We start from the raw sequence: 54912 nt of genomic DNA, 5'->3' as shown, positions 1-54912 counted from the left end.
AGCTCGCTCCCACATGGGTTCAATGTCATGCCTTGGGTTTGGCGTGCGCCGCCAACCGCTCCAGAGCCGCCCGCAGATTCGGATCGCTGATCCCGTCGGCTGTGGCCTGAATGGTCGCGCCTGCATCGGTCGACAAGCTGATGGTATGGCCAGCCGCCCCTTGCTGAACCGTGGGCGGCTGGACCTTGAACAGAATCCGCGTCAGGCTGGCGAATTCGTCGAACATCTGTAGTTGCCGTTGCAGACGCTTTTGCTGATAACGCAGGCGGGTTGCCCAATGACCGTCGGTCACTATCAGCAACAAACTGCCTTCGCGCCACGACGCCACATGGCAATGCTCGCGGGCGGCGGGCTGCAATTGGCTTTCCAGCAGGCGTTGTAAATGACCCAGGCGTTGAGCGTGGCCGAAGATGGCTTTCAGCGGTTTGGCTTCGCGAAGCAGGACGGCGGGTGCTCTGGCCGTAAGAGGGCGAAATGCCATGATCAGACACCTGAAGTAACAGAGCCGCCATGGTAGCAGAAAGCACCGGATGCACCCGAGCCATTGCTTTGCGAGCGCTTTACCCATTAAATCAACAAGTAACTTGTGCCGTGAATGGCTTGAAGTTCAGCAAAAAGCCCTTATTTTAAGTGAGCCCCGTCACAGCGCTGTGCCAGCATCGTGGAATAACGCCACTTTCCTCACCATCGTTTCCGGGTAGAATGCTCGTTCGCATGCGGCCATGAGGGCTGCTCGGGCGACTCATGGGGCCGCCCTCCATCCCTTTAGTGTGGAAGATCCTGCCGATATGTTTGCGCCTTTGTTAAAGAAACTTTTTGGAAGCAAGAACGAGCGTGAAGTCAAACGCATGCTCAAGACGGTGCAACTCGTCAATGCCTTCGAAGAGCAAATGGTGGCCCTTTCGGACGATCAATTGCGTGCCAAGACAGATGAGTTCAAGGCCCGCATCGCCAAAGGGGAAACCCTCGACAAGCTGCTGCCAGAAGCCTTTGCGGTCGCCCGCGAAGCCGGTAAGCGCGTCATGGGTATGCGCCACTTCGATGTCCAGCTGATCGGCGGCATGACCTTGCATGAAGGCCAGATCGCGGAAATGCGTACCGGTGAAGGCAAGACCCTGGTGGCAACACTGGGCGTTTACCTCAACGCGCTGTCCGGCAAGGGCGTGCACGTTGTGACGGTGAACGACTACCTGGCCCGTCGTGACGCCAACTGGATGCGTCCGCTCTACGAATTCCTCGGAATGTCGGTCGGTGTTGTCACGCCGTTCCAGCCGCCGGAAGAGAAACGTCTGGCATACGCTGCCGACATTACCTACGGCACCAACAACGAATTCGGTTTCGACTACCTGCGCGACAACATGGCGTTCAGCATGGAAGAAAAATTCCAGCGCGAACTCAATTTTGCCGTGATCGACGAAGTCGACTCCATCCTCATCGACGAAGCCCGTACCCCGCTGATCATTTCCGGTCAGGCCGAGGACAGCTCCAAGCTGTACATCGAGATCAACAAACTGATCCCGCAGCTTGAGTTGCACATCGAAGAAGTTGAAGGCGAAGTCACCAAGGCCGGCCACTACACCGTCGACGAGAAGACCCGTCAGGTCGAGCTCAACGAAGCCGGTCACCAGTTCATCGAAGACATGCTGACCCGCGTTGGCCTGCTGGCTGAAGGCGAGAGCCTGTACTCGGCGCACAACCTTGGCCTGCTGACCCACGTTTATGCCGGTCTGCGTGCGCACAAGCTGTTCAATCGCAACGTCGAATACATCGTGCAGGATGGCCAGGTTGTCCTGGTCGACGAACACACCGGTCGCACCATGCCGGGTCGCCGTCTGTCCGAAGGCCTGCACCAGGCCATCGAAGCCAAGGAAAACCTGAACATTCAGGCCGAAAGCCAGACCCTGGCCTCGACCACGTTCCAGAACTACTTCCGTCTGTACAACAAGCTGTCCGGCATGACCGGTACCGCCGACACCGAAGCGTTCGAATTCCACCAGATCTACGGTCTGTCGGTGATGGTTATCCCGCCGAACAAACCGCTGGCGCGTAAAGACTACAACGACCTGGTGTTCCTGACCGCCGAAGAGAAGTACGCGGCGATCATCAATGACATCAAGGAATGCATGACCCAGGGCCGTCCGGTACTGGTGGGTACTGCAACCATCGAAACTTCCGAGCACATGTCTGCGCTGCTGCAGAAGGAAGGCATCGAACACAAGGTTCTGAACGCCAAGTTCCACGAAAAAGAAGCCGAGATCATTGCCCAGGCCGGTCGCCCAGGCGCACTGACCATCGCCACCAACATGGCCGGTCGTGGTACCGACATCCTGTTGGGCGGTAACTGGGAAGTGGAAGTGGCCACCCTGGAAGACCCGACCCCTGAGCAGATTGCCCAGATCAAGGCCGACTGGCAGAAACGTCACCAGCAAGTGCTCGAATCGGGCGGTTTGCAGGTGATTGCTTCCGAGCGTCACGAATCGCGTCGTATCGACAACCAGCTGCGTGGTCGTGCCGGTCGTCAGGGTGACGCCGGTTCCAGCCGTTTCTACCTGTCGCTGGAAGACAGCCTGATGCGCATCTTCGCCTCTGATCGGGTGAAGAACTTCATGAAGGCCCTGGGCATGCAGCCTGGCGAGGCGATCGAGCACCGCATGGTGACCAACGCCATCGAGAAGGCTCAGCGCAAGGTTGAAGGCCGCAACTTCGACATTCGTAAGCAACTGCTCGAGTTCGACGACGTCAACAACGAACAACGTAAAGTGATCTATCACATGCGTAACAGTTTGTTGGCCGCCGACAACATCGGTGAAACCATCGCCGACTTCCGTCAGGACGTGCTCAACGCAACGGTCAGCGCACACATTCCACCGCAATCGCTGCCTGAGCAGTGGGACGTGGCCGGTCTGGAAGCGGCGTTGCAGAGCGACTTCGGTGTGGCGCTGCCGATCCAGAAATGGCTCGACGAAGACGACCACCTGTACGAAGAAACCCTGCGCGAGAAGCTCATGACCGAGCTGCTGGCCGCGTATAACGAGAAAGAAGAGCAGGCGAGCGCCGAAGCGCTGCGCACCTTCGAGAAGCAAATCGTTCTGCGTGTGCTCGACGACCTGTGGAAAGATCACCTGTCGACCATGGATCACCTGCGTCACGGCATCCACTTGCGTGGTTATGCACAGAAGAACCCGAAGCAAGAGTACAAGCGCGAGTCCTTCACGCTGTTCTCCGAGCTGCTGGATTCGATCAAGCGCGACTCGATCCGTGTGCTGTCCCACGTTCAGGTTCGCCGCGAAGATCCGATCGAAGAAGAACAACGCCTGCGTCAGGAAGCCGAAGCGCTGGCTGCGCGCATGCAGTTCCAGCACGACGAAGCACCGGGGCTTGAGCAACCGGAACTGCTGGGTGAAGAGGTCGATGTCGCCCTTGCCACCGCTCCGGTACGCAACGAACAGAAGCTGGGCCGCAACGAACTTTGCTACTGCGGTTCGGGCAAGAAGTTCAAGCATTGCCACGGGCAGATCCAGTAAAGCCCGTTTCATACGCTGAAATACCCGCGCCGCGACCGGCTTATGCCGTCGCGGCGTTTTGCCATTTAAACCACCGTTCTTCCTGAAAGCGGTGCCGACATCATTTATTAAGGAGCGCATTCATGGCTGTTGGTCTTGGTCCTTTGCCAACGTTGCACCCGGTTGCCGGTTTTGAACTCGGTATCGCCTCGGCTGGCATCAAGCGCCCGGGGCGCAAGGATGTTGTGGTCATGCGCTGTGCCGAAGGTTCCACGGTCGCTGGCGTGTTCACCCTGAACGCCTTTTGCGCGGCTCCCGTGATCCTGGCCAAGCAGCGCGTGCAAGGTCCGGTGCGTTATCTGTTGACCAATACCGGCAATGCCAACGCCGGCACTGGCGAACCAGGCCTTGTCGCCGCCGAACGCACCTGCGCCAAACTGGCTGAGCTGACCGGCGTCGACGCCAGCTTGGTGCTGCCGTATTCCACCGGTGTCATCGGCGAGCCGCTGCCGGTCGAGAAAATCGAAGGGGCTCTGCAAGCCGCCCTCGACGACCTGTCGGTCAACAACTGGGAAGCTGCCGCCACCGGCATCATGACCACCGACACCCTGCCAAAAGGTGCCAGCCGCCAGTTCCAGCATGACGGCGTGACCATCACTGTCACCGGTATCAGCAAAGGCGCGGGCATGATCCGCCCGAACATGGCGACCATGCTCGGCTACATCGCCACCGACGCCAAAGTCTCCCGCGACGTGCTGCAAAACCTGCTGCTGGACGGTGCCAACAAGTCGTTCAACCGCATCACCATCGACGGCGACACCTCGACTAACGACTGCTGCATGCTGATCGCCACCGGTCAGGCTGCACTACCGGAAATCACCCGCGCCGAAGGCGAGTTGTTCGCCAAGCTGAAACAGGCCGTGTTCGAAGTGTGCATGGACGTGGCCCAGGCCATCGTTCGTGACGGCGAAGGCGCGACCAAGTTTGTGACCGTTGAAGTCAACGGCGGCGGCAATCACCAGGAATGCCTGGACGTCGGTTACACCGTGGCGCACTCGCCGCTGATCAAGACCGCACTGTTCGCCTCCGACCCGAACTGGGGCCGCATTCTGGCTGCCGTGGGCCGTGCCGGCGTACCGAACCTGGACGTGAGCAAAATCGACGTGTTCCTCGGTGATGTCTGTATCGCCAGCCGTGGCGCTCGTGCATCGACCTACACCGAAGCCCAGGGCGCGGCCGTGATGCAGCAGGAAGAAATCACGATCCGTATCGAACTGGGTCGCGGTGATTGCAGCGAAACCATCTGGACCACCGACCTGTCCCACGAATACGTGAAGATCAACGCCGAATACCGCACTTAAGACCGAGTTGGCCCCATCGCGAGCAAGCTCGCTCCCACAAGTTTTGTGAACGCCGCAAATCCAGTGTGGGAGCGAGCTTGCTCGCGATGACGGACTACCAGACGCTAGAGATTCTGGCCTGCATTCCTCATCAAAAGGTCCCGAACATGAGCCTCCACCTGATCATCGGCGACAAACTGATTTCCTCCTGGTCCCTGCGCGGCGCGTTGGCCCTCGACCTGGCCGGCGCCCCTTACACCGAAGAACTGATCAAGCTGAACCAGCCGGATACGCGTGAGCGTCTGCTCAAGCACTCGCCGACCGCGAAAGTCCCGCTGCTGAAAACCGAACACGGCACCATCGCCGATTCCCTGGCGATTGCCGAGTATCTGGCAGAGCAGTTTCCCGACGCCGGCCTCTGGCCCAAAGACACCGCCGCCCGCGCCCAGGCCCGTTCGGCTTGCGCGCAGATGCACAGCGGTTTCTTCGCCATGCGCGGCAACATGCCATTCGACTTGAGTCACGACGCTGCGCTGTCGCCGACACCGGCTGGCGTCCAGGCCGACATTGAGCGTATGTGGGCGTTGTGGGCCGAGTGCCGCGCCGCCGCCACCGAAACCGGTCCGTTCCTGTTTGGCGGCGCGACCCTGGCCGATGCCTTCTTCGCACCGATCGCCGTGCGCCTGCGCACCTATCAGGTGAGGCTGCCCGCAGCGGACGCGGCCTACGTCGAAACCATCTACCAATGGCCAGCCTTCAAGGCTTGGCAGAAGGCAGGTCTGGAGGAAGTAGAACGGTGAAACGAGTCCACGTAGCCGCTGCTGTTATCCGTGATAACAGTGGCAAGATCCTCATTGCCCGCCGTGCCGACACCCAGCATCAGGGTGGCCTGTGGGAATTTCCCGGTGGCAAGGTCGAGACCGACGAATCCGTCGAAACCGCCCTGGCTCGCGAGCTCCTTGAAGAGTTGGGCATCGTGGTCAACGCGGCTCGCCCGCTGATCAAGGTCCGGCACGATTACCCGGACAAGCAAGTGTTGCTGGACGTTTGGGAAGTGTCGGCCTTTACCGGCGAACCGCACGGCGCCGAAGGCCAGCCGCTGGAATGGGTCGCGCCCCGCGATCTGCTGAACTACGAGTTCCCGGCGGCCAACCAGCCGATCGTCGCGGCTGCGCGGTTACCCGCGCAGTATTTGATTACCCCGGAAGACCTGGAAACCCCGGCCTTGCTGCGCGGTATTCAAAAAGCCATCGCTGGCGGCATCAAGTTGATCCAGTTGCGGGCACCCAACGGCTACGATCCGAAGTACCGCGATCTGGCGGTGGACGCGGCGGGGCTGTGTGCGGGCAAGGCGCAGTTGATGATCAAGGGGCCGTTCGAGTGGCTGGGAGATTTCCCGTCCGCCGGTTGGCACATCACCTCCGCGCAACTGCGCAAATATGCAGCGGCTGGCCGCCCGTTACCGGCGTCGCGCTGGCTGGCGGCGTCCTGCCATAACGCTGAAGAGCTGGCGTTGGCCGAGCAGATGGGGGTGGATTTTGTGACCCTGTCACCGGTGCAACCGACCCTGACTCATCCGGGGGCTCAGCCGCTGGGTTGGGAACAGGCTGGCGCGTTGATCGAAGGTTTCAGCAAACCGGTGTTCTTGCTCGGTGGTGTTGGCCCGGCGGATCTTCAGAAAGCCTGGGAGGCGGGCGCGCAGGGTGCGGCGGGGATTCGGGCATTTTGGCCTGATTCTTTGGTTTAGCCACCGGCCCCTTCGCGGGCAAGCCCGCTCCCACAGTGGTTCGTGGCGGACACAGATCTGTGTACGACATTGATCCCTGTGGGAGCGAGCTTGCTCGCGATGAGGGCCTGGCAGACGATAATTTATTCGGGTTTTGCCGCCGGTTGCCACAATATTTCGGCAATCCCTTGTCGCTGGGCAATCAACCGCGCCACCACAAACAACAAGTCCGACAACCGATTGATATACGCCAACCCAACCCCGGCCAATGGTTCGACAGCATTCAAATGCTGACACCGCCGCTCGGCGCTGCGTGCCAGGCTTCTGCACACATGGGCCTGGGCAATCAATGCCGAACCACCCGGCAGAATGAAATTCTCCAGCGGCCCCAGCTCTTCATTCCACACATCGATCGCCGCTTCCAGCCGTTCGACTTCTGCCGTGTTCAGTGCCTGATACACCGGCATCGCCAGTTCACCACCCAAGTCGAACAACCGATGCTGGCAAGGCGCCAAAACCTCGATCACCTCGTTCAATCCTGGATAGGTGCCACTTTCCGCCGCCAACCCGGCCAATAGCACACCCACCTGACTGTTCAGCGTATCGACTTCGCCAATGGCTTCGATCCGCGGATGGTCCTTGGGCACGCGGCGGCCGTCGCCCAGCCCGGTTTCGCCTTTGTCGCCGGTGCGGGTGTAAATCTTCGACAAGCGAAAGCCCATGGTTACCTCGATAGCTGATTGAGTTCTTGAGAGACGAGCGGGGTGCCCGCCAAGGGCAGGCGCAAGGTGAAACACGTGCCTTGGCCCAGGGTCGATTGCACTTCCATCTGCCCCTTGTGGTTGTTGGTAATGATGAAATACGAGACCGACAGGCCAAGGCCGGTGCCCTGACCGATTTCCTTGGTGGTGAAGAACGGCTCGAAGGTGCGTTTGCGCACACTCTCGCTCATGCCGATGCCGTTGTCCTCCACCTGGATTTCCGCCCACGGCGGATTCAGCTTGGTGCGCAGAATGATCCGTCCCGGCTCGCGGTCGCCTTCGCGCTGGTGAATAGCCTGCGCGGCGTTTTTCAGCAAATTGAGCAGCACTTGCTCCAGTTCGTTCGCCGTGCCGGGCACCGGACCGAGTTGCGGATCGAACTGGCGAATGATCGCCTGGCCCTTGAAGTCGAAACCGATCGCCAGGTCGAAGTCGTTGCCGGCGATTTCCACCGCCTGATCGATCAGCGCCGGCAGGTCGCACGGGGCCATTTGCCGGGTACTGCGGCGGCTGAAGCTGAGCATGTGGGTGACGATTTTCGCTGCCCGGGCACCCGCCTGTTGAATGCCATCGAGCAACTGCGGCACTTCGCGCGCTTGCAGGTATTTGTTGACCGTTTCCAACGCGATCCCGGTTTGCTCGGCTTGTTCGAGATTCTTCGGCAGATCAGGCGAAAGGCGTCGGCGAATGTTCTGCACGTTGTGCAGGATCGCGCCTAACGGGTTGTTGATCTCGTGGGCCATACCCGCGGCAAGGCCACCGACCGAGAGCATTTTTTCCGACTGCACCATCATTTCTTCCAGCGACAGACGCTGAGTGATGTCGTCGATCCGGATCACCACACCACGCCCGGCACCGCCCATCAGCGGGTAGAACGTCAGCGCGTAGTGCTTGGGTTCTTCGTCCTTGAGCCACGTCACCCGTTCAATCTTGGCCACTGTGTGCTGCTCGACGGTTTGCTTGAGTTGCGGCAGAAACGGCTTGAGCGGTTCGAAAGCGAGAAAAATCGGCTGGTTCAGGGCTTCGTCGAGGCGCGTGCCAGACAGGGCGCTGGCCTCTTGATTCCACTGCGTCACGTAGAGTTGTTCATCAAGGGCGATCAGCGCCGAGGGCATGGAATCGATGATGCTGTTGAGGTAGTTCTGGAAACCGGTGAGCTTCTTCTCGATCTTGCTGCGCACCTGGACTTCGAGCTCCAGTTTGCGATTGGTATGGCGGGTTTCTTCGGCCAGGCCCTGAGCCTGATCATACGCAGCCTGGGAATCGTCCCGGGCCCGCTTGAGTTGCTGCTCCCGGGCTTCGATCCGCGAGAGCATGGTGTTGAATGCTTCGGCGAGGCTGCCGATTTCGTCATGGTTGCCGCGGGAGGCGCGCAGGGCGTAGTTCTCTTCCCGGGTCACTTGCCGGGACAACTCTTCGAGCTGATGAATTGGCCGGGTGATCAGGCGTTTGATTTGTCGGGCAATCACCAGCCACAACAGCACACTGAAGATCAGAATCCCGAGACTGGCGGTGAGCGTCCCGGTGTAGAACGCCATCGGCAGTTCGCTGCTGGCGACCAGTAACAGGTGGCCGGGCGCGGTGCCGGGGCGGGGCAGGGTGATGATTTGATTGCTGCGAAACTCCGTGGCTTGCCACGATTCAATGTGCCGGTAACGCGTTGGCAGGCTCAGATTGTCGCCATGCTGCAACTGCGCCAGACGCTCGCCCTTGCCGTCATAAAGGGCCGCCGCGCGCAGCGGTGAATAGCTGTTGAGTTCATTGAGCAGGCGTTCGGCGCTTTGCGGTGACTGCAAGGCTTCGGACACCAGGCTGGGGTTGGACACCAGGCGGCCGATGGTCTGCAAGGCCTGAGGTGCCATGCTTTCCTGGGAGATGTAGTACGCGGCGCTGATAAAGGTCAGGTTGGCGACCAGCAGGACGGTGGTCAACAGCACCAGCAGGGCGGCCAGTAATTTCTGGCCGACCGGAAGGTTTTCAAGGCGCTGGCGCAATGGCATCAGGTTCATCGCTGAAAAGGAACAAGTGGCCAGCGTAGCCGCTGCTCAGTCGCTGGGCAATCCAAGGCTGTGCAGATGGGTGATCAACCTTTGCTCAAGTTGATTGAGGTGCGGCAGGTTCAACTGATGCCTCGCGGCGACTTTGCAAGCATGACCCAATAGATAGCTGATCTCGGTGCGGCGCTGGCTCGCGACGTCCTGGTACATCGAAGAGTAGTTGGCGGCGGTCGCGTGAATCACCCGTTCGACTTCCTGTTGAAGGTCCTCGGCCGCTGCTGGTTGACCGCACCGCTCAAGCAACTCGGTCAATTCGACGCAAAGGGTGGCGACTTCACAGTGGTGTTCCTGTAAACCGCCATTACGGCAATCGTGCAGCACGGTCAGCGGATTGATCGCACAGTTGAGCGCCAGTTTTCGCCAAAGCCGGGTCAGAATATCGGTGCTCCACTCGTGGGGAATACCGGCGGCGCTCACGTCATCCAGCCAGATCGGCGCCACGGGATGCCCGGCATCCCCCAGCCAGGTGTAACCGTGGCCGGCGAATACCACGCGCCAGTCGCCATCGCGAAAGGCGCCTTCGGTGCTTGACGCGCAAATGCAGCGTGCCTGCGGCACCTGCGTGGCGACGGCGTCCTGGCTGCCAAGACCGTTCTGCAACAGGATCAGCTCGGCGTCGGGGGCCAGGCGCGGTGCCAGTTGGGCCACGGCTTTCTCGGCATCGTAGGCTTTACACGCCACCAGCAGACGGTTGATCGGTTCACTGTTGTCGGGTGTCTCGGCGGGCACCGGATAGCACTGCGCTTCACCGTGTTCGACCAGCGTCAGCCCGCCCGCCGCCTCATACGCCTGCAAGCGTGCAGCGTCCCGCACGATCAGCTTGACCGGCACGCCGGCCCGCGCCAGTCGAGTGGCCCATAAGGTGCCAAGGCTGCCGCCGCCCAGAACATGCCAGGTGGTGGACATCAGCTTTTTGCTCTGTTTATCGCGCGCATGGGAGGCTCGCAGTGAATGATGGGAAAGACCCGTTATAATCAGCGCGGATTTTAACCGCAAGCCAGGCGTGCTCTATCGTGATCGAGCATGCCCTTTTATTGGAGAGATTACATGCCGTCGTTCGACGTGGTATCCGAACTGGACAAACACGAAGTCACCAACGCGGTCGAGAACGCCGTCAAGGAACTCGATCGTCGTTATGACCTGAAAGGCAAAGGCACCTTCGAGTTCAAGGAAAAGGACCTGACCGTCAACCTGACCGCTGAAGCCGATTTCCAGCTCGAAGCGATGATTGAGATCCTCAAGCTGGCCCTGGTCAAGCGCAAAATCGACGTGCAGTGCCTTGAAGTCAAGGATGCCTATGCGTCGGGCAAACTGATGAAGCAGGAAGCGGTCCTCAAGGAAGGCATCGACAAAGAGCTGGCGAAGAAAATCGTCGCTCATGTCAAAGACGCCAAACTCAAGGTTCAGGCTGCCATTCAGGGTGAGCAGGTGCGCATTACCGGCAAGAAGCGTGATGACTTGCAGGAAGCCATCGCGGCCCTGCGCGCCAAGACGTTCGATATGCCGCTACAGTTCAACAACTTCCGCGACTGACCTTTCAGGCGGGACCCCTGTGGGAGCGAGCCTGCTCGCGAAAGCGGTGTGTCATTCAATAGTGAATTCGACTGATATGCCCTCTTCGCCGGCAAGCCGGTCTCGCTCCCACCCGGATTGTGCTTAACCCAGGAGAAAGAAGATGGATTTGAATACTGAAGTGGACAACCTGGTCAAGGCGTCTCAAGCCTGGCTTCCGATGATCATGGAATACGGCAGCCGCGTGCTGCTGGCGGTGATCACCCTGGCCATCGGCTGGTGGTTGATCAGCAAAGTAGCGCAAAAGCTTGGCGGGTTGCTGGCGCTGCGTAACGCCGACCTCGCGCTGCAAGGGTTCATCAGCAGTCTGGCGAACATTATTCTCAAGGTTTTGCTGGTAGTCAGCGTGGCATCGATGATCGGCGTGGAAACCACCTCGTTCGTCGCGGCCATCGGTGCGGCGGGTCTGGCCATCGGTCTGGCCTTGCAAGGTAGCCTGGCGAACTTCGCTGGCGGCGTGCTGATTCTGTTGTTCCGCCCGTTCCGCATTGGTGACTGGATCGAAGCCCAAGGTGTTGCCGGCACTGTCGACAGCATCCAGATCTTCCACACTGTGCTGCGTACCGGCGATAACAAAACGATCATAGTGCCTAACGGTAACCTGTCGAACGGCATCATCACCAACACTAACCGTCAGCCGACGCGCAAAGTTGTGTTTGATGTGGGGGTTGATTACGAAGCGGACCTGCAGAAGGCCCGTCATGTTTTGCTGGACCTGGCCCAAGACGAGCGTGTTTTGGCTGACCCGGCACCTCAGGCAGTGATTTCTACTCTGGGCGACAGTTCGATTACTGTTTCCCTGCGGGTGTGGGTCAAGACGGCGGATTACTGGGATGTATTGTTCATGTTCAACGAACAGTCTCGTGATCGATTGAAAACTGCCGGTATCGATATTCCGTTTCCACAGCGGGTGATTCGAGTGGTTCAGGAGTCTGCGGTGCAGTAAGTAACAAACAGGCAACAAAAAAGGCCCATCCGAAGATGGGCCTTTTTGTTTGTTACCGCAAACTAACTGGATGCGATTACAAAATCGACAGCGGGTAGTCGACGATCACACGGAACTCTTTCACGTCGCCTTCACCTTCGTCGGCGTTAGCAAAGTGCCAAGCTTGACGGAGGCGGACGGACAGATCTTTTGCCGGGCCAGACTGAACAACGTACTTGGCTTCAAAGTTAGTTTCGTTGTGTTTGCCGTCTGCACCGTACACTGGGTCACCGTTCTCTTTACGGTACACGCTGTTCTCAGCCAGGCCGGTGCCGTCGATGTCCCAACCTTTCACGTAACGGGTCATGAAGCTTAGACCTGGAACGCCATACTCGGCCATTTTCAGGTCGTAGCGAATCTGAGCAGATTTCTCGTTAGGGGCGTTGAAGTCAGAGTACTGGATGGAGTTGGCGAGGAAAATCGAGTCGCCGCCACGGTTGTTCTTGCCCACACCGATGTAGTCGAACGGAGTGTCACCGTTAACCTTCTGGAAGGCGACGGTAATGGTGTGTGCTTTCAGGAACGAGAAAGCGGCTGCCAGGGAGAAGGTGGTGTTGCTGATATCACCGGCTTTGGCATCACCAGTGTCTTTGGTGTTGTAGATGTTACCGTCCAGGTTCAGCGACTCATCGCCACCAAACGGGATGGTGTAGTTCAGGTTGGCGTAGTACTGGTTCCAGATTTCGTCCAGCTTGGCGCCGTACAGGGATGCCGTCAGGTTGTCGGTAAAGCCGTACTTGCCACCGAAGTAGTCGATCTTGTTGGCTTCTACACCGGCGTAGGTTGCCCACAGGTCGCCGTCACGGGCGTTTTTGTCCTGGCTGCTACCCGAGTAAAAGTGACCGGCTTCGAGGTCAAGGTCTTTGATTTCGCTGCTCTGCAGTTGGAAGCCGGTGGCAGTTTGCGGCAGGATACGGGAGCCACCAATAGCGAACACTGGCGAAGTGCTTGGCTGCATGTCACCGAATTTCAGCTCGGTTTTGGAGACACGCATTTTAACGGCGCCGCCGGCTTTACCCTGGCTGTCGTTGACTTCGCGATGACCGCCGGCATTTCGGGTGTCGCTACGGCTCATGTTGCCGGTGCCACCGGTGCCGTCGCCACCGTCCAGCTTGATTGCCAGGTAGCCATACGCATCAACGCCGACACCGATCAGACCCTGGGTGTAACCGGAGCTGAAGTTGCCCCAAATGCCCTGGGTCCAGTCTTTTTGGTCGTTGGCGCCATCTTTGTTATCACGGTTGAAGTAGTAGTTGCGAAGCAGCAAGTCGAACTTGGCGTCTTCAACAAAACCTTTGGCTTCAGCCTGGTCACTTACAAAAGGTGCGGCCGTAGCCATTTGGGTGCTGGCTGCTGCTGCAACTGCCAGTGCGATCATGCTCCACTTCATCACGCGCATCGTGATTTGCTCCTTTGGTTTTTAGAAGAGTACTGCCGTCCCACCTGATTTATTATCTGGGCGGCTCTTTCTTTTTGTGTCGGCGCAAACTTATATCACGCCGACCATGTTGGCGATACTTGCGCATCTAACCTTGCAGCTTCTTTACGACCCTGTCGCAAACGGCTTGGTAGATGTCGCAAATTTACAGCCTCGACGCAAGCGGACTGACAACTTTTAGCGTTGTTTTCCAGGGCCTGAGCATCGGTAAAAAGAGTCCCTGGTGAAACGCTTGAATCTCCATCGGGCAACCCTGCCACTGTTTTTATTTGCCTTAAGGCTTCCACTTCCAGCGGACGCTTTAGAGGCGATGTGGGTGTGAATGCAACAAGCGTGCACAAATCAGAATCTTGCTGGTTTTTTTTCTGAATGCTTGCCTGTCGCTGTAAAAACCTCATAAAACCGGGGTGTTCAAGCACGTTTTGTTCGGGCTTGACGCGATGGTTTGCATCGTGTTGTACCCTCGTGGTCGACTGCGTGACAACCCCAAACGTTACCGGTTCACCCCGCCAGTGAGTAAATGGCGGATACCTGACCGACTCAGCGTAGACGCAGTGTGCGGTTTTGGTGCAAAAAATTTTAATCGCTGTACTGAATTCATACAGTGCGGCCGTTTGCCAAATTCGAACGCGTCGTTGTTTATCAGTCAGTTCGGCGCTTTCCGTGTGGCTATTGGTTCTGTAATGGTGCGTCCTGAACGAAAACGACTCATGTCGGGGCGCCTGACCGCTCGTTTGTAGTTTCTCGGGTTGGTTTCGACCGTGGTTCGTCGTGAAGCCAGCGGCGTTCGCAGGTATGCTGCCGTCCTGTCGCTTGGTGCGCCGTCTCTCGAGATGGACGCTAAGCTGAAAAATGATGACCAGGCGGGAGTGCGCGCAGTGTTCGCTTTAGATCCACGGCTTCAACAAGACACGTTACCGATCGGGGATTTCCCACTCTGCCGGTTACTGCTGTCCAATGATTCGAACTACCCCTGGTTCATTCTGGTGCCACGTCGCGACGATATCAGTGAGATATTTCAGTTGGATGTCGCAGATCAACAGCAGCTGTGGCAGGAAACGACCGCACTGGCGGAAATGCTCAAGGACTCGTTTGACGCGGACAAGTTGAATGTCGCGGCCTTGGGTAACGTCGTCAGTCAGTTGCACATGCATGTGATTGTGCGCAAGCGTGAGGACGCCGCCTGGCCGGCGCCGGTCTGGGGTCAACACCCAGCCAAGCCTTATGGCTCAGAGCAGATCGCGTTGATTCGCGAGCGGTTGCGCCTGGTATTGACCGATGATTTTACGTTTCTGGAGGGTTGAATCATGAGCCTGGAAGATCGCGTTACCGATCTGGAGAGCCAGCTGGCGTTTCAGGATGACACCATCCAGGCATTGAGTGATGTGCTGGCGACGCAGCAGCGTGCGGTTGAGCGCCTGCAACTGCAAATGGCCGCCTTGCTCAAGCGGCAAGAGGAAATGGCCGGTCAGTTCGAGACGTTTGAAGAAGAAGCGCCACCGCCGCATTACTGAGTGTGACCAACAGACGGGCAATAAAAAACCGCGAACAGCCAGGCTGTTCGCGGTTTTTTTTAGCCTTGGATCAGCGACGCGGCAGTGCGGCGATCACATCTTCGGCTTGCAGGCCTTTGTCACGATTCATGACGGAGAACTCCACGCGCTGGCCTTCGACCAGAACGCGATGACCTTCGCCACGAATGGCCCGGAAATGCACGAAAATATCGTCGCCGGAATCACGGGAAATAAAGCCGAAGCCTTTGGAGGTGTTGAACCACTTGACGGTGCCGGTATCGCGGTTGCTCATGTCATAGCTTGGCGAGGCAACGGCCGGTGAAGATTTGTAGAAGCTGATGGCCAGGTGCAGAAGAACGGCAATCAGGGCAGCGACCAGGCTGAACAGAACGGCAGGTTGACCGGCAATGACAGGCATCGGCGCGATCAGCGTCAGGGTTTGCAGGACGACGGTCAGAACCAGCAGGGCGCTGACCAGGTTTTGCAGTTGATGACGCGGGCCTTTGTTCCAGTAGGGGATAACAGGAGCGAGGGTGAGGTTGAGCAGGCCGAAAAAGGCCAGGTACAGCGCATCGGGTTGTTGCAGGTAAGGTACGGCTTCGGATCGCAGGCTAGGGATGAAGGACAGCAGCAAGGCTGCTGCGCCCATTAGCAGGTGGACAATTTTCAACATTTTGAGTAACTCACGTTAAGACGGATCACAAGGAAGAGCTGATGGAGCACGGTTCGCTTCAGAACAATAAGAGGCGTTGGACACGTACCCGGTATCAGCCTATGCGCAGCCCCCGGAAAATAGGCGGTAGCGACACACTGCCTATTTAACAGCAAAGCCTGCGGCTACTCAAATCAGCCAGTCCAGCGGTGCCCTGAGGGTCGATTTGTCGCAGCTATCTGGAGAATCCGGGCTGCGGGGTGCCGGCAGGCTTGCTAGAGTGGTCCTGCACCTGTTGGATGAATTTCATCACCTTTAGGGGAAACGCATGGCAATCGATATCGGTATCAGTGAAGAGGATCGCAAGTCCATCGTCGACGGACTTTCGCGCCTGCTGTCGGACACTTATGTACTTTATTTGAAAACCCATAACTTCCATTGGAACGTCACCGGTCCGATGTTTCGGACTTTGCACTTGATGTTCGAGGAGCAATATAACGAGTTGGCCCTGGCCGTCGATTCGATTGCCGAGCGCATTCGCGCCCTCGGGTTTCCTGCGCCAGGCGCCTATTCCATTTATGCTCGACTGTCTTCTATTAAAGAAGAGGTCGGCGTGCCCAGCGCCGAAGACATGATCAAGCAACTGGTCGACGGGCAAGAGGCGGTCACACGTACTGCACGCGGGATATTCCCTCTGCTCGACAAGGTCAGTGACGAGCCAACAGCTGACCTCCTGACCCAGCGGATGCAAGTCCACGAGAAAACCGCGTGGATGCTGCGCTCCCTGCTGGATCAGTAACAATGTCGGTGCGCGGATGGCGCCCATGAGGTGTTGTTCGCGCCCTGTCTTCTCGTGACTTTAAATGCCTTTCCATTGAATGATATTGCACCTAGGTGTGTAGGAAATTGACTGGACTAGGACGGTCTCCATGATCGCCCTTCAGTTGTTGGCTTATCCTACGTTGATGGTCATAAAGTCATCTGGATATAACTTTGCGCCTGCGCTTTTATAGAGAAACAGCTTGTTGCTCTTATAAAAAAGCAAGGATGGCAAAGGAGTGTCAACGATATGGATTACGAAGACAGGAGAAGCGAGGTGAGGGTCGGTCCGGTCAAGGAGATAAGGATCGATCCATTTGTCAGCGAATTTGATATGGGCCTGGCCCAGCCTTTATCCCGGTCAGTGCGGCTGAATGGCTTTGCAACCTGTTTGCGGCTTGAACAGGTCTACTGGGATATTTTGGGTGACATGGCCAAGGTCAACTGCTGTACGGTCAGTGCGCTGTTGTCCCATGTGGACCGCGAGGTGCATTTACGTCACGGCGGGGTCAAGAACTTCACCGGGCTGGTGCGGGTTGTGTGCGTCGTGCACAGCCTGAAGGAAGGCGGCTGCGTCGCCATGCCTTAGCCACAAGGGGTGGAATGGGTAGAGTGTCGGTCTGTGCAGTCTTACGGCTGCACAGGCTGCATTTAATGGATATAATCCCGCTCTTTGCCGCAAAACCCAGCGTGTGCGGTAGCAATCTGATCGCCGAGACAACCCCCATGCCGATGTACGACTATCAATGTGCTTCCTGTGGTCATCAGTTGGAAGCCATTCAAAAGATCAGCGCAGCACCGCTGGTCGACTGCCCTGCCTGCCAGGCGCCAGAGCTTAAGAAGATGCTGTCCATGCCGGGCTTCCGCCTTAGCGGCACCGGCTGGTACGAAACCGATTTCAAGACCGGTTCCAAGAAGAATCTGGCCGGCGGCGACAAAGCTGACTAGGGTCTTGGACCTGAGTTGAACCACACGTGCGAGCTCTTGCATCATCTGGCGCCTTTCTAAAGGGCGGGGCTGTTGCAGGTTCTCCAAATGAATTTCGAATTACGAGAAGTGAAACTACGACCATGATGCGCAGCCATTATTGCGGCCAACTGAACGAAAGCCTGGAAGGCCAGGAAATTACCCTTTGCGGATGGGTTCACCGTCGCCGTGACCACGGTGGGGTGATTTTCCTCGATATCCGTGATCGTGACGGTCTGGCCCAGGTGGTGTTCGACCCGGACCGCGCTGAAACCTTCGCCGCCGCCGATCGCGTGCGCAGCGAATACGTGGTCAAGGTCACCGGCAAGGTTCGCCTGCGTCCGGCCGGTGCCGGCAACGCCAACATGGCGTCGGGCATGATCGAAGTGCTGGGCTACGAACTGGAAGTACTGAACGAAGCGGAAACCCCGCCGTTCCCGCTCAACGAGTTCTCCGACGTCGGCGAAGAAACCCGTCTGCGTTATCGCTTCATCGACCTGCGTCGTCCGGAAATGCTCGAGAAGCTGCGTCTGCGTTCGCGCATGACCACCAGCATCCGTCGTTATCTGGACGAGAACGGCTTCCTCGACGTCGAGACGCCGATCCTGACTCGCGCTACCCCGGAAGGTGCTCGCGATTACCTGGTGCCGAGCCGTACTCACGCCGGTTCGTTCTTCGCCTTGCCGCAATCGCCGCAGCTGTTCAAGCAACTGTTGATGGTTGCCGGCTTCGATCGCTACTACCAGATCGCCAAGTGCTTCCGCGACGAAGACCTGCGTGCCGACCGTCAGCCTGAATTCACTCAGATCGACATCGAAACCAGCTTCCTCGATGAAAAAGACATCATCGGTATCACCGAAGGCATGATCCGCAACCTGTTCAAGGAAGTGCTGGACCTGGAATTCGGTGAGTTCCCGCACATGACCTACGAAGAGGCCATGCGTCGTTACGGTTCCGACAAGCCGGACCTGCGTAACCCGCTGGAACTGGTTGACGTTGCCGATCAACTGAAAGACGTCGACTTCAAGGTGTTCAGCGGCCCTGCCAACGACCCGAAATGCCGCGTTGCCGCTCTGCGCGTTCCAGGCGCGGCGAGCATGCCGCGCAAGCAGATCGACGACTACACCAAGTTCGTCGGCATCTACGGTGCCAAGGGCCTGGCGTACATCAAGGTCAACGAGCGCGCCAAAGGCGTTGAAGGTCTGCAATCGCCGATCGTCAAGAACATCCCTGAAGCCAACCTCAATGTGATCCTTGATCGCGTTGGCGCGGTTGACGGCGACATTGTGTTCTTCGGTGCCGACAAAGCCAAGATCGTCAGCGAAGCCCTGGGCGCGCTGCGGATCAAGGTCGGTAACGATCTGAACCTGCTGACGTGCGAGTGGGCACCGATGTGGGTTGTCGACTTCCCGATGTTCGAAGAGAACGACGACGGTAGCTTCACTGCCTTGCACCACCCGTTCACCGCGCCGAAGTGCACCCCGGAAGAACTGGAAGCCAACCCGGCGACCGCTCTGTCCCGTGCCTACGACATGGTCCTGAACGGCACCGAGCTGGGTGGCGGTTCGATCCGTATCCACCGCAAGGAAATGCAACAGTCGGTATTCCGTCTGCTGGGTATCAGTGAAGCGGAACAGGAAGAGAAATTCGGCTTCCTGCTTGACGCCCTGAAATACGGCGCGCCGCCGCACGGTGGTCTGGCCTTCGGTCTGGACCGTCTGGTGATGCTGATGACCGGCGCCCAGTCGATCCGTGAAGTGATTGCCTTCCCGAAAACCCAGAGCGCCGCTTGCGTCATGACTCAGGCCCCGGGTGTGGTAGATGCCAAGGCATTGCGCGAACTGCACATTCGTCTGCGCGAAACGCCTAAAGCTGAGTAAGGCTGACCAGAAGGGCGCATCTTCGGATGCGCCCTTTCTTTTATAGAGTGGTCGAGATTTTTGTTTGCTGGCTGGCGCCTCATGGTGCGGCGGGCAATGTTTCAAAGAGAATTCGGAGCGAGATATGGCGGGTCATTCCAAGTGGGCGAACATCAAGCACCGCAAAGAACGTCAGGATGCCAAGAAGGGCAAGATTTTCACCAAGTGGATTCGTGAACTGACCGTTGCTGCCCGTCAGGGCGGTAGTGATCCGGGTTCCAACCCGCGTTTGCGTCTGGCGCTGGACAAGGCCCTCGGCGCGAACATGAGCCGCGACATCATTGATCGCGCGGTCGCCCGCGGCGCCGGTGCTGCCGACACCGACGACATGGTCGAACTGACCTACGAAGGCTACGGCCCGGGCGGCGTGGCGGTGATGGTCGAGTGCATGACCGACAACCGCAATCGCACCGCCGCCGCTGTTCGCCACGCGTTCAGCAAGTGCGGCGGCAACCTCGGTACGGACGGTTCGGTGGCCTATCTGTTCGAGCGCAAGGGGCAGATTTCCTTCGCACCAGGCGTTGACGAAGATGCGCTGATGGAAGCGGCGATGGAGGCCGATGCCGATGACGTGGTGACCCACGAAGACGGCTCCATCGACGTATTCACCTCGTTCGCCGGTTTCTACTCAGTGCGTAATGCGCTGGAAGCGGCCGGTTTCAAAGGTGATGACGCGGAAATCGTGATGTTGCCGACCACCAGTGCCGAACTGGACCTGGAAGGCGCCGAGAAGGTTCTCAAGCTGATCGACATGCTTGAAGACCTGGATGACGTGCAGAACGTCTACTCCAACGCGGACATTCCAGAGGCAGTCGCCGCACAGCTCGGATAAGGGTGACTAAGATCTAATGTGGGAGCTGGCTTGCCTGCGATGCCATCACTTCGGTCTGTCTGATACACCGAGGTGATGCCATCGCAGGCAAGCCAGCTCCCACAATTGTTATTCGCTGTATTGAATATCGTGCTCTTACCTAACCCGCAGGCGTTATGACTTTAATTCTTGGTATCGACCCCGGTTCGCGCATTACCGGTTATGGCGTAGTGCGTGATACCGGGCGTGGTTGCGTTTACGTGGCGTCGGGCTGCATTCGCACAGGTTCCGGCGAGCTGCATGAACGCCTGCAAATCGTCTATCGCGGCGTGCGCGAAGTCATCCAGACCTACGGCCCGGTGACCATGGGGATCGAAAAGGTCTTCATGGCGCGCAACGCCGACTCTGCGCTGAAACTTGGCCAGGCCCGCGGCGCAGCCATCGTTGCCGGGGCGGAAGAAAGCCTGGAAATCGCTGAATACACCGCGACGCAGGTCAAGCAGGCGGTGACCGGGACCGGCGCGGCGAATAAAGAGCAGGTGCAAATGATGGTCATGCACATGCTGAAACTGACCAGCAAGCCGCAAATCGATGCCTCGGACGCCCTGGCCATTGCCATTTGCCATGCTCACACCCGTTCCAGCCTGTTACCCCATGGCCTGGGTACGGCACGCAGTCGTGGCGGGCGCCTGCGTCTCTGATAGCATCAGCAATCAATTTTTTATGGAGCGAGGGTTTTGCGCCTGTGTCGTCGGCGCAAAACCCTTGTTCTGTCAGTCGCCAGCACTGATCTGGCCAACGCTCAAGGATCTGAAACGTGATTGGACGCTTGCGCGGAACACTGGCTGAGAAACAGCCGCCGCACCTGATTCTGGATGTAAACGGTCTGGGGTATGAGCTGGAAGTGCCCATGACCACGCTTTATCGCTTGCCGTCGGTCGGTGAGCCGCTGACCTTGCACACCCATTTGGTCGTACGCGAAGACGCGCAGTTACTCTATGGCTTCTTCGGCAAGCGCGAGCGAGACTTTTTTCGCGAGTTGATCCGTCTCAATGGTGTGGGGCCGAAATTGGCCCTGGCCCTGATGTCGAGCCTGGAAGTCGATGAGCTGGTCCGTTGCGTGCAGTCCCAGGACACCTCGGCACTGACCAAGGTGCCGGGCGTGGGCAAGAAGACTGCCGAGCGTTTGCTGGTGGAACTCAAGGATCGCTTCAAGGCCTGGGAAACGGTGCCGGCGATGTTCGCGTTGGTGCCAAACCAGCCGGGTGGGCCAGATGCGCCAGCTCCGGTTGCCACCGCCGAAAATGACGCGGTCAGCGCGCTGATCTCCCTGGGCTACAAGCCGCAGGAAGCCAGCAAGGCGATTTCCGCGATCAAGGAGAAAGGTTTGAGCAGTGAAGACATGATTCGTCGTGCCCTGAAGGGAATGATCTAAGTGATTGAAGCTGATCGTCTGATTACCGCCACACCTGGTCCTCGTGACCGCGAGGAAGTCCAGGACCGGGCGATTCGTCCTGTCAGCCTGGCCGAGTACATTGGCCAGCCGACCGTTCGCGAGCAAATGGAGTTGTTCATCCAGGCGGCTCGTGGGCGCAATGAATCCCTGGACCACACGCTGATTTTCGGCCCGCCGGGTCTGGGTAAAACCACTCTGGCCAACATCATCGCCCAAGAAATGGGCGTGTCGATCAAGAGCACCTCGGGCCCTGTGCTTGAGCGCCCGGGTGATCTGGCTGCGCTGCTGACCAATCTTGAGCCACACGACGTGCTGTTTATCGACGAAATCCATCGGCTCTCGCCGATCGTCGAAGAAGTGCTGTACCCGGCCATGGAGGATTTCCAGCTCGACATCATGATCGGCGAAGGGCCGGCCGCGCGCTCGATCAAGCTTGATCTGCCGCCGTTCACCCTGGTCGGTGCAACGACCCGTGCCGGCATGCTGACCAATCCGCTGCGCGACCGTTTCGGGATCGTCCAGCGCCTGGAGTTCTACAACACCGCCGACCTAGCAACGATTGTCAGTCGTTCGGCTAACATCCTCGGCTTGCCGCTGGACCCGGAAGGCGCCTTCGAAATCGCCCGCCGTGCCCGTGGTACGCCGCGGATCGCCAACCGCTTGCTGCGCCGGGTTCGGGATTTCGCCGAAGTTCGCGCCAAGGGCCACATCACCAAACCGATCGCCGACCTGGCCTTGAACCTGCTGGATGTCGACGAGCGTGGTTTCGATCACCAGGATCGACGTCTGTTGTTGACCATGATCGAGAAGTTCGACGGTGGGCCGGTCGGGGTCGATAGCCTCGCTGCAGCCATCAGTGAAGAGCGTCACACCATTGAAGACGTGCTTGAGCCGTACTTGATCCAGCAGGGCTACATCATGCGTACGCCGCGGGGGCGAGTGGTGACCCGGCATGCGTACCTGCACTTCGGTTTAAACATCCCGTCACGATTGGGCGAGATGCCCGTGGTAGACGAGTTCCTCGATGCCGTGGACGATTAGTAACCTTTGCGCGCTGATTTATTCGGGGTTTGTGCGGTCCTAGGACCGTACTTTCGCCAGAAAGCCGTGAATCAATGAAAAACAGTTGCCTGGCCGGATTGGCAACCTGAGGAGTAAGCACTAGAGTATGCGCGCGCAAAACGGGCTTGAGCCTTTCGCACATCGTTGTCGCGTTTATTACGAGGACACCGATGCGGGCGGCATCGTGTATTACGTTAATTACCTCAAGTTTATGGAACGGGCTCGAACCGAGCGGCTCCGGGAGCTGGGCTTTGCCCAATCCCAGCTTGCAGGGGAGGACCTGTTGTTCGTCGTGCATTCCAGCGAAGCGCGTTACCACGCGCCGGCGCGACTGGACGACGAGCTGCTGGTAAGCGCTGAAGTAATCGAATTGAACCGTGTCAGCCTGCGCTTCAAACAGCAGGTCAGGCGAGCCACGGATAATGCGCTGCTCTGCGAAGGGCAGTTTTTGGTGGCCTGTGTGCGCACTAACAGTTTGAAACCCCGGGCCATTCCCGAAGCTCTACGTGCGGCCTTTGCCGACGTGAGCGGCGCGGGTACACACTCAAAGCAGGAGATAAAGCGTGGAAGCTAACGTCGTCGACCATTCCTCCATGTGGAGCCTGGTCAGCAATGCCAGTATCGTGGTGCAACTGGTAATGCTGATCCTGGTAGCCGCATCGGTGACCTCATGGATCATGATCTTTCAGCGCAGCAATCTGCTGCGCGCCGGTCGACGTGCCCTGGAGAGCTTTGAAGAGCGCTTCTGGTCGGGTATCGACCTGTCCAAACTCTACCGTCAGGCCGGCAGCAACCCTGATCCGGATTCGGGCGTAGAGCAGATCTTCCGTGCCGGTTTCAAGGAATTCTCCCGTCTGCGCCAGCAGCCAGGCGTTGACCCGGAAGCGGTCATGGAAGGCGTGGCCCGCGCCATGCGCGTCGCCATTTCCCGCGAAGAAGAAAAGCTCGAGCAGAGCCTGCCGTTCCTCGCGACCGTAGGTTCCGTCAGCCCGTACATCGGTCTGTTCGGTACCGTCTGGGGGATCATGAACTCCTTCCGTGGTCTGGCAACTGCCCAGCAAGCGACGCTGGCCACTGTGGCTCCAGGTATCGCCGAGGCACTGATTGCAACCGCGATCGGTCTGTTCGCCGCCATCCCGGCCGTTATCGCTTACAACCGTTTTGCTGCTCGCAGTGAAACCCTGCTGGGCCGTTACTACACCTTCGCCGATGAATTCCAGGCGATCCTGCACCGCAAAGTGCACACCAGCGAAGAATAAGCAGGTAATTTCCAATGGCTTTAATCGCTCGAGCTCGCAAAAAGCGCAAGCCGGTTGCCGAGATGAACGTGGTGCCTTACATCGACGTGATGCTGGTACTGCTGGTCATCTTCATGGTGACCGCTCCGATGCTCAATCAGGGCGTGAAAGTTGATCTGCCCAAGGTTTCCAGCGAAGCCTTGCCGCAGGACAACAACACTCAGGTCCTGACCATTTCGATCAAGGCTGACAAGACCTATTACTGGAACCTTGGCAGCGAAGTCGACACTGAAAAGCAGCAGGACAAGGCAATGACCTTGCCGCAGATGACTGACGCCGTGACCAAGATCATTCGCGCCGGTACTGAAGGCGGCAAGCGTACCCAAGTGTTCATCCGCGGCGACAAGACCGTTGATTACGGTTCCGTCATGGGCGCCATGGGCGGGTTGCAGAAAGCCGGGGTCGGTAACGTTGGCTTGATTACCGAGGCACCCTGATGCAGCAAATGCGAGAGCCGTCCGCCTCGGAAAGCTACTTCTGGCCTAGTGTCCTGGCGATTGTCTTGCACGTGCTGGTGTTCGGCATGCTGTTCGTCAGTTTTGCCTTCACACCAGAACTGCCGCCGGCCAAGCCGATTGTCCAGGCGACCCTGTATCAACTGAAATCGAAAAGTCAGGCGACCACCCAGACCAATCAGAAGATTGCGGGTGAGGCGAAGAAATCTGCCGCGCGTCAGACCGAAGTCGAACAGATGGAACAGAAAAAGATCGAACAGGAAGCGATCAAGGCCGCGGAACAAAAGAAGGAAGATGCGGCTCAAAAAGCCGAAGAATCCAAGAAGGCCGACGAGACGAAGAAAGCGGATGAGGCAAAAAAGGCTGATGAAGCCAAGAAAGCCGATGAAGCGAAGAAGACTGCCGAAGCCAAAAAGGTCGAAGAGAAACAATTGGCTGATATAGCCAAGAAGAAGTCTGAAGAAGAAGCCAAGAAAGCGGCTGAAGAAGAGGCCAAGAAAGCGGCCGCTGAAGAAGCGAAGAAAAAGATCGTCGAAGACGCGAAGAAGAAAGCCGCGGAAGACGCCAAGAAGAAATCTGAAGCTGAAGACGCGAAGAAGAAAGTCGCCGAAGACGCGAAGAAGAAAGCTGCTGCCGATGCTGCGAAGAAAAAATCGCAGGAAGCGGCACGTAAATCCGCCGAAGACAAAAAGGCTCAGGCCTTGGCAGATTTGCTTTCCGACACGCCGGAGCGTCAGCAGGCCTTGGCGGATGAGCAGGGTGACGAAGTCGCCGGTAGTTTCGATGATCTGATCCGTGCTCGTGCAGCGGAAGGTTGGGCTCGTCCACCTTCGGCCCGCAAAGGCATGACAGTCGTGTTGCAAATCGGCATGTTGCCGGACGGTACGGTGACTTCGGTCAGCGTCGGCAAGTCCAGTGGCGATGGTCCATTTGACGCTTCTGCTGTAGCAGCGGTGAAGAATATTGGACGTTTGACAGAAATGCAGGGAATGAAGCCGAGCGATTTCGCTCCGTATCGTTCATTCAAGATGACATTCACACCTGAGGATCTAGCCTTGTGAGAAACCTTCTTCGAGGAATGCTTGTCGTTATCTGCTGCCTGGCAGGGATAGCGGCAGCTGATGAAAAAAACATTCTGGTCACCAGCGGCAGTGATCGGGCCACCCCGATCGCAGTCGTTCCGTTTGGCAACCAGGGCGGCAGCGTGCTGCCGGACGACATGGCCGAAATCATCGGTAACGACCTGCGCAACTCGGGTTACTACTCGCCGATTCCAAAACAGAACATGATCAGCCAGCCAAGCCAGGCCAGCGAAATCATCTTCCGTGACTTCAAGGCGCTGGGTGCCCAGTACGTCATGGTCGGCAGTATTGCTCCTGCAGGCGGTCGCCTGCAGGTCCAATACGCACTGTTCAACGTCGCCACCGAGCAGCAAGTGCTGACCGGCAGCGTGTCGGGCAGCGTCGATCAACTGCGCGACATGTCGCACTACATCGCGGACCAGTCGTTCGAAAAACTCACCGGTATCAAAGGTGCGTTCTCGACTCGTCTGCTGTACGTGACGGCTGAGCGTTTCTCCGAGAAGAACACTCGCTACACGCTGCAACGTTCGGACTATGACGGTGCCCGTGCTGTGACCCTGCTGCAATCGCGCGAGCCGATCCTGTCGCCGCGTTTCGCACCGGACGGCAAGCGCATCGCTTATGTGTCGTTCGAGCAGAAGCGTCCGCGTATCTTCATGCAGAACATCGACACCGGTCGCCGTGAGCAGATCACCAACTTCGAAGGCCTGAATGGCGCGCCAGCATGGTCGCCTGATGGCAATCGTCTGGCATTCGTACTTTCGAAAGATGGTAACCCGGACATCTACGTGATGAACCTGGGTTCGCGTCAGATTACGCGTGTCACTAACGGTCCTGGCATCAACACCGAACCGTTCTGGGGTAAAGATGGTTCGACCATCTACTTCACCTCGGACCGTGGCGGCAAGCCGCAGATCTACAAAACCAGCGCAGGCGGTGGTGGTGCGGAACGTGTGACCTTTATCGGTAACTACAACGCCAACCCTAAACTTTCGGCTGACGAAAAGACCCTGGTGATGATCCATCGTCAGGAAGGTTTCACTAATTTCAAGGTGGCGGCCCAGGATTTGCAGCGCGGAAGCGTAAAAATCCTCACTGAGAGCACTCTGGACGAGTCGCCTACTGTTGCGCCCAACGGCACCATGGTAATCTACGCCACCCGCCAGCAGGGCCGGGGAGTCTTGATGCTCGTGTCCATTAATGGACGCGTAAGGCTCCCGCTTCCTACCGCACAAGGCGAAGTCAGAGAACCTTCCTGGTCCCCTTACCTGAACTGACGCGGCGCTACACGTTGTACTTAACACACTGGGGTTCATTAGGAGTTTCACGATGGAAATGCTGAAGTTTGGTAAATTTGCTGCGCTGGCTCTGGCCATGGCTGTAGCTGTAGGTTGCTCGTCCAAAGGCGGCGACAATGCCGGTGAAGGCGCTGTAGATCCAAACGCTGGTTACGGCGCAAACACTGGTGCAGTTGACGGCTCCCTGAGCGAAGAAGCTGCTCTGCGCGCAATCACCACTTTCTACTTCGAATACGACAGTTCGGATCTGAAGCCAGAAGCCATGCGCTCCCTGGACATTCACGCCAAAGACCTGAAAGCAAACGGCGCTCGCGTTGTTCTGGAAGGCAACACCGACGAACGTGGTACTCGTGAGTACAACATGGCACTGGGCGAGCGTCGTGCGAAAGCCGTTCAGCGTTACCTGGTACTGCAAGGTGTTTCCCCAGCTCAGCTGGAACTGGTTTCCTACGGCGAAGAGCGTGCAGTTGCTACCGGCAACGACGAGCAGTCCTGGGCTCAAAACCGTCGCGTCGAACTGCGTAAGTAATTCGTCATGCGAACGTGCCGTCGTGCTGTAACTGTTTTGGCTCTCAGCCTCGCACCGCTTGCGGTGTGGGCTGCGGTTCCTGTGGTCGATAACGACTCCGGCTATAACAATAGCGGGACTAGTAATCCGCCTGCGGGTTACGGTACGAACGGCTCCTATGCCGGGGGAGGGGTTTCGGCCCCTGTCTCGGCACAGGGCGAGCTGTTCAACCAACTGCAATCGATGCAGGAGCAGATCTCGCGCCAACAAGGCATCATCGAAGTTCTGCAAAATGATGTAGCGCGCATGAAGCAAGAGAACCTGGAGCGATATCAGGATCTTGATCGGCGCATAGGAACCGGCGTTGCACCAGCCGCGACTCCTGATAATTCTTCCACCGGTGGCAGTTTGAATGCCCCCGGTGCGGCAGTGGGCGCAGCCGCAGGAGCGGCAGCCGCTCAGGCACCTGCCGCGGGTAGCGAACCGGCTGATCCGGCGAAGGAAAAACTGTATTACGATGCAGCCTTCGACCTGATCAAAGCCAAGGATTTCGACAAGGCCAGCCAGGCTTTTGCCGCATTCCTGCGCAAGTACCCGAACAGTCAGTACGCGGGTAATGCCCAGTACTGGTTGGGCGAAGTGAACTTGGCCAAAGGCGATCTGCAAGGTGCGGGTCAGGCTTTTGCCAAGGTTTCACAGCTGTACCCCAAGCATCCAAAAGTGCCTGATTCGCTGTACAAGCTGGCTGATGTAGAGCGCCGCCTTGGTCACCCCGACAAGGTCAAAGGCATTCTGCAACAGGTTGTGTCGCAATACCCGGGCACTTCCGCTGCTCAGCTGGCTCAGCGTGATCTGCAGAAAATGTAAGGCTGCTTGACCTGTTTCGAAGAAACCCGCGCTTGTCGCGGGTTTTTTCGTTAGAATTCACGCCCTTTTTATGAAACACGCTTTTTGGGATCTGCGCGGTGGCGGGGTTCCTTGAAGTGCCTGACGGAGGCGGACAGCCTGTTTAGCTGTTATGCCCGTGGCGACTATGCAAGACACATTGAGAATCACCGAAGTTTTCTACTCGTTGCAGGGTGAAACGCGGACTGCCGGGCTGCCCACTGTTTTTGTGCGTCTGACCGGTTGCCCATTGCGTTGCCAATACTGCGACAGCGCTTATGCATTCACTGGCGGCACCATTCGCACGCTCGACGACATTCTTGAGCAAGTGGCTGGTTTTCGTCCGCGTTACGTCTGTGTCACCGGCGGCGAGCCGTTGGCACAACCCAACGCCATCCCATTGCTCAAGCAGTTGTGTGACGCCGGTTACGAGGTCTCGCTGGAAACCAGCGGCGCCCTGGATATCTCGGCGGTCGATCCACGGGTCAGTCGCGTCGTCGACCTGAAAACCCCGGGTTCGAAAGAAGCCCATCGCAACCGCTACGAGAACATCGAACTGCTCACGCGCAACGATCAGGTGAAGTTCGTCATCTGCTCGCGAGAAGACTATGACTGGGCCGTGTCCAAGCTGATCCAGTACGGTCTGGATCAGCGCGCCGGTGAAGTCCTGTTTTCGCCAAGTCACCATGACCTCAATGCACGGGACCTGGCTGACTGGGTGGTGGCGGACAACCTGCCAGTGCGTCTGCAATTGCAGTTGCATAAATATCTGTGGAATGACGAGCCGGGGCGCTGAAATGACTGAACAACTGAACACTGCTGAAAAACGTGCGGTCATCCTGCTGTCCGGCGGCCTCGACTCCGCGACCGTTGTGGCCATGGCTCGTGCTGAAGGCTACAGCTGCTACACCATGAGCTTCGACTACGGTCAGCGGTCTCACGCCGAATTGCACGCCGCCGAACGTGTCGCCCGAGACTTGGGTGTTATCGAACACAAGGTCATCGGTCTGAACCTGAATGGCATCGGCGGTTCTGCACTGACCGATAGCAGTATCGATGTGCCGGAAGTGGCGGGCGAAGGCATCCCGGTAACTTACGTGCCGGCGCGCAACACGGTGTTCCTGTCCCTGGCTCTGGGCTGGGCTGAAGTGCTGGGCGCGCGTGACATCTTTATTGGTGTGAACGCCGTGGATTACTCCGGATACCCAGACTGCCGTCCCGAGTTCATCGAGTCTTTCGAGCGCATGGCCAATCTGGCGACCAAGGCCGGCGTAGAGGGGCTGGGCTTTCGTATTCAGGCACCACTGCAGAACCTGAGCAAGGCGCAAATTGTCCAGGCAGGCGTGAAGCTGGGTGTTGATTACGGGCTGACTGTTTCCTGCTATCAGGCCGACGATAATGGCCGCGCATGCGGCAAATGCGACAGCTGCCGCCTGCGTGCAGAAGGCTTTGCGGCAGCCGGAATCAGCGACCCAACACCTTATTTTTGATTTATTTCAAATTAGGTGTTGAATAGTCCTTAAAAATCAGTATTATACGCGCCACCACACAGCGGGTCGTTAGCTCAGTTGGTAGAGCAGTTGGCTTTTAACCAATTGGTCGTAGGTTCGAATCCCACACGACCCACCATTTTTGTAGCAGTTTTAAAAGTCTGGAAGGCCCACGCAAGTGAGGATTTCCGGATTTTTTTTTGCCCGCGATTTGAGCTCGCCCAGTTCCGGGCTGCAACCCGTGACGCAGGTCAGAATCATCTTTTGCATCCACGGGATATTCTGTAGCCTTGCGCAGCTTCAACGTTGTCCATGCCTGATGATACTCACTCTCCCGGCGGTACCCTGAAGGGTCCGGAGCCGGGTGTATACTCGACTTTCGCGCGAAAGCGCCTGCAGGTCTTGCGAACATGACGCAGATTTCCGAACGCCTTCTGGTTCAAGCCCACCTCGACGCCAAGCAGCCCAAGCCGCTGACTGCCGAGGAGGAGGCCTATTACCGTGCCGCCATCGCTGCCGAGCTCAAGGCTCAGGATGCGGTGCTGGTTGCTCACTTCTATTGCGATCCGGTTATTCAGGCCCTGGCCGAAGAAACCGGTGGTTGCGTCTCCGACTCGCTGGAGATGGCCCGCTTCGGCAATGCTCATCCGGCCAAGACCGTGGTGGTCGCCGGTGTGAAGTTCATGGGCGAAACCGCCAAAATCCTCAACCCTGAAAAACGCATCCTGATGCCAACCCTGGAAGCGACTTGCTCGCTGGACCTGGGTTGCCCGGTGGACGAGTTCTCGGCGTTCTGTGATCAGCACCCGGAGCGTACCGTGGTGGTGTATGCCAACACGTCGGCGGCGGTCAAAGCCCGGGCGGATTGGGTGGTGACTTCAAGCTGCGCGCTGGAGATCGTCGAAAGCCTGATGGATAACGGCGAAACCATCATCTGGGGGCCGGATAAACACCTGGGCACCTACATCCAGCGTCAGACCGGCGCGGACATGCTGCTGTGGGACGGTGCCTGCATCGTTCACGAGGAGTTCAAGTCCAAGCAGCTCGAAGACATGAAGGCGCTGTACCCGGATGCAGCGATTCTCGTGCACCCGGAGTCGCCGACGGCGGTGATCGAGTTGGCGGATGCCGTCGGCTCCACCAGTCAGTTGATTGCGGCAGCCCAGAGCCTGCCAAACCAGACCCTGATCGTCGCCACCGATCGCGGCATCTTCTACAAGATGCAGCAGCTGTGCCCGGACAAGGTCTTCATCGAAGCGCCAACGGCCGGTAACGGTGCAGCATGCCGCAGTTGCGCACATTGCCCATGGATGGCGATGAATACCCTTGAGCGCACGCTCAAGAGCTTGAAGGAAGGGACTAACGAGATATTTGTCGATCCCGCGCTGATTCCACAAGCGATTCGGCCGCTCAAGCGCATGCTCGACTTCACCCAGGCCGCGCGGATGAAATTAGCCGGCAACGCCTGAGATCTGTCAGCTAGTTGCAAAAAACTGTGGGAGCGAGCTTGCTCGCGATAGCGGTCTGTCAGTCACATACATGTTGACTGAAACGCCGCCATCGCGAGCAAGCTCGCTCCCACAGTGGTTTTCGTATGGCTGGATTACTTGGTTTTCTTTGGAATCCGCACGAGCTGGGTATTGGAGTAGATGTCATGCCAGCTGCGTTTCTGTTTGTCGAACAGCGACCAGAAGAAACCCAGCCCGACGCACAGCAAGGACGCGATCGACACCACAAAGCGCAGCAATGCCTGCCACAGGCTGATGGATGAACCGTCGGCGTTTTGCACGCGTATGCACCAGACCTGCATGCCCAGGGTCTGACCGGACCAGGTCCAGAACTTGGCGAAGAAGCCGAACAGCACAAACAGCAGCACCGTTGAGAGCAATGGATCGCCGTCCAGCGCGCCGGCTTCGGTCAGGGTGCGCATTTTGTCTTCGCCGATGATCGCCATCTGGATCATCTTGTAAATCCCGCTGGTGACGATCAGCAGGGCGGTACACAACAGGAAGTCGTAGAACATCGCTGCCAGGCGACGACCCAGGGTGACGGCAGGAAAGTCGCCCTGGGGTTTGAGAAGATGTTTCGACATGGCAGCCTCTGGACGGAAAAAAGAAGCCATTTTACGGATTTACGCGCACAAAAAAGCCCCTGATATCAGCATCAGGGGCTTTTTCGTTACAGAAGATCAGGCTTCTGCTTGTACTTCGTCAGCCTGCATGCCTTTCTGGCCTTGCACAGCAACGAAAGTCACTTTCTGGCCTTCTTTCAGGCTCTTGAAGCCGTTGCCCTGAATAGCGCGGAAATGCACGAACAGATCCGGACCGCTTTCTGGAGTGATAAAACCAAAACCTTTCTCGTCGTTAAACCACTTGACGGTACCGCTCTGACGTGTGGACATTTCTTATTCCTTTGACGCAAAAATTAATGACAGCCTCCTTCTTGTGAAAGAGTACTGGGGCTGGTTGCAGGAGAGTAAGAAGACGTCGAACGGGATGTAGCTAACTTGTAGGCTACTGCCCAGGTCACGATTCCAAGCGACCCATGCAAACACAGTGAATAAACTCTACGCCAACCACGGGAGAAAAAACAAGCCCCGTGGAGGGCGCGGATTTGCTCGCGTCTGGGCGTTAATGCCGCAACTAGTGTTGGCTAATGGAATCGCCGTGTTCAATTGTTTTCGATCGTTATAAGCAACGTTCATAAACGAAGCTTACAGGTAAAGTGATGCACTGTTTTATGGCGGTTGCGTTACACATTAGTGCGCTGTTAACGCAACCGCGTTACTTATAGAAACAGTCAATCAGCCGCGGTAGTAGCGTTGTGGAACAAATGGCATTTTGCTTACAAGCAGAGGCACCTTTTTCCCACGAACAATCGCCCATACCGGCGAATCGAGAGCGATGTAAGCACTGTCGACGTAACCCATCGCCAAAGGGCCGCCCAGGGTCGGACCGAAGCCGCCACTGCAAACCGCACCAATGATGTCGCCTGCTTCATTGACGATCTCTGCGCCTTCGCGCACCGGCGTGCGTTCCTGAGGCAACAGGCCAACGCGCTTGCGGCTGACACCGGCTTGTTGCTGTCCGAACACGGTTTCAGCGCCAGGGAAGCCGCCGGCACGTGCGCCATCAGCGCGACGAGGCTTGGAGATGGCCCACAGCAGGCTGGCTTCGATCGGGGTGGTCTCGGTGTTCATGTCGTGGCCATAGAGGCACAGGCCGGCTTCCAGGCGCAGGGAGTCGCGAGCGCCAAGGCCGATGGCCGCCACTTCAGGTTCGGCCAACAAGGCGCGAGCCAGGGCTTCGGCGTTGGCGGCCGGCACGGAGATTTCGTAACCGTCTTCACCGGTGTAGCCCGAACGGCTGACAAAGCAGTCCACGCCCAGCAGTTTCACGCGGGCGAACTGCATGAAGGTCATCTTCACCACTTCAGGCGCCAGGCGCGCGAGCACGGTGACGGCGGCCGGACCTTGCAGAGCGAGCAGGGCGCGTTCTTCAAACAGCGGCTCGATAGTGCACTGGTCGCCGATGTGTTTGCGCAGATGCGCCAGGTCCTGGTCCTTGCAGGCGGCGTTGACCACCAGGAACAGTTCGTCGTTACCCAGGTTGGCGACCATCAGGTCGTCGAGGATGCCGCCGGTTTCGTTGGTGAACATCGCGTAGCGCTGCGTGCCCACCGGCAAGTCGATGATGTCGACCGGCACCAGGCTTTCCAGCGCCTTGGCGGCATTGGCGCCGGTCAGACGGATCTGGCCCATGTGCGAGACATCGAACAGCCCGGCCTGATCACGGGTGTGCTGGTGTTCTTTCATCACGCCGAGCGGGTATTGCACCGGCATGTCGTAGCCAGCAAACGGCACCATGCGGGCGCCGAGTTCGATGTGCAGTGCGTGCAGCGGGGTTTTCGACAGTTGTTCGGTGGACATATTCAGCTCCTGAAAAAGTGTGCAAATGCGCGTGAGCATCAGCACTCGATAATGTTGACCGCCAAACCGCCCCGGGCGGTTTCCTTGTATTTGCTTTTCATGTCGGCGCCGGTCTGACGCATGGTGCGGATGACCTTGTCGAGGGAGACGAAGTGTTGACCGTCGCCACGCAGGGCCATGCGCACCGCATTGATCGCCTTGACCGAACCCATAGCGTTGCGCTCGATGCAAGGCACTTGCACCAGCCCGCCAATCGGGTCGCAGGTCAGGCCGAGGTTGTGTTCCATGCCGATTTCGGCGGCGTTTTCCACTTGCTGCACGGTGCCGCCGAGGACTTCGCACAGGGCGCCGGCGGCCATGGAGCAGGCCACGCCGACTTCACCCTGACAGCCGACTTCAGCGCCGGAGATCGAGGCGTTTTCTTTATAGAGAATGCCGATCGCGGCCGCGGTCAGCAGAAAACGCACGACGCCGTCTTCGTTGGCCCCGGGGATGAAGCGCATGTAGTAATGCAAAACAGCGGGGACGATCCCTGCCGCACCGTTGGTGGGAGCCGTCACCACGCGCCCGCCGTTGGCGTTTTCTTCGTTGACCGCCAGTGCGTAGAGGTTGACCCAGTCCAGCACCGACAGCGGATCGCGCAGGGACGATTCCGGGTTCTTGCACAGTTGCCGATGCAGCGCGGCCGCCCGACGTTTGACCTTCAAGCCACCGGGCAGGATGCCTTCGTTACGACAACCGGCGTCGACGCAGTCCTGCATCACTTGCCAGATTTTCAGCAGGCCGGCGCGGGTTTCCGCTTCCGGGCGCCAGGCGCTTTCGTTGGTCAGCATCACCTGGCTGATGGACAAGCCGTAGGTGGCGCAGTGACCGAGCAAGTCCTTGGCGCTTTTGAACGGGAAGGTCAGTGGCGTGACGTCTTCGACGATACGGTCGGCGCCGGCGGCGTCTTCATCGACCACAAAACCGCCGCCGACCGAGTAGTACTCGCGGCTGCGGATTTGCAGGCCCGCGGCGTCGAAGGCGCGAAAGATCATGCCGTTGGGGTGATAGGCCAACGGTTTGCGGATCATCGCCAAATGTTCTTTCTCATTGAACGCAATGCTGTGTTCGCCGAGCAGGTTCAAGCGACCATTGCCACGAATCTCTTGCAGACGGGCGGCGACGGTTTCGGTGTTCACGGTGTCCGGGTGTTCGCCTTCCAGGCCCAGCAACACAGCCTTGTCACTGCCGTGGCCTTTGCCGGTGGCGCCGAGTGATCCGTAGAGTTCGACTTTGACGCAAGTGGTTGCGGTCAGCAGCCCTTCACGGCGCAAACCTTCGGCGAAACGTGCCGCAGCGCGCATCGGGCCGACGGTGTGGGAGCTGGAGGGGCCGATGCCAATCTTGAACAGGTCGAACACGCTTAAAGACATGGTTGTTCTCCGGTTTCTTGTTATAGGAATTGGCGCAATCTGGTGTTTTGCACAGGCCCCTGTGGGAGCGAGCTTGCTCGCGATAGCAGACTGACATTCACTATCAATGTCGACTGAAAGACCGCTATCGCGAGCAAGCTCGCTCCCACAGGGGATATGCGGTGTCCTTGAAAATGGGGCGAGTAAACCCGCCCCCTATGGTTTAAGCGTAGCTTTCGATCGACGGGCAGGCACAGATCAGGTTGCGGTCGCCAAACACGTTGTCGACGCGACCGACCGGTGGCCAGTACTTGCCTTCGATCAGCGACGCTACCGGATACACCGCTTGCTCACGGCTGTACGGATGCGTCCACTCGCCGACGATTTCCGCCGCGGTGTGCGGGGCGTTTTTCAGCGGGTTGTCGTCCTTGTCCAGGGTGCCGTTTTCCACTGCGCGGATTTCCTCGCGGATGCGGATCATGGCGTCGCAGAAGCGGTCCAGTTCTTCCTTGGATTCGCTTTCGGTCGGCTCGATCATCAACGTGCCGGCCACCGGGAACGACATGGTCGGGGCATGGAAGCCGAAGTCGATCAGGCGCTTGGCGACGTCATCGACGCTGATGCCGCTGCTGTCTTTCAGCGGGCGCAGGTCGAGGATGCATTCGTGTGCTACCAGGCCGTTGCTGCCGGTGTACAGCACCGGATAGTGCTCTTCGAGGCGACGGGAAATGTAGTTGGCATTGAGGATCGCCAGTTGCGAGGCACGCTTCAGACCGGCGCCACCCATCATCCGAATGTACATCCAGGTGATCGGCAAAATGCTCGCGCTGCCGAACGGTGCGGCGCAGACCGCGCCTTCTTTACGCTCCATGGTGCCGTGACCCGGGAGGAACGGCGTCAGGTGCGACTTGACGCCAATCGGGCCGACGCCCGGGCCGCCACCGCCGTGGGGGATGCAGAAGGTTTTGTGCAGGTTCAGGTGCGACACGTCGCCGCCGAACTTGCCCGGGGCACAGAGGCCGACCATGGCGTTCATGTTGGCGCCGTCGATGTACACCTGGCCGCCGTGGTCGTGAATGATGCCGCAGATTTCGCGGATGCCTTCTTCGAACACGCCGTGCGTCGACGGGTAGGTGATCATCAATGCCGCGAGATGCTCGCGGTGCTCGATGGCCTTGGCGCGCAGGTCTTCGATGTCGACGTTGCCGCGGGCATCGCAGGCGGTGACGACCACGCGCATGCCGGCCATGTTGGCGGTCGCAGGGTTGGTGCCGTGGGCGGACGAGGGGATCAGGCAGATGTCGCGACGGTCTTCGCCACGGCTCTGGTGGTAGGCGCGAATCGCCAGCAGCCCGGCGTATTCACCTTGCGAACCGGCGTTCGGTTGCAGCGAGATCGCGTCGTAACCGGTGGCGGCGCACAGCATCGCTTCCAGTTCATCGGTCAGCTGCTGATAACCGGCGCTTTGCTCGGTCGGGGCGAACGGGTGCAGGGCACCGAACTCGGCCCAGGTCACCGGGATCATTTCGCTGGCGGCGTTGAGTTTCATGGTGCACGAACCCAGCGGGATCATGGTGCGGTCCAGCGCCAGGTCCTTGTCGGCCAGTTTGCGCAGGTAGCGCATCAGCTCGGTTTCCGAGTGATAACGGTTGAACACCGGGTGGCTGAGGATCGGCGAATGACGCAGCAGGGCGGCTGGGATCGTGCTTTGGACGGTTACAGCCAATGCCGCGAAGTCTGGCAGGGTTTTGCCGTCGGCCAGCAGGGCCCACAGGGTTTCCACGTCAGCTTGCGAAGTGGTTTCGTCGAGGGACAGGCCCAGACGTTCACCATCGACCACGCGCAGGTTGATCTGCTGAGCACGCGCCTGCTCGTGCAGCTGGGCGGTGTTGGCGCCGGTGTTCAGGGTCAAGGTGTCGAAGAAGTTTTCCTGCTCGACGCTCAGGCCCAATGCGCTCAAGCCTTGGGCCAGAATCGCGGTCAGGTGATGCACACGATTGGCGATCTGGGTCAGGCCTTTCGGGCCGTGGTACACGGCGTACATGCTGGCGATGTTGGCCAGCAGCACCTGGGCGGTGCAGATGTTGCTGGTGGCCTTCTCGCGGCGGATATGTTGCTCGCGGGTTTGCATCGCCAGGCGCAGGGCCGGCTTGCCGAAACGGTCCACCGAGACGCCGACCAGACGGCCCGGCATGTCGCGTTTGAACGCATCCTTGGTGGAGAAATACGCCGCGTGCGGGCCACCGAAGCCCAGCGGCACACCGAAGCGTTGTGCGCTGCCGATGGCGACGTCGGCACCGAATTCGCCCGGCGGGGTCAGCACGGTCAGGGCCAGCAGGTCGGCGGCGACCGCCACCAATGCGTTGGCGGCGTGGAAGCGTTCGGTCAGTGCGCGGTAGTCGAACACATCACCGTTGCTTGCCGGGTATTGCAGCAAGGCGCCGAAGAACGGCGACACGTCGCTCAGTTCACGCTCGTCGCCAACGACTACGTCGATGCCCAGCGGCTCGGCCCGGGTGCGCAGCACGTCGAGGGTTTGCGGGTGGCAATGCACCGACGCGAAGAACGCGTGGCTGCCCTTGTTCTTGCTCAGGCGTTTGCAGAAGGTCATGGCCTCGGCGGCGGCGGTGGCTTCGTCGAGCAAGGACGCGTTGGCGATCGGCAGGCCGGTGAGGTCGCTGATCAGGGTCTGGAAGTTCAGCAGCGCTTCGAGACGGCCCTGGGAAATTTCCGGCTGGTACGGGGTGTACGCGGTGTACCAGGCCGGGTTTTCCAGCAGGTTGCGCAGGATTGGCGACGGCGTGTGCGTGCCGTAGTAACCCTGGCCAATGTAGGTCTTGAACAGCTGGTTTTTGCCGGCGATGGACTTGATCAGGGCCAGGGCGTCGGCTTCGCTCAGGCCGTCTTCGAGGCCGAGGACGCTGGTGCCCTTGATGCTGTCGGGAATGACGCTGGCGCTCAGGGCTTCCAGCGAGTCGAAGCCGAGGCTGTTGAGCATGGCTTGCTCGTCGCCGGCGCGCGGGCCGATGTGGCGGGCGATGAATTCGTTGGCGGTGGTCACGTTTACAGAAACAGAAGGTACTTGAGTCATGTTGGGCGCTCCTCAGGCTTCGGCGTTGGCTTTGATCAGACGGTCGTAGGCGTCTTGATCCAGCAGTTTGGCGACAGCCGATGCATCGGTTGGCTGGAAGCGGAAGAACCAGCCTTCGCCCAGCGGATCTTCGTTGACCAGTTCAGGGCTGCTATCCAGCGCCGGGTTCACTTCCAGCACTTCACCGTCCAGCGGCATGTACACGCCGCTAGCGGCTTTTACCGATTCCACGGTGGCGGCTTCAGCGCCTTTGTTGTAGGACTGCAGCTCAGGCAGTTGTACGAAAACCACGTCGCCCAGGGCGTTCTGTGCGAAAGCGGTGATGCCGACTGTGACGCTGCCGTCAGCTTCGGTACGCAGCCATTCGTGATCTTCAGTAAAACGCAACTCGCTCATGGAAACTCCTAAGGGGGCCAGACTCGTCTGGTGGACGCGATTGAAAGCTTGGGCAAAAGCCCTTCTTTATGGGCGCTGCTTTTTTATAAGAGCTAAGCAAAATCGCGGCCAATGTATTTTTATTGTTATAAATCAATTGTTTAGGTGTTTTTGTAGGAGATGTGAAATGGTGAGCTGTAACGAAGTCGCTACAGCTCGGAGCAAAGAAAAAAGCCTAAGTGGATCAAAGCCTTGCACAGCGGTGATCGGGGGAGGGTGTAGCGATATCGTTCCGCTGTAGCGCTTTCAGTACAGATGGAGGTCGCTTTTAAAACAGGTTAGCCGCCTTCGGCAGCTCCTACAGGGGCGCGCGTTCCAATGCTAAGCCGAGTGAGGCCTCAGGGCTTGTTGGGAATGCCGTACTTGCGTAACCGATGGGCAATTGCCGTGTGAGAGGTTTGCAAACGGCTGGCCAGTTGGCGGGTCGAGGGGTAGCTGACGTAGAGTTTTTCCAGCAGGGTTTTTTCGAACTCTTCCATCGCCTGTTCGAGGCTATCGACGTCGCTGTCACTCTGACGCGCCACGGAGGTGCCGGCGATATCGAGGTCGCCAATGTCGACCAGGCTGCTTTCGCATATGGCGGCGGCGCGGAAGATCACGTTCTGCAATTGCCGCACGTTGCCCGGCCAGCGATTGCCCAGCAGTGCCGGATAGGTGCCTGGCGCCAGGCGACAGACCGGGCGCTGGATCTGCGCGCAGGCCTGCTGCATGAAGTAGCGGGCCAGCAGCAGGATGTCCTGGCCGCGTTCGCGCAGGGGCGGGACTTCGACGTTCAGGACGTTGAGGCGATAGAAGAGGTCTTCGCGGAACGAACCCTCGCTGACCATTTTTTCCAGGTCGCGGTGCGTGGCGCTGAGGATCCGCACATTGACCTTTACCTCACGATCCCCGCCCACCCGGCGGAAGCTGCCGTCGTTCAAGAAGCGCAGCAACTTGGCCTGCAAGTACGGCGACATCTCGCCGATCTCATCGAGAAACACCGTGCCCTGGTTGGCCAGTTCCATCAGCCCGGGTTTGCCGCCCCGTTGTGCGCCGGTGAAGGCGCCGGGGGCGTAGCCGAACAGTTCGCTTTCGGCGAGGTTCTCCGGCAATGCCGCGCAGTTCAGCGCCAAAAATGGCGAACTGTGCCGAGCGCTGATGGCGTGGCAGGCACGCGCCACCAGTTCTTTGCCGGTGCCGGTTTCGCCCTGGATCAGCAACGGCGCATCGAGGGCCGCAACGCGCTGGGCGCGGGCCTTGAGGGTCCGAATCGCCGGGGACTCACCGAGCAGCGCATCGAAACCTTCGGCATGGTCGTGGTGCAGCGCTGAGAGGCGTTCGCCAATGCGATTCGGTTGATACAGGGTCAGCAGGGCGCCGGCGTCGGTAATCGGTGTGGCGTCCAGCAGCAACGTCTGGCCGTTGACGGTGACTTCCCGCAGCGGCAGGCGGAAGCCGTTTTCCAGCAAGGCTTCGAGCAGTGCCGGGTCGGCGAACAGGTCGGCGATGCTTTCGCCGTCAGGCTCGCAACCGTACAGGGCAATCAGTGCCGGGTTGGCCAGCAGCACCTTGCCGGCACTGTCCAGCGCCAGGACCGGGTCGGTCATGGCCGCGAGCAGCGCATCAAGCTGCAGGTGCCGACGCTGACCGGGAAGAATGTCGACCACCGTCACCGCTTGCACGCCGCGCACGCTGAACAACGCATCGCGCAGCTCTTCGAGGACTTCCGGGCTCAGCGTCGGGGCGTCGATGTAGACGTTGGGCGGAACCATTTCCACCGCATCCAGATTGAGATTGCGCCCACCGAGCAAGGCCAGGACTTCCTGGGTAATGCCGACGCGGTCGATGAAGCTGACGTGGATACGCATGGGGCGGTTTTCAATCTGACGTGCGGAGGGTGGCAAGTATGCCTTGGAGCAGGGTGGTTGGTGAAATCGAGTGATGGAAACACCACCTGTAGGCGCCGGCAAGCCGGCTCCTACAGAGGGGAGTGAGTTACTCCAGGTGTTCGGGTTTGACCGGATCGCCGGATTTCATGTCCAGTTGCACCCGTACGTCTTCGAACATCGCATCGTAGTATTTGTGCACGGAACCGATGTTGCTGTGCACCTTGGGAAGGCCGTACTTCTCGGCGATTTTCGTCACGTTGCTGGCGAAGTTGTAGGCCTGATCCTTGGGCAGGAAGAATGACTCCTTCAAATCACTACCCTCGATGCTGCCATGCATCGTGAACAGCATCCCTTTGCCTTCTTTGGGATCCTGAGTCACTTCATAGTCGATACACAGGTCGTAGCTGACATCATCCTTGTTCAGCGCGTGGCGCTCGATGTGCAAGTGACCGGGCTCGAACGTTGCCATTGACGTCTCTCCTTATAAATAAGTTATGCCAGGTGTCGCCGTGCTGATCCGCGTGCCGGCCTTGCCCTGGACGATCGCTTCGATGTCCGAGAGTGAACCGATCACCGCGACTTTTCCAGTGTGGCGCGCGAACTCGCAGGCGGCTTGAACCTTCGGCCCCATGGAGCCGGCGGCGAAGCCGAGTTTTTCCATATCGTCCGGGTGAGCCTGGGCGATGGCTTTCTGGGTCGGTTTGCCGAAGTCGATGAAGGCCGCGCTGACGTCGGTGGCAATCACCAGCAGATCGCTCTCGAGCTGTTCGGCCAGCAGCGCCGAGCACAGGTCTTTGTCTATCACCGCTTCCACGCCTTGCAGCTTGCCGTGGGCGCCATACACCGTCGGGATGCCGCCACCGCCGGCGCAAATCACGATGCTGCCTTTTTCCAGCAGCCACTTGATCGGGCGGATTTCGAAGATGCGTTTCGGTCTCGGGCTGGCCACTACGCGGCGGAATTTGTCACCGTCCGGGGCAATCGCCCAGCCTTTTTCGGCGGCAAGTTTTTCCGCTTCGGCCTTGGCGTAGACCGGGCCGATGGGTTTGGTCGGATTCTGGAACGCCGGGTCCTTGGCGTCGACTTCGACTTGGGTCAGGAGTGTGGCGAAGGGCACTTCGAAGTCCAGCAGATTGCCCAGTTCCTGTTCGATGATGTAGCCGATCATGCCTTCGGTTTCGGCACCGAGCACGTCCAGCGGGTAAGGCGAAACCGAAGTGTAGGCCGCCGCTTGCAGCGACAGCAGGCCAACCTGGGGGCCATTACCGTGGGCGATCACCAGTTCATTGCCGGCATAAATTTTGGCGATTTGTTCGGTGGCGATCCGGATGTTGGCCCGTTGGTTGTCCGCGGTCATCGGTTCACCACGGCGGAGCAGGGCGTTACCGCCCAGAGCAACGACGATACGCATAATGCAGTCCTTCTAAACAGAGAATTTGCGGATGCCCCGGGGCGTCCCCTTGTAGGAGCCAGCAAGCCGGCTCCTACAAGGGGGCGCCGGGTGAGCCTTTAGATATCCGCCAACGCCGACACCAGGATCGCCTTGATGGTGTGCATGCGGTTTTCCGCTTGCTCAAAGGCGATGTTGGCCGGCGATTCGAAGACTTCTTCAGTCACTTCGACGCCATTGGCCAGGTGCGGATACCGCGCGGCGATGTCCTTGCCGACCTTGGTTTCGCTGTTGTGGAACGCCGGCAGGCAGTGCATGAACTTCACCCGCGGGTTGCCCGAGGCTTTCATCATTTTCGCGTTGACCTGGTACGGCAGCAGTTGCTCGATGCGCTCGTCCCACGCTTCCACTGGTTCACCCATCGACACCCAGATATCGGTGTGGATGAAGTCCACGCCCTTGACCGCTTCTTTCGGGTCTTCAGTGATGGTGATACGTGCGCCGCTTTCTTCGGCGAAGCCCTTGCATTGATCAATGAAATCCTGATGCGGCCACAACGCTTTCGGTGCGGCGATGCGCACGTCCATGCCCAGTTTGGCGCCAATCATCAGCAGCGAGTTGCCCATGTTGTAGCGGGCGTCGCCGAGGTAGGCGTAGCTGATGTCATGCAGCGGTTTGTCGCTGTGTTCGCGCATGGTCAGCACGTCGGCGATCATTTGCGTAGGGTGGAATTCAGCGGTCAGGCCGTTGAACACCGGCACGCCGGCGAACTTGGCCAGCTCTTCGACGATCTCCTGTTCGAAGCCACGGTACTCGATGGCGTCGAACATCCGCCCGAGCACGCGGGCGGTGTCTTTCATGCTTTCCTTGTGGCCGATCTGCGACGACACCGGGTCGATATAGGTGACATGGGCGCCCTGGTCATGAGCCGCCACTTCGAACGCGCAACGGGTGCGGGTCGAGGTCTTTTCGAAAATCAGCGCGATATTTTTGCCTTGCAGGTGCGGACGCTCGGTGCCGGTGTATTTGGCGCGCTTGAGGTCGCGGGACAGGTCCAGCAGGTAATTCAGCTCGCGAGTGGTGTGGTGCATCAGCGAGAGCAGGCTGCGGTTACGCATGTTGAAAGCCATGATGTGGATCTCCTTAAGTTTCGGTTATCCGCCTGCTTCACGCGTTGTAAGCGTGAAGCCGGGCACCAGAATTAATAGTCGATAGGGTCGCGAATGATCGGGCAGGTCATGCAGTGGCCGCCGCCACGCCCGCGTCCCAGTTCACCGGCGCTGATGGTGATGACTTCCACGCCGGCCTTGCGCAGCAGGGTGTTGGTGTAGGTGTTGCGGTCATAACCGATCACCACGCCGGGCTCCAAGGCGACCACGTTGTTGCCGTCGTCCCACTGCTCGCGTTCGGCGGCAAAGCTGTTGCCGCCGGTTTCCACCACGCGCAAGGCTTTGAGGTTGAGTGCCTGGGCCACGGTGTCGAGGAGGTTGGTTTCCTCGCGGCGGATGTCGATGCCGCCCGGTTTGCCTTCGTCAGGGCGCAGGGTGAAGGCGACGATCTGGTTCACCACTTCGGGGAAGATGGTCACCAGGTCGCGGTCGCAGAAGCTGAACACGGTGTCCAGGTGCATCGCCGCGCGGGACTTCGGCAGGCCGGCGACGATAATTTTTTCCACGGCTTTGTTCTTGAACAGGTTCAGCGCCAGTTGGCCGATGGCCTGACGGGACGAGCGTTCGCCCATACCGATCAACACCACGCCATTACCGATTGGCATCACGTCGCCGCCTTCGAGGGTGGCGCTGCCGTGTTCCTGATCCGGGTCGCCGTACCAGATTTCAAAGTCGGCGTTGGTGAACTGCGGATGGAATTTGTAAATGGCGCTGGCCAGCAAGGTTTCCTGGCGGCGCGCCGGCCAGTACATCGGGTTCAGCGTCACGCCACCGTAGATCCAAGAGGTGGTGTCGCGGGTGAACTGGGTGTTGGGCAGCGGCGGCAGAATGAAGCTGGAGTGGCCGAGGAAGTCGCGGAACATCTGGATGGTCTTGCCGCCGAAGCTGTCCGGCAGGTCATCGGCAGAGACGCCGCCAATCAGGAACTCGGCAATCTTGCGCGGCTCCAGGCTGCGCAGCCACGAACCGACTTCATTGATCAGGCCAAGGCCGACCGAATTGGCGGTGACCTTACGTTCCAGAATCCAGTCCAGCGCTTCGGGGATCGCGACGATGTCGGTCAGCAGGTTGTGCATTTCCAGCACGTCGATGTTGCGTTCACGCATTTTGTTGACGAAGTCGAAATGGTCACGCTTGGCCTGGGCAACCCACAGCACATCATCGAAAAGCAGTTCATCGCAGTTGTTCGGGGTCAGCCGCTGGTGGGCCAGGCCGGGGGAGCAAACCATGACTTTGCGCAGTTTGCCGGCTTCGGAATGTACGCCGTACTTAACTTTTTCCGTGGTCATTACAGTGATCCTCCAGATGACAAAACAATCAGGTGTTACAGGGTCAGAAAGCCGTCATACAGCCCGTAGGCCGCCACCAGGGCGCCTGCGACGACTGCGGCGAAAATCAGCTTCTCGACGTTGGTGAAAACCGGTTTGTTGACTTCAAGCTTGGCCTTGGCGAACAGGATCGCGCCGGGGGCATAGAGCAGGGCGGAGAGCAGCAGGTATTTGACGCCACCGGCATAGATCAGCCAGACCGCGTAAATCAACGCAACGGCGCCGATGAACAGGTCCTTGCTGCGTTCGGCGGCAGCGTTTTCATAGCTCTCGCCGCGCACCGCCAGCAGCAGCGCGTAGGCCGCCGACCACAGATATGGCACCAGAATCATCGAGGTGGCGAGGTAGATCAGCGACAGGTAAGTGCTGGCGGAAAACAGTGTGATGATGAGGAACAGCTGGACCATTGCGTTGGTCAGCCACAGCGCATTGACCGGCACATGGTTGGCGTTTTCTTTGCGCAGGAAGGCCGGCATGGTGTGGTCCTTGGCGGCGGCGAACATGATCTCTGCGCACAGCAACACCCACGACAGCAACGCGCCGAGCAGCGAGATGATCAGGCCAACGCTGATCAGCACCGCGCCCCAATGACCGACCACATGCTCCAGCACCGCGGCCATCGAAGGGTTTTGCAGTTTGGCCAGTTCCGGTTGAGTCATGATGCCCAGCGACAGCACATTCACCAGCACCAGAAACAGCAGCACGGTGATGAAGCCGATCACCGTGGCTTTACCGACGTCGCTGCGTTTTTCCGCACGGGCCGAGAAAATGCTCGCACCTTCGATACCGATGAACACCCAGACGGTGACCAGCATCATGTTGCGCACCTGGTTCATCACGCTACCCAGGTCCGGGTTTTTCACGCCCCAGATGTCAGCGGTGAAGATGTCCAGCTTGAAGGCGAAAATCGCGATCAGCACAAACAGGACCAGCGGCACGATCTTGGCGACGGTGGTCACCAGGTTGATGAACGCCGCTTCCTTGATCCCGCGCAGCACCAGGAAATGCACGGCCCAGAGCAGCACCGAAGCGCCAATAACGGCGGCGACAGTATTGCCCTCGCCAAAAATCGGGAAAAAGTAACCGAGGGTGCTGAAGAGCAAAACGAAGTAACCGACGTTGCCCAGCCAAGCACTGATCCAGTAACCCCAGGCGGACGAGAAACCCATGTAGTCGCCGAAACCGGCTTTGGCGTAGGCGTAGACCCCGCCGTCCAGATCAGGCTTGCGATTGGCCAGGGTCTGGAACACGAAGGCCAGCGTCAGCATGCCTACGGCGGTGATCGCCCAACCGATCAGCACCGCGCCGACGTCGGCACTGGCGGCCATGTTCTGCGGCAAAGAGAAGATCCCGCCACCAATCATTGAGCCGACCACCAGTGCAACAAGTGCACCGAGTTTCAGTTTTCCGGGGGATTCAGACATTGCATGACTCCAATGCAGGAGAAGAGAGACAACAGAATAATTCTGTTAGTTATTCACTCATCTGACATGGATCAATGCAGGCACATTCCATTATTATTGAAAGACTTATGAACTTTTACCGAACATAACGGTACTGCTGGAAAGCCCTATCCAAAGGCCTCGGCCAGATCAAATAGAAATAATGCCTATCGCATGGAGTTTTGAAGCTAGTTTGTTTTTGAGTTTTCGCAAATTTCTCGTTTGCGTGTAGTTGAGAATTGAATTATTAGGTTCAACACGCAAAACTGTTATTGAGACGCGCCTGATAGAAGCACTGGCTATAAATAAAATTACGTTAATGGCCATTAATCAGTAAACGTTATTACCGTTTGACTATTTAGTTAAATCGTTGGGCGATCACTGCCGTCGGTATGCTGACCCTGGCGTTCGTCTTCCAGCGGTCGCTGGAATGGAAACGGTGGTCGATGGGGTGTATTCGCGCAGCATCGGATTGTAGGGGGAGCACGGCACGTTTTCGAAAAACCAGAGCGAATACCAGCCGAGTTTAAGACCGCAGGGTCCCCCTGCAACATAGAATCTCCCACAATTTTTGTGTCGGATGCCGGTAATGAGCACGACGCTAAACCTGTGGGAGCGGGCTTGCCCGCGAAGGCGTCCGAAAAGTCACCACCACTGTGCGCGATGGGAACCCAATTCCCCGGCAGGAAGTGCCCACTGCATCGGAGTTCCGGTGATTTTCAGTGGCACATGAAGTCGATGCGCCGGTCCCCAGGTTGTCTGCTCAACCAACATGCCCTGATCGTTTTCATCCTCTGCCCGTAGCGGTTCGTGTGAACCTGCGCCCTGTTCAATCAACAACTTCGCTGTCCGCGCCAGCGACAACCGGGCCGACCCGCCACACCCCAGCAACGTGGTCGCCGCAGCCGCCATCAGATATCCGGTCGCATGATCCAGCGCCTGCACCGGCAGTGGCGTCGGCTTATCCACGTTCTTCCATCGCATGCCCGCTTCGGCAATCCCGCTGCTCATCTGCACCAGGCTGTCGAAGCCGCGACGGTTCTGCCACGGGCCGCTCCAACCGTAGGCATTGAGGCTGACATCGATCAGGCCAGGCGCCAGTTTCTGGCGTTCGGCGACGCCGTAACCCAGGCGTTCCAGCGCGTCAGCGCGGTAGCCGTGGAGCAGAATATCAGCGTCCTTGAGCAGGCTTTCGAACACCGCGCGATCAGTCTTGTCGTGCAGGTCCAGGCGTGCGCAGCGTTTGCCCAGGGTGACTTCCGGCACTACTCCCGGTTCGTTCCAGGTCGGTGGGTCGATACGCAAAACGTCGGCGCCAAGGCCTGCGAGAAAGCGGCTGGCAATCGGGCCGGCGAGCACTCGGGTTAAATCCAGTACCTTGATCCCGGCCAGCGGTTGGGCCACCGAGCCATGCCATGTTTTCGTGTGCTGGCTGCTGTTGTCGGCAAACTGAATCAACGGCTCGGCGTTCACCGCCTGACCTTGGGGATGCGCCTGCCATTGCGCCCAGCTACGCATCTCGGCGGCGCAGCCACCGGCATCGACCACGGCCTGCTCGAGATCGCTTTTGGCCCATTGAGCAACTTTGCTCGCCATCGCTGCACGGTCGGCACAGGCGCCGAGCACTTTTTCGGCAGCGGCGCGGTGATGGGGCGCATTGGTGTGCAGGCGGATCCAGCCATCCTGTGTGGCGTAGTCACCGGCGACCGGATCCCACAGCGGCGGGACGCTCCAGCCTAACGGGCGGATCGACGTGGCGAACCAGAAAGAGGCCAGGCGGCGGTCGACCTCAAGGCTGGGCAAGCGACCGGTTTGTTGCTGCAGCCATTCGCTGACAGCCTGTCCGGCAGCGGCAATGCTGGCGCACGCCAGGTCGGTGACGGCAAACGCCGAGGGCAGGGCGCCGCTCGAGGTGAACTTGACCTGGGTGTGAGGCAAGCCGAGTGCGGCTTGAATGGACGTGAGTAAATCAGTCATCGAAGGCCCTCCGGGAGAGAGGGCAGCATAGATCAAAAGATCAAAAGATCGCAGCCTGCGGCAGCTCCTACAGGGATCGGTGTAGGAGCTGACGAAGGTTCGGGCCGCGTTCGGACGATCTTTTGAGGGTTACACCCGGAACTGATCCATCAATTTCATCTGATGGGTGGTCAAGGAGTTGAGCTGGCTGCTGATCTGCGCTGACTCGGTGGCCTGCCCGGTCAAGGTTTCGGTGACGGTGCGGATCGCCGAGACGTTGCGGTTGACCTCTTCGGCCACGGCGCTCTGCTGTTCGGCGGCGCTGGCGATTTGCAGGTTCATGTCGCTGATGACCGTCACTGCGTCGCTGATTTTGCTCAAGGCCTTAACCGCTTGCTGGATCTGTCCGGCGTTGCTGTGGGCCTGGGTCTGGCTCGAATGCATGGTGGCAACCACGCCGCGAGTGCCGGTCTGGATGCGTTCGATCACGATGCGAATTTCTTCCACCGAATCCTGTGTGCGTTTGGCCAGGTTGCGCACCTCATCGGCGACCACCGCAAACCCGCGACCGCTCTCGCCGGCACGGGCTGCTTCAATCGCCGCGTTGAGCGCCAGCAGGTTGGTTTGTTCGGCGATGCTGCGGATCACTTCCAGCACCGAGCCGATCTGCTCGCTGTTGACCGCCAGCGCTTCGACTTCGGTCACCGCCTTACTGACTTCGTCGGCCAGTTGATTGATGTCGCGGGTGCTGCGTTCGATGATCTGCATGCCGTCGCGGGCCGACTGGTCGGCACCCTTCGCCGCGTTAGCCGCGTTCGAGGCACTGTTGGCGACGTCGTGGGCGGTGGCGCTCATTTCGTTGGACGCGGTGGCGACCTGGTCGATTTCGCGGAACTGCACTTGCATGCCTTCGCTGGTCTGGCGGGCGATTTCCGAAGACTGGTCGGCGGTGCCGCGCGCATCGGTGATGCTTTGCTTGATTTGCGCGATGGTCGGTTGCAACTTGTCGAGGAAACGGTTGAACCAGCTCACCAGTTCGCCCAGTTCGTCTTTCTTGCTGTAGTGCAGACGCTGCGTCAGGTCGCCGTCGCCGCTGGCAATTGCCTTGAGCATCTCGGCCACGCTGTTGATCGGCCGGGTCACGCCGGACGCCGTGAGCCAGATCAGCAACAGTCCGACCAGACCGGCAATCACCGCCACCAAAACGGCTTTGATCGTGCCGCTTTGCTGGGCGTCATCGAGTACGGCTTGCAGCTTCACCGAGTCGGCCAGCAACACGTGTTTCGGCAGGTCGATCACCACGCCCCAGGCTTTGGACTCGGCAATCGGACTAACCGGGTACACCGCGCGGATCAGGTCGCCCTGTTCGAGAATCTTCGGCGTGCCGGCGCTGAGCAGTTGCAGGACGTCCTTGCCGTCTGCGCCCAGGGTGTCGCCGATGCTTTTACCGACCTTGCTTGCGTCGACGCTGTAACCGGCGAGCACGCCGCTGCCGGAGACGATCAACATGTGCCCGGCGTTGTTGAACAGATCGCGTTGGGAGTCGACAGCCGCCGCTTGCAGTGCGTCGAGGGCAATGTCCACACCCACCACACCGATGGATTTGCCATCCACCAGCAGCGGTACGGAAATGGTGGTCATCAGCATTTCCTTGCCGGCGACGGTATCGGCATAGGGGTCGAGCAGGCAGGTGCGCTTGCTGTCGCGAGGGCAGGTGTACCAGCTGTTGTAGGGTGTGCCGCTGAGGCTCAAGGTGGTTTTGGTCATGTCGTCTTCGACCATGATCGTGTTAATCCCGACACCGCCGGCACGGCTCCAGTAGCTGGCGAAACGACCGGCTTCGTTGGATTGGCGAGCTGCATCGTTGGCGAACTCGCTGTCCTTGCCGTCGAGGCCATTGGGTTCGAATGCCAGCCAGATGCCGAGCACTTTGCTGTTGCGCTCGAAGGCGGTTTTCAGGCTCTGGTTCAACTCTTCACGCAGGGCGCCGGCGTCAAGGGAGCGCTTACTCGCCATGTTGCGCATGTCCTCGATCTGATCGGCCAGGGCGGTCACCACCAGCAGGCTTTCACCGAAGGTCTTCTGCACCCGCACCGCTTGCTCGGCGGCCTTGGCCTGGAGCAGGTCCTGCACGCTGGCGGTGAGCATCTTGCTGCTGGAGGCGCTGACCAGTTCATCGTTCTGATCGGTCTGGTAGATATTCATGCCGACGATCAGGGCGACCACGCCCAGCAGGCACAGACCGGACAGCAGGACGATTTTCAGGCGGATGGAGAGAGAGTCGAACATGGGACGAACTCGCGAATGGATGAGGTGTTGGCTGTGAGTCGGGATCGACCCGGTTCGCCAAGTCCATTCAGCGCCATTCAATGCACATCGGCGGGGGCGCAGGTTGCATGAGCGCAAAGCCGACGAACGGTAATAGTTGAACGTTTGCGCAGGAAAATGCCCTGAAAAGGGCAGAAATTCAGGAAATTGTCGGCAGCGATTCCGGTCGCGACCAGATCCACAGATTGCCCAGGCTCATGCCGGCAATCGCCAGAAAGATCGGCCAGCCAGGATCGAGCATCACCAGCATCAACCCGGCGCACAGCAGCATGCTGACGGTGGCGCTGACCTTGGCTCGGCGGGCGATGATTTTGCCGTTGCGCCAGTTGCGCAGGATGGAACCGAACAGCCGATGGTTTTCCAGCCAGGCACTCAAGCGCGGCGAACTCTTGGTTGCGGCCCAGGCGGCCAGCAGGATGAACTCGGTGGTCGGCAGGCCGGGTACGACGATGGCGATCAGGCCGATGCCCAGGCTGATGTAGGCGAGCAGGCCGAAGAGGATTCGGGTGAGTTTTGAGGAGGCAGGCATGGACTCAAGGGAGGTCGAAAGAGGCAAGATCGGAATTTGGAAGACCTGCTCAAACCCTGTGGGAGCGAGCTTGCTCGCGATAGCGATCTACCATTCAACATCTCTGTTGAATGTTAAGCCGCTATCGCGAGCAAGCTCGCTCCCACAGGGGAATGCATTCCGTCAGGCGAATTCAGGGGTGGAGGCGTAAGCCTGTTCCAGCAACACAGTGAAGCGGTTGAACGCGTCGATAGCGCCTTTATCCAACTCGGCCTCTTCTTGTGCGTTGAGTTCCAGCCCGTCGAGGTTTTTGACGAAGCTCTTCCAGCCTTCAGCGCGGCCACCGGCCGGTTCACCGAGATGGCGGGCACCAAAGGTTTCGCTCAAGCCGAGACCGACAGCACGCTTGATCAGGAACGCCGCGCCAAGTTTCGAACCTTCTGACACGAACAGCCAACCCAGCGCCTCGGCTTTGGTTGGATTCTTCACCGCCCCGGCGACGGGGGCCGGAACTTCAGTTTCCAGATCAGCCAGATCCGCCTTGGCCGCTTCAGCACGGCAGCGAGCTGGCAGGTCCGGGACGATGGCGGTCAATTCGGCATCGTTGTACAGCGACACCAGTTCCGACTGAAACAAATACTGAGCTACCACGAAACGCGCGAAGTTGGCCTGGGTTTCGAACGGTGCGTGGGCTTTGACCAAGGCATCAAGCTTGGTGTGAGGCTCGTTTGTGATCTGGTTCAAACGTTGCGAACGCAGAGCAGGGCGTTGAGCAGTGTCCTGAGTGGTCATGAGAAGTCCTTGAGAAAAAGAGGCGCTTGGTAACGAGACGAATAAGCAGGCGCCTGACAGTAAAAAAACCTCACTGCGCCACTTCTCTAAAAGCAGCGCAGTGAGGTGGCAGGGTCAGATATCCCAGACCAGATTGATCGCGAAGTTGCGACCCGGCTGGGTCAGGCGATCGAGGTTGGCCGGTTGAGTCACCGAGGCTTCGCCGACGCTGTCGTAACCGCGCACGTCATCCCACTGCCAGTACTTCTTGTTGGTCAGGTTGTAGAGGCCAGCGTTGACGGTTACGTCGTCGGTCACCTTGTAGAAGCCGGCCAGGTCGAGCACGCCATAACCCGGCGTCTTGAATTGGGTGCTGGTGCCGTCAGGGGTTTTGAAGCTGGTGCTGTCGACGCGAGTCTTGCGTTTGACCAGTGTCCAGCTCAACAGGGCGCCGTAGTTGTCCTGGTCGTAACCCAGGCCGAACACGCCGGTCAGCGGGTTGATGCTGTTAAGCGGCTGGCCGCTGTCATCATTTCGGCCATACAGGTAGGCCACCGAACCTTGTGTGTAGAGACCGGCCGGGGCGCCGAAGCTGTCGAGATTCAGGCGACCCTTGAGCTCCACGCCTTTGATGGTGGCGTGAGCGATGTTGTTGCTCTGGAATGTGGTCTCGGTGTAGCCGGGCGTGATGGCGTTCTCGTCGATGAAGTCGCGGTATTTGTTGTAGAACACCGCCACATCGAAAGTGCCTGCGTCGAACTGGCCGCGCAGGCCGGTTTCATAGCTCTTGCTCTTTTCCGGTTCCAGGTCGGGATTTGGTGCGACCTGATAGCCGCCGGCCAGGTTTTCAAAGCGACCGTATAGCGCCTTGGCGGTCGGTGTGCGGAAGCCTTCGGCGTACTGGCCATACCAGGTGTAGTGGTCGTTGAAGCTATAGGTGGTGCCGAATTTTGGCGACAGACGATGCCAGGTCTTGGTGTCCTCGCTCACCACACCGTTGCCGCTTTGGTCGGCGGTGACCAGGAATTCGTCGGTGATGTGCGGCTTGAGCTCGGTGTAGTCGTAGCGTGCGCCGGGCAGGAAGGTCCAGTTGCCCCAGCTGATCTGATCCTGGGCGAACAGGCTGTAGCTGTTGATGGTCGGGTCCGGGAAATCGCTGGCCGGTTTGAGGGTGTCAGCGGCGCTCGGGGCACCGATAACCCGGCATGCGCCGGCCACGGTCAGGCAGGTGCCGCTACCGGTACGCAGGCCAGTGACTTTGTCCTGTTTGATGGTGGTGCCATAGGTGACGCGGTGGTCGGTGTCGGCGATGGCAAACGACTTGTCAGCCTGGGCATCGAACACCCATTGGCGATCCTTGTAGGTGGTATCGCGGTTGCGCAGCACGGTGCGCGACGGCGCGTAGATTTCTTCGGTGCTCTGGTCAGTCTTGGCGATCTGGTAGTTCAGCGTCCACTTGATGTTGTCAGCCAGGACGCTGTCCAGGCCGAAGCTGTGTTCCAGGCCGAAGCGTTCGCGGGTGACGGTGTCGTTGCCGGTACGGGATTTATAGAAGCCGAAACCGCGTCCTGCGTTGAACGGGCCGCCCACCGCGCTTAGCTGGTTGGTGTCGCGGTCGTCCTTGTAGTGCTCGTAAGTCAGACCAAAACGCGCATCGTCGGCGTAGTCCCAGCCCAGTTTGGCCAGCACGTTGGTGGTGCGCACGTCCTCGGGATTGGCCTCGGTGCGGTTCAGGCCGGTGCCGCCGGTTTCGCCGTAGGACTCTGTTTCATGACCATTGCGCTGACTCAAGTGCAACAGGCCGTCGAAGTCGCCGGTGCGACCGGCCACGGTACCGGAGGTCAGCCAGCTGTCGTCGGCCGAGCTGTAGCCGGTTTTCAGGCGTGCGCCGACATCCTTGCCCGGTTTGATGATGTCGTCCGGGTCCAGCGTGTAGTAGCTGACCGCGCCGCCGATGGCGTTGCTGCCGTAGAGCACGGACGCCGGGCCGCGCAGGATCTCGACGCGCTTGACGATCTCGGGGTCGACGTAGTTGCGGTTGGTCTGGGCGTAAGGGCCGTTGAAGAAGCTGTCGGGCACCTGCACACCGTCGACCTGGGTCAGTACGCGGTCGCCGTCGATACCGCGGATGTTGTAGCCAGTGAGGCCGGCGCGTTGACCGGCGCCGCCCACCGAAACACCGGGCTCGTAGCGCACCAGATCCTTGATGTTATTCACGTTGTTGCGGTCCAGCTCTTCGCGGGTCTGGACGGTGACGGTGCTCGGCACGCTGTTCACGTCCTGTTCCTGACGGGTGGCGCTGATGGTCACCTGGTCCAGGTTGAGCGCGTTGCTGTTGCTGCGCTTCTCCAGCACGATGTTGTTGGTGCCCAGTTTGCGATAGCCCAGATTGGTCCCCACCAACAGGCGATCGAGGGCTTTCTCTGGCGGCAGCGAACCCCGTACGCCCGGCGAGGCCACGCCTTCAGCCAGTTCTGCCGGCAAGCCGACCTGCCAACCGGTCACGGCGGTAAAGGCATTGAGTGCCGAGACCAGCGATTGCTGAGGGATGGCGAACGCGTAATCGCCCATGTTGCGGGTCGGTTGCTCTGCAGCGGTGGCGGCGCAGAGCTGCGCGCTGCCGGCCATCAGGATGGCGGCGGTCAGCAGCGACAGCACGCGAGAAGGTGAAGAAGGTTGGCGGGTAAGGCGAGAGGACATCGATAGCGCTCCGTGTCGCACGAATCTTTATAGGTGCTGATTGGCATCTGAAGATGCGAATCAATTGCATTGGCTATAACGAGACGTACGGGGTTTGGCTATCGAGTAAAAATAATTCTCATTTAGTTCAAAATCACCAGCGCCGGAAATTCCTGGAGGCGCGCCGAGGTGATGTGGGCCAACGAACGGACCACGTCCAACGGCTGGTCGAGGCGGTAATTGCCGGTGACGGCGATGTCGGCCAACTGCTCGTTGTTGTTGATGATCCAGCCTGGATAGTAACGACGCAGCTCCGCCAGCACCTGGCTCAGCGGGCAGTTTTCGAACACCAGTCGGCCCTGGACCCACGCTAGGTCGGTTGCGGCATCGAGTCTGGCGGGGCGATCGAAACCGTTGGGGCCGATACGGACGCTTTCTCCGGCGGACAATCGAATTCGCGCGTCGTCGCGGGTCGCTCGCAAGTCGACATCCCCACGCTGCACCCGAACCTGCGCCACGCCGTCCAGATAACGCACCGCAAAGGCGGTGTCCCGCACGCTGGCCTTGACCGGCCCGGCGTCGATTTCCAGCGGCTGGCCGCGATTGGCCGCGACCTCGAAAAACGCCTCGCCCTGATACAAACGGGCAACGCGTTGTTGATTGTTGATGGTGCTGGAAAAGGCCGAATTGGTATTGAGCAGGACTTTCGAGCCGTCCTCCAGTTGCAGACGTTGACGTTCACCGACCACGGTCAGGTGATCAGCTTGCAGGCGCATTGGCAGGTTGCTGAAGCTGAACAATCCGAGAGTCAGCACGGCCGCGGTGGCCAAGGGTTTCCAGTGGGGCCGCAGGCGCGACAGGACGGTCGCTTTCGGCGGCCTGGCGGCCAGGCTTTGCGCGCATTGCGCGATCTGCGGGCCCTCCCAGATCGCCTGAGCCTTGGCAAACGCCTCGGCATGCAACGGATGGGCGGCCAGCCAGTCGTGAAACTGTCGGGTCTGTTCCTCGCTCGGACTGTCCAGCACGAT

51 protein-coding genes, 1 tRNA gene and 1 pseudogene are annotated in these 54912 nt (G+C 59.0%); 27 read left to right on the top strand and 26 right to left on the bottom strand.

Translation table 11 applies throughout. The annotated features are described in order from the left end of the window. Nucleotides 1–25: 25 nt before the first annotated feature. A complete protein-coding gene (locus WLY71_RS10475) occupies nt 26–481 on the bottom strand; it encodes a DUF721 domain-containing protein (RefSeq protein ID WP_111451433.1) in 456 nt (151 codons plus the stop codon). A gap of 307 nt (nt 482–788) precedes the next feature. On the opposite strand from WLY71_RS10475, the gene secA reads away from it, so the two are divergent. From secA to WLY71_RS10455, 4 genes are all read left to right on the top strand, one after another. Then, nucleotides 789–3524, top strand: coding sequence for a preprotein translocase subunit SecA (gene secA, locus WLY71_RS10470; RefSeq protein ID WP_347803494.1), 2736 nt, complete (start codon nt 789–791; stop codon nt 3522–3524). Nucleotides 3525–3646: 122 nt separating this feature from the next. After that, nucleotides 3647–4864, top strand: coding sequence for a bifunctional glutamate N-acetyltransferase/amino-acid acetyltransferase ArgJ (gene argJ / locus WLY71_RS10465; protein WP_347803493.1), 1218 nt, complete (start codon nt 3647–3649; stop codon nt 4862–4864). A gap of 146 nt (nt 4865–5010) precedes the next feature. After that, nucleotides 5011–5643 (top strand): glutathione S-transferase family protein, encoded by a 633-nt coding sequence (locus WLY71_RS10460; RefSeq protein ID WP_347803496.1) that lies wholly within the window; start codon nt 5011–5013, stop codon nt 5641–5643. Beyond that, nucleotides 5640–6590: a Nudix family hydrolase gene (locus WLY71_RS10455; protein WP_347803492.1), complete on the top strand. Its 951-nt coding sequence runs from the start codon at nt 5640–5642 to the stop codon at nt 6588–6590. Before WLY71_RS10460 ends, WLY71_RS10455 begins: the two co-directional genes overlap by 4 nt. 122 nt (nt 6591–6712) lie before the next feature. Here the strand turns inward: WLY71_RS10455 and WLY71_RS10450 are convergent, their stop codons facing one another. The 3 genes from WLY71_RS10450 to WLY71_RS10440 are packed head-to-tail and all read right to left on the bottom strand — an operon-like array spanning nt 6713 to nt 10293. After that, a complete protein-coding gene (locus tag WLY71_RS10450; RefSeq protein ID WP_347803491.1) occupies nt 6713–7291 on the bottom strand; it encodes a cob(I)yrinic acid a,c-diamide adenosyltransferase in 579 nt (192 codons plus the stop codon). Between the two features lie 2 nt (nt 7292–7293). After that, nucleotides 7294–9330 carry a sensor histidine kinase gene (locus tag WLY71_RS10445; RefSeq protein ID WP_347803490.1) on the bottom strand — a complete coding sequence of 679 codons (2037 nt, stop codon included), beginning with the start codon at nt 9328–9330 and terminating at the stop codon, nt 7294–7296. A gap of 45 nt (nt 9331–9375) precedes the next feature. Beyond that, a complete protein-coding gene (locus WLY71_RS10440; RefSeq protein WP_347803489.1) occupies nt 9376–10293 on the bottom strand; it encodes a putative 2-dehydropantoate 2-reductase in 918 nt (305 codons plus the stop codon). Nucleotides 10294–10434: 141 nt separating this feature from the next. On the opposite strand from WLY71_RS10440, the gene WLY71_RS10435 reads away from it, so the two are divergent. Both WLY71_RS10435 and WLY71_RS10430 read left to right on the top strand, forming a co-directional pair. Further along, nucleotides 10435–10920 (top strand): YajQ family cyclic di-GMP-binding protein, encoded by a 486-nt coding sequence (locus WLY71_RS10435; RefSeq protein ID WP_007906601.1) that lies wholly within the window; start codon nt 10435–10437, stop codon nt 10918–10920. Between the two features lie 142 nt (nt 10921–11062). Then, nucleotides 11063–11905, top strand: coding sequence for a mechanosensitive ion channel family protein (locus tag WLY71_RS10430; RefSeq protein WP_347803488.1), 843 nt, complete (start codon nt 11063–11065; stop codon nt 11903–11905). A gap of 76 nt (nt 11906–11981) precedes the next feature. Here WLY71_RS10430 and WLY71_RS10425 read toward each other — a convergent pair whose 3' ends face one another. Further along, nucleotides 11982–13343 (bottom strand): OprD family porin, encoded by a 1362-nt coding sequence (locus tag WLY71_RS10425; RefSeq protein WP_347803487.1) that lies wholly within the window; start codon nt 13341–13343, stop codon nt 11982–11984. Nucleotides 13344–13438: 95 nt separating this feature from the next. Then, nucleotides 13439–13801, bottom strand: a complete 363-nt coding sequence (locus tag WLY71_RS10420; RefSeq protein ID WP_347803486.1) for a hypothetical protein — start codon at nt 13799–13801, stop codon at nt 13439–13441. A gap of 459 nt (nt 13802–14260) precedes the next feature. On the opposite strand from WLY71_RS10420, the gene WLY71_RS10415 reads away from it, so the two are divergent. After that, complete coding sequence (locus WLY71_RS10415) at nt 14261–14686, top strand: HIT domain-containing protein (RefSeq protein WP_347803495.1); 426 nt, start codon at nt 14261–14263, stop codon at nt 14684–14686. Nucleotides 14687–14689: 3 nt separating this feature from the next. Continuing rightward, nucleotides 14690–14896, top strand: coding sequence for a SlyX family protein (locus WLY71_RS10410; protein ID WP_056741397.1), 207 nt, complete (start codon nt 14690–14692; stop codon nt 14894–14896). Between the two features lie 70 nt (nt 14897–14966). Here the strand turns inward: WLY71_RS10410 and WLY71_RS10405 are convergent, their stop codons facing one another. Further along, nucleotides 14967–15569 carry a cold shock domain-containing protein membrane protein gene (locus WLY71_RS10405; protein WP_347803485.1) on the bottom strand — a complete coding sequence of 201 codons (603 nt, stop codon included), beginning with the start codon at nt 15567–15569 and terminating at the stop codon, nt 14967–14969. Between the two features lie 307 nt (nt 15570–15876). Between WLY71_RS10405 and WLY71_RS10400 the strand changes: the two genes are divergently transcribed. The 19 genes from WLY71_RS10400 to nadA all read left to right on the top strand — a co-directional run bounded on the left by WLY71_RS10400 (nt 15877) and on the right by nadA (nt 31066). Further along, nucleotides 15877–16347 (top strand): Dps family protein, encoded by a 471-nt coding sequence (locus WLY71_RS10400; RefSeq protein ID WP_140676806.1) that lies wholly within the window; start codon nt 15877–15879, stop codon nt 16345–16347. Between the two features lie 270 nt (nt 16348–16617). Further along, nucleotides 16618–16956, top strand: coding sequence for a ribbon-helix-helix domain-containing protein (locus tag WLY71_RS10395; protein WP_347803484.1), 339 nt, complete (start codon nt 16618–16620; stop codon nt 16954–16956). A gap of 137 nt (nt 16957–17093) precedes the next feature. Beyond that, on the top strand, nt 17094–17315 hold the full coding sequence (locus WLY71_RS10390; RefSeq protein ID WP_010457489.1) for an FmdB family zinc ribbon protein: 222 nt from the start codon (nt 17094–17096) through the stop codon (nt 17313–17315). A 122-nt stretch (nt 17316–17437) separates the two neighbouring features. Continuing rightward, nucleotides 17438–19213: an aspartate--tRNA ligase gene (aspS, locus tag WLY71_RS10385; RefSeq protein ID WP_347803483.1), complete on the top strand. Its 1776-nt coding sequence runs from the start codon at nt 17438–17440 to the stop codon at nt 19211–19213. Nucleotides 19214–19337: 124 nt separating this feature from the next. Further along, nucleotides 19338–20084 carry a YebC/PmpR family DNA-binding transcriptional regulator gene (locus tag WLY71_RS10380; protein WP_149628447.1) on the top strand — a complete coding sequence of 249 codons (747 nt, stop codon included), beginning with the start codon at nt 19338–19340 and terminating at the stop codon, nt 20082–20084. A 155-nt stretch (nt 20085–20239) separates the two neighbouring features. Continuing rightward, nucleotides 20240–20764, top strand: a complete 525-nt coding sequence (gene ruvC, locus WLY71_RS10375; RefSeq protein WP_008147379.1) for a crossover junction endodeoxyribonuclease RuvC — start codon at nt 20240–20242, stop codon at nt 20762–20764. Nucleotides 20765–20880: 116 nt separating this feature from the next. Then, on the top strand, nt 20881–21498 hold the full coding sequence (ruvA, locus tag WLY71_RS10370; protein ID WP_007897033.1) for a Holliday junction branch migration protein RuvA: 618 nt from the start codon (nt 20881–20883) through the stop codon (nt 21496–21498). Then, on the top strand, nt 21499–22560 hold the full coding sequence (gene ruvB, locus WLY71_RS10365; RefSeq protein ID WP_046049660.1) for a Holliday junction branch migration DNA helicase RuvB: 1062 nt from the start codon (nt 21499–21501) through the stop codon (nt 22558–22560). It abuts the gene before it with no gap. Nucleotides 22561–22687: 127 nt separating this feature from the next. Then, nucleotides 22688–23155, top strand: a complete 468-nt coding sequence (gene ybgC / locus WLY71_RS10360; protein ID WP_054044992.1) for a tol-pal system-associated acyl-CoA thioesterase — start codon at nt 22688–22690, stop codon at nt 23153–23155. After that, entirely contained in the window at nt 23145–23840 is a 696-nt protein-coding gene (gene tolQ / locus WLY71_RS10355) for a protein TolQ (RefSeq protein ID WP_008147369.1), read from the top strand. Before ybgC ends, tolQ begins: the two co-directional genes overlap by 11 nt. 23 nt (nt 23841–23863) lie before the next feature. Next, nucleotides 23864–24316, top strand: a complete 453-nt coding sequence (gene tolR, locus WLY71_RS10350; protein WP_161807482.1) for a protein TolR — start codon at nt 23864–23866, stop codon at nt 24314–24316. Continuing rightward, nucleotides 24316–25395 carry a cell envelope integrity protein TolA gene (tolA, locus tag WLY71_RS10345; protein ID WP_347803482.1) on the top strand — a complete coding sequence of 360 codons (1080 nt, stop codon included), beginning with the start codon at nt 24316–24318 and terminating at the stop codon, nt 25393–25395. The genes tolR and tolA overlap by 1 nt, the downstream gene beginning before the upstream one ends. Further along, nucleotides 25392–26693, top strand: a complete 1302-nt coding sequence (tolB, locus tag WLY71_RS10340; RefSeq protein WP_425589919.1) for a Tol-Pal system beta propeller repeat protein TolB — start codon at nt 25392–25394, stop codon at nt 26691–26693. The genes tolA and tolB overlap by 4 nt, the downstream gene beginning before the upstream one ends. A gap of 52 nt (nt 26694–26745) precedes the next feature. Then, the gene (pal, locus tag WLY71_RS10335; RefSeq protein ID WP_131059800.1) at nt 26746–27243 is read left to right on the top strand and encodes a peptidoglycan-associated lipoprotein Pal; all 498 of its coding nucleotides are present in this window, start codon (nt 26746–26748) and stop codon (nt 27241–27243) included. Between the two features lie 6 nt (nt 27244–27249). Beyond that, on the top strand, nt 27250–28089 hold the full coding sequence (gene ybgF / locus WLY71_RS10330; RefSeq protein WP_347803480.1) for a tol-pal system protein YbgF: 840 nt from the start codon (nt 27250–27252) through the stop codon (nt 28087–28089). A gap of 166 nt (nt 28090–28255) precedes the next feature. After that, complete coding sequence (gene queE, locus WLY71_RS10325) at nt 28256–28903, top strand: 7-carboxy-7-deazaguanine synthase QueE (protein WP_129437837.1); 648 nt, start codon at nt 28256–28258, stop codon at nt 28901–28903. A 1-nt stretch (nt 28904) separates the two neighbouring features. Further along, a complete protein-coding gene (queC, locus tag WLY71_RS10320) occupies nt 28905–29597 on the top strand; it encodes a 7-cyano-7-deazaguanine synthase QueC (protein ID WP_347803479.1) in 693 nt (230 codons plus the stop codon). A 63-nt stretch (nt 29598–29660) separates the two neighbouring features. After that, a tRNA-Lys gene (locus WLY71_RS10315) sits at nt 29661–29736 on the top strand. A gap of 271 nt (nt 29737–30007) precedes the next feature. Next, complete coding sequence (gene nadA, locus WLY71_RS10310; RefSeq protein ID WP_347803478.1) at nt 30008–31066, top strand: quinolinate synthase NadA; 1059 nt, start codon at nt 30008–30010, stop codon at nt 31064–31066. A gap of 134 nt (nt 31067–31200) precedes the next feature. Here nadA and WLY71_RS10305 read toward each other — a convergent pair whose 3' ends face one another. From WLY71_RS10305 to WLY71_RS10220, 19 genes and pseudogenes are all read right to left on the bottom strand, one after another. Further along, nucleotides 31201–31689, bottom strand: coding sequence for an RDD family protein (locus WLY71_RS10305; protein WP_111451447.1), 489 nt, complete (start codon nt 31687–31689; stop codon nt 31201–31203). Between the two features lie 96 nt (nt 31690–31785). Further along, nucleotides 31786–31998 carry a cold-shock protein gene (locus tag WLY71_RS10300; RefSeq protein ID WP_003227496.1) on the bottom strand — a complete coding sequence of 71 codons (213 nt, stop codon included), beginning with the start codon at nt 31996–31998 and terminating at the stop codon, nt 31786–31788. A gap of 402 nt (nt 31999–32400) precedes the next feature. Next, on the bottom strand, nt 32401–33525 hold the full coding sequence (gcvT, locus tag WLY71_RS10295; RefSeq protein WP_347803477.1) for a glycine cleavage system aminomethyltransferase GcvT: 1125 nt from the start codon (nt 33523–33525) through the stop codon (nt 32401–32403). Nucleotides 33526–33563: 38 nt separating this feature from the next. Further along, a complete protein-coding gene (locus tag WLY71_RS10290; protein WP_347803476.1) occupies nt 33564–34940 on the bottom strand; it encodes an L-serine ammonia-lyase in 1377 nt (458 codons plus the stop codon). 202 nt (nt 34941–35142) lie between these two features. Continuing rightward, nucleotides 35143–38010: an aminomethyl-transferring glycine dehydrogenase gene (gene gcvP / locus WLY71_RS10285; RefSeq protein ID WP_347803475.1), complete on the bottom strand. Its 2868-nt coding sequence runs from the start codon at nt 38008–38010 to the stop codon at nt 35143–35145. A gap of 12 nt (nt 38011–38022) precedes the next feature. Continuing rightward, on the bottom strand, nt 38023–38406 hold the full coding sequence (gene gcvH, locus WLY71_RS10280) for a glycine cleavage system protein GcvH (protein WP_347803474.1): 384 nt from the start codon (nt 38404–38406) through the stop codon (nt 38023–38025). A gap of 377 nt (nt 38407–38783) precedes the next feature. Continuing rightward, a complete protein-coding gene (locus WLY71_RS10275; protein WP_347803473.1) occupies nt 38784–40292 on the bottom strand; it encodes a sigma-54-dependent transcriptional regulator in 1509 nt (502 codons plus the stop codon). A 127-nt stretch (nt 40293–40419) separates the two neighbouring features. Next, on the bottom strand, nt 40420–40782 hold the full coding sequence (locus WLY71_RS10270) for a DUF5064 family protein (RefSeq protein WP_347803472.1): 363 nt from the start codon (nt 40780–40782) through the stop codon (nt 40420–40422). A 12-nt stretch (nt 40783–40794) separates the two neighbouring features. After that, the gene (arcC, locus tag WLY71_RS10265) at nt 40795–41724 is read right to left on the bottom strand and encodes a carbamate kinase (protein WP_347803471.1); all 930 of its coding nucleotides are present in this window, start codon (nt 41722–41724) and stop codon (nt 40795–40797) included. 98 nt (nt 41725–41822) lie between these two features. Beyond that, nucleotides 41823–42833, bottom strand: a complete 1011-nt coding sequence (locus tag WLY71_RS10260) for an ornithine carbamoyltransferase (RefSeq protein WP_347803470.1) — start codon at nt 42831–42833, stop codon at nt 41823–41825. 71 nt (nt 42834–42904) lie between these two features. Continuing rightward, nucleotides 42905–44161, bottom strand: a complete 1257-nt coding sequence (arcA, locus tag WLY71_RS10255; protein ID WP_347803469.1) for an arginine deiminase — start codon at nt 44159–44161, stop codon at nt 42905–42907. Between the two features lie 35 nt (nt 44162–44196). Beyond that, nucleotides 44197–45624 (bottom strand): arginine-ornithine antiporter, encoded by a 1428-nt coding sequence (gene arcD / locus WLY71_RS10250; RefSeq protein ID WP_347803468.1) that lies wholly within the window; start codon nt 45622–45624, stop codon nt 44197–44199. A 663-nt stretch (nt 45625–46287) separates the two neighbouring features. Then, nucleotides 46288–47619 (bottom strand): CoA transferase, encoded by a 1332-nt coding sequence (locus WLY71_RS10245; protein ID WP_347803467.1) that lies wholly within the window; start codon nt 47617–47619, stop codon nt 46288–46290. 129 nt (nt 47620–47748) lie between these two features. Continuing rightward, nucleotides 47749–48504 (bottom strand): methyl-accepting chemotaxis protein, encoded by a 756-nt coding sequence (locus tag WLY71_RS31320; protein ID WP_489685667.1) that lies wholly within the window; start codon nt 48502–48504, stop codon nt 47749–47751. Nucleotides 48505–48606: 102 nt separating this feature from the next. After that, nucleotides 48607–49614, bottom strand: a pseudogene (locus tag WLY71_RS31315) (methyl-accepting chemotaxis protein); the annotation flags it as partial. Nucleotides 49615–50065: 451 nt separating this feature from the next. Then, a complete protein-coding gene (locus WLY71_RS10235) occupies nt 50066–50455 on the bottom strand; it encodes a YbaN family protein (protein WP_347803465.1) in 390 nt (129 codons plus the stop codon). Between the two features lie 162 nt (nt 50456–50617). Next, complete coding sequence (locus WLY71_RS10230; RefSeq protein ID WP_347803464.1) at nt 50618–51226, bottom strand: biliverdin-producing heme oxygenase; 609 nt, start codon at nt 51224–51226, stop codon at nt 50618–50620. Nucleotides 51227–51340: 114 nt separating this feature from the next. Next, nucleotides 51341–53905, bottom strand: a complete 2565-nt coding sequence (locus WLY71_RS10225; RefSeq protein ID WP_347803463.1) for a TonB-dependent receptor — start codon at nt 53903–53905, stop codon at nt 51341–51343. Nucleotides 53906–54027: 122 nt separating this feature from the next. Further along, on the bottom strand, nt 54028–54912 hold an 885-nt coding region (locus WLY71_RS10220), incomplete at its 5' end, for a FecR family protein (protein ID WP_347803462.1).

Origin of the sequence: Pseudomonas rossensis (assembly GCF_039888995.1) — a bacterium.
GTDB lineage: Bacteria > Pseudomonadota > Gammaproteobacteria > Pseudomonadales > Pseudomonadaceae > Aquipseudomonas > Aquipseudomonas rossensis.
Note: the sequence above shows the minus strand (reverse complement) of the source record. Positions and strands in the feature narration are given on the sequence as shown.

Bases quoted from the DNA above. Each gene is read 5' to 3' on its own strand.
- arcA (WP_347803469.1), bottom strand. From the start codon at position 44,161: ATGACCACGGAAAAAGTTAAGTACGGCGTACATTCCGAAGCCGGCAAA.
- ybgC (WP_054044992.1), top strand. From the start codon at position 22,688: ATGCGCGCGCAAAACGGGCTTGAGCCTTTCGCACATCGTTGTCGCGTT.
- ruvC (WP_008147379.1), top strand. From the start codon at position 20,240: ATGACTTTAATTCTTGGTATCGACCCCGGTTCGCGCATTACCGGTTAT.
- WLY71_RS10405 (WP_347803485.1), bottom strand. From the start codon at position 15,569: ATGTTGAAAATTGTCCACCTGCTAATGGGCGCAGCAGCCTTGCTGCTG.
- tolA (WP_347803482.1), top strand. From the start codon at position 24,316: ATGCAGCAAATGCGAGAGCCGTCCGCCTCGGAAAGCTACTTCTGGCCT.
- secA (WP_347803494.1), top strand. From the start codon at position 789: ATGTTTGCGCCTTTGTTAAAGAAACTTTTTGGAAGCAAGAACGAGCGT.
- WLY71_RS10450 (WP_347803491.1), bottom strand. From the start codon at position 7,291: ATGGGCTTTCGCTTGTCGAAGATTTACACCCGCACCGGCGACAAAGGC.
- WLY71_RS10390 (WP_010457489.1), top strand. From the start codon at position 17,094: ATGCCGATGTACGACTATCAATGTGCTTCCTGTGGTCATCAGTTGGAA.
- WLY71_RS10260 (WP_347803470.1), bottom strand. From the start codon at position 42,833: ATGGCTTTCAACATGCGTAACCGCAGCCTGCTCTCGCTGATGCACCAC.
- gcvH (WP_347803474.1), bottom strand. From the start codon at position 38,406: ATGAGCGAGTTGCGTTTTACTGAAGATCACGAATGGCTGCGTACCGAA.
- WLY71_RS10235 (WP_347803465.1), bottom strand. From the start codon at position 50,455: ATGCCTGCCTCCTCAAAACTCACCCGAATCCTCTTCGGCCTGCTCGCC.
- arcD (WP_347803468.1), bottom strand. From the start codon at position 45,624: ATGTCTGAATCCCCCGGAAAACTGAAACTCGGTGCACTTGTTGCACTG.
- WLY71_RS10430 (WP_347803488.1), top strand. From the start codon at position 11,063: ATGGATTTGAATACTGAAGTGGACAACCTGGTCAAGGCGTCTCAAGCC.
- WLY71_RS10300 (WP_003227496.1), bottom strand. From the start codon at position 31,998: ATGTCCACACGTCAGAGCGGTACCGTCAAGTGGTTTAACGACGAGAAA.
- gcvP (WP_347803475.1), bottom strand. From the start codon at position 38,010: ATGACTCAAGTACCTTCTGTTTCTGTAAACGTGACCACCGCCAACGAA.
- WLY71_RS10460 (WP_347803496.1), top strand. From the start codon at position 5,011: ATGAGCCTCCACCTGATCATCGGCGACAAACTGATTTCCTCCTGGTCC.
- queC (WP_347803479.1), top strand. From the start codon at position 28,905: ATGACTGAACAACTGAACACTGCTGAAAAACGTGCGGTCATCCTGCTG.
- argJ (WP_347803493.1), top strand. From the start codon at position 3,647: ATGGCTGTTGGTCTTGGTCCTTTGCCAACGTTGCACCCGGTTGCCGGT.
- WLY71_RS10225 (WP_347803463.1), bottom strand. From the start codon at position 53,905: ATGTCCTCTCGCCTTACCCGCCAACCTTCTTCACCTTCTCGCGTGCTG.
- nadA (WP_347803478.1), top strand. From the start codon at position 30,008: ATGACGCAGATTTCCGAACGCCTTCTGGTTCAAGCCCACCTCGACGCC.
- WLY71_RS10425 (WP_347803487.1), bottom strand. From the start codon at position 13,343: ATGCGCGTGATGAAGTGGAGCATGATCGCACTGGCAGTTGCAGCAGCA.
- WLY71_RS10245 (WP_347803467.1), bottom strand. From the start codon at position 47,619: ATGACTGATTTACTCACGTCCATTCAAGCCGCACTCGGCTTGCCTCAC.
- WLY71_RS10290 (WP_347803476.1), bottom strand. From the start codon at position 34,940: ATGTCTTTAAGCGTGTTCGACCTGTTCAAGATTGGCATCGGCCCCTCC.
- WLY71_RS10445 (WP_347803490.1), bottom strand. From the start codon at position 9,330: ATGCCATTGCGCCAGCGCCTTGAAAACCTTCCGGTCGGCCAGAAATTA.
- WLY71_RS10275 (WP_347803473.1), bottom strand. From the start codon at position 40,292: ATGCGTATCCACGTCAGCTTCATCGACCGCGTCGGCATTACCCAGGAA.
- gcvT (WP_347803477.1), bottom strand. From the start codon at position 33,525: ATGTCCACCGAACAACTGTCGAAAACCCCGCTGCACGCACTGCACATC.
- WLY71_RS10270 (WP_347803472.1), bottom strand. From the start codon at position 40,782: ATGGCAACGTTCGAGCCCGGTCACTTGCACATCGAGCGCCACGCGCTG.
- aspS (WP_347803483.1), top strand. From the start codon at position 17,438: ATGATGCGCAGCCATTATTGCGGCCAACTGAACGAAAGCCTGGAAGGC.
- WLY71_RS31320 (WP_489685667.1), bottom strand. From the start codon at position 48,504: ATGCAAGTGCAGTTCCGCGAAATCGACCAGGTCGCCACCGCGTCCAAC.
- pal (WP_131059800.1), top strand. From the start codon at position 26,746: ATGGAAATGCTGAAGTTTGGTAAATTTGCTGCGCTGGCTCTGGCCATG.
- WLY71_RS10305 (WP_111451447.1), bottom strand. From the start codon at position 31,689: ATGTCGAAACATCTTCTCAAACCCCAGGGCGACTTTCCTGCCGTCACC.
- arcC (WP_347803471.1), bottom strand. From the start codon at position 41,724: ATGCGTATCGTCGTTGCTCTGGGCGGTAACGCCCTGCTCCGCCGTGGT.
- ybgF (WP_347803480.1), top strand. From the start codon at position 27,250: ATGCGAACGTGCCGTCGTGCTGTAACTGTTTTGGCTCTCAGCCTCGCA.
- WLY71_RS10475 (WP_111451433.1), bottom strand. From the start codon at position 481: ATGGCATTTCGCCCTCTTACGGCCAGAGCACCCGCCGTCCTGCTTCGC.
- WLY71_RS10435 (WP_007906601.1), top strand. From the start codon at position 10,435: ATGCCGTCGTTCGACGTGGTATCCGAACTGGACAAACACGAAGTCACC.
- WLY71_RS10395 (WP_347803484.1), top strand. From the start codon at position 16,618: ATGGATTACGAAGACAGGAGAAGCGAGGTGAGGGTCGGTCCGGTCAAG.
- queE (WP_129437837.1), top strand. From the start codon at position 28,256: ATGCAAGACACATTGAGAATCACCGAAGTTTTCTACTCGTTGCAGGGT.
- WLY71_RS10380 (WP_149628447.1), top strand. From the start codon at position 19,338: ATGGCGGGTCATTCCAAGTGGGCGAACATCAAGCACCGCAAAGAACGT.
- WLY71_RS10400 (WP_140676806.1), top strand. From the start codon at position 15,877: ATGGCAATCGATATCGGTATCAGTGAAGAGGATCGCAAGTCCATCGTC.
- WLY71_RS10410 (WP_056741397.1), top strand. From the start codon at position 14,690: ATGAGCCTGGAAGATCGCGTTACCGATCTGGAGAGCCAGCTGGCGTTT.
- WLY71_RS10440 (WP_347803489.1), bottom strand. From the start codon at position 10,293: ATGTCCACCACCTGGCATGTTCTGGGCGGCGGCAGCCTTGGCACCTTA.
- WLY71_RS10230 (WP_347803464.1), bottom strand. From the start codon at position 51,226: ATGACCACTCAGGACACTGCTCAACGCCCTGCTCTGCGTTCGCAACGT.